Source organism: Pseudomonas qingdaonensis (assembly GCF_018398475.1).
GTDB lineage: Bacteria > Pseudomonadota > Gammaproteobacteria > Pseudomonadales > Pseudomonadaceae > Aquipseudomonas > Aquipseudomonas palmensis.
Map to the genome: position 1 here is coordinate 3,242,522 of NZ_CP074676.1, position 57,671 is coordinate 3,300,192.

General features: G+C 64.3%; 50 protein-coding genes and 1 pseudogene (1 of these 51 cut by a window edge). 17 read left to right on the forward strand and 34 right to left on the reverse strand.

Annotated features, from left to right (window positions below):
* Window positions 1-13 precede the first annotated feature (13 nt).
* The 9 genes from KH389_RS14740 to KH389_RS14780 form a co-directional block, all read right to left on the reverse strand.
* Window positions 14-286, reverse strand: a complete 273-nt coding sequence (locus KH389_RS14740; RefSeq protein WP_003291752.1) for a VirB3 family type IV secretion system protein — start codon at window positions 284-286, stop codon at window positions 14-16.
* Window positions 283-666: a TrbC/VirB2 family type IV secretion system protein gene (locus tag KH389_RS14745; protein WP_213605737.1), complete on the reverse strand. Its 384-nt coding sequence runs from the start codon at window positions 664-666 to the stop codon at window positions 283-285. The genes KH389_RS14740 and KH389_RS14745 overlap by 4 nt, the downstream gene beginning before the upstream one ends.
* Window positions 663-1,727 (reverse strand): P-type conjugative transfer ATPase TrbB, encoded by a 1,065-nt coding sequence (gene trbB / locus KH389_RS14750; protein WP_213605738.1) that lies wholly within the window; start codon window positions 1,725-1,727, stop codon window positions 663-665. The genes KH389_RS14745 and trbB overlap by 4 nt, the downstream gene beginning before the upstream one ends.
* On the reverse strand, window positions 1,724-2,188 hold the full coding sequence (locus KH389_RS14755) for a ribbon-helix-helix protein, CopG family (RefSeq protein WP_213605739.1): 465 nt from the start codon (window positions 2,186-2,188) through the stop codon (window positions 1,724-1,726). Before KH389_RS14755 ends, trbB begins: the two co-directional genes overlap by 4 nt.
* The gene (locus KH389_RS14760) at window positions 2,185-4,191 is read right to left on the reverse strand and encodes a conjugal transfer protein TraG (RefSeq protein ID WP_213605740.1); all 2,007 of its coding nucleotides are present in this window, start codon (window positions 4,189-4,191) and stop codon (window positions 2,185-2,187) included. Before KH389_RS14760 ends, KH389_RS14755 begins: the two co-directional genes overlap by 4 nt.
* 234 nt (window positions 4,192-4,425) lie before the next feature.
* Complete coding sequence (locus tag KH389_RS14765; RefSeq protein ID WP_213607535.1) at window positions 4,426-4,692, reverse strand: EexN family lipoprotein; 267 nt, start codon at window positions 4,690-4,692, stop codon at window positions 4,426-4,428.
* Between the two features lie 2 nt (window positions 4,693-4,694).
* A complete protein-coding gene (locus tag KH389_RS14770) occupies window positions 4,695-5,639 on the reverse strand; it encodes a LysR family transcriptional regulator (RefSeq protein ID WP_213605741.1) in 945 nt (314 codons plus the stop codon).
* A gap of 140 nt (window positions 5,640-5,779) precedes the next feature.
* Window positions 5,780-6,247, reverse strand: a complete 468-nt coding sequence (locus KH389_RS14775; protein ID WP_213605742.1) for a YbaK/EbsC family protein — start codon at window positions 6,245-6,247, stop codon at window positions 5,780-5,782.
* A gap of 90 nt (window positions 6,248-6,337) precedes the next feature.
* Complete coding sequence (locus tag KH389_RS14780; protein ID WP_128538943.1) at window positions 6,338-8,014, reverse strand: 2-isopropylmalate synthase; 1,677 nt, start codon at window positions 8,012-8,014, stop codon at window positions 6,338-6,340.
* A gap of 277 nt (window positions 8,015-8,291) precedes the next feature.
* Here KH389_RS14780 and KH389_RS14785 point away from each other — a divergent pair, with 277 nt between their 5' ends.
* Window positions 8,292-9,098, forward strand: coding sequence for an AraC family transcriptional regulator (locus KH389_RS14785; protein ID WP_213605743.1), 807 nt, complete (start codon window positions 8,292-8,294; stop codon window positions 9,096-9,098).
* A 10-nt stretch (window positions 9,099-9,108) separates the two neighbouring features.
* Here the strand turns inward: KH389_RS14785 and KH389_RS14790 are convergent, their stop codons facing one another.
* The 9 genes from KH389_RS14790 to KH389_RS14830 form a co-directional block, all read right to left on the reverse strand.
* Complete coding sequence (locus tag KH389_RS14790) at window positions 9,109-11,118, reverse strand: relaxase/mobilization nuclease and DUF3363 domain-containing protein (protein ID WP_213605744.1); 2,010 nt, start codon at window positions 11,116-11,118, stop codon at window positions 9,109-9,111.
* Between the two features lie 460 nt (window positions 11,119-11,578).
* A complete protein-coding gene (locus KH389_RS14795) occupies window positions 11,579-12,166 on the reverse strand; it encodes a S26 family signal peptidase (RefSeq protein WP_108184327.1) in 588 nt (195 codons plus the stop codon).
* A complete protein-coding gene (locus KH389_RS14800) occupies window positions 12,163-12,708 on the reverse strand; it encodes a DUF2840 domain-containing protein (RefSeq protein ID WP_108184326.1) in 546 nt (181 codons plus the stop codon). The genes KH389_RS14795 and KH389_RS14800 overlap by 4 nt, the downstream gene beginning before the upstream one ends.
* The gene (locus KH389_RS14805) at window positions 12,705-12,977 is read right to left on the reverse strand and encodes a hypothetical protein (protein ID WP_003111892.1); all 273 of its coding nucleotides are present in this window, start codon (window positions 12,975-12,977) and stop codon (window positions 12,705-12,707) included. Before KH389_RS14805 ends, KH389_RS14800 begins: the two co-directional genes overlap by 4 nt.
* Window positions 12,974-13,612 carry a ParA family partition ATPase gene (gene parA, locus KH389_RS14810; RefSeq protein WP_108184325.1) on the reverse strand — a complete coding sequence of 213 codons (639 nt, stop codon included), beginning with the start codon at window positions 13,610-13,612 and terminating at the stop codon, window positions 12,974-12,976. Before parA ends, KH389_RS14805 begins: the two co-directional genes overlap by 4 nt.
* A 253-nt stretch (window positions 13,613-13,865) precedes the next feature.
* Window positions 13,866-14,723, reverse strand: a complete 858-nt coding sequence (locus tag KH389_RS14815; protein WP_213605745.1) for a replication initiator protein A — start codon at window positions 14,721-14,723, stop codon at window positions 13,866-13,868.
* Window positions 14,724-14,749: 26 nt separating this feature from the next.
* Window positions 14,750-15,031, reverse strand: coding sequence for a helix-turn-helix transcriptional regulator (locus tag KH389_RS14820; RefSeq protein ID WP_108184322.1), 282 nt, complete (start codon window positions 15,029-15,031; stop codon window positions 14,750-14,752).
* 83 nt (window positions 15,032-15,114) lie between these two features.
* The gene (locus KH389_RS14825; RefSeq protein WP_108184321.1) at window positions 15,115-15,873 is read right to left on the reverse strand and encodes a DUF2285 domain-containing protein; all 759 of its coding nucleotides are present in this window, start codon (window positions 15,871-15,873) and stop codon (window positions 15,115-15,117) included.
* 309 nt (window positions 15,874-16,182) lie between these two features.
* A complete protein-coding gene (locus KH389_RS14830; RefSeq protein WP_108184320.1) occupies window positions 16,183-16,533 on the reverse strand; it encodes a DUF2958 domain-containing protein in 351 nt (116 codons plus the stop codon).
* A 243-nt stretch (window positions 16,534-16,776) separates the two neighbouring features.
* Between KH389_RS14830 and KH389_RS14835 the strand changes: the two genes are divergently transcribed.
* A complete protein-coding gene (locus KH389_RS14835) occupies window positions 16,777-17,067 on the forward strand; it encodes a helix-turn-helix domain-containing protein (RefSeq protein WP_108184319.1) in 291 nt (96 codons plus the stop codon).
* Window positions 17,064-18,845 carry an SIR2 family protein gene (locus tag KH389_RS14840; protein ID WP_213605746.1) on the forward strand — a complete coding sequence of 594 codons (1,782 nt, stop codon included), beginning with the start codon at window positions 17,064-17,066 and terminating at the stop codon, window positions 18,843-18,845. Before KH389_RS14835 ends, KH389_RS14840 begins: the two co-directional genes overlap by 4 nt.
* Before the next feature lie 55 nt (window positions 18,846-18,900).
* On the opposite strand, the pseudogene KH389_RS14845 reads toward KH389_RS14840, so the two are convergent.
* A pseudogene (locus KH389_RS14845) lies at window positions 18,901-19,083 on the reverse strand (DUF736 domain-containing protein); the annotation flags it as partial.
* 394 nt (window positions 19,084-19,477) lie between these two features.
* Here KH389_RS14845 and drt3a point away from each other — a divergent pair.
* Window positions 19,478-20,761, forward strand: coding sequence for an antiviral reverse transcriptase Drt3a (gene drt3a, locus KH389_RS14850; protein ID WP_108184316.1), 1,284 nt, complete (start codon window positions 19,478-19,480; stop codon window positions 20,759-20,761).
* An 8-nt stretch (window positions 20,762-20,769) separates the two neighbouring features.
* Window positions 20,770-22,725: an antiviral reverse transcriptase Drt3b gene (gene drt3b, locus KH389_RS14855; protein ID WP_213605747.1), complete on the forward strand. Its 1,956-nt coding sequence runs from the start codon at window positions 20,770-20,772 to the stop codon at window positions 22,723-22,725.
* 244 nt (window positions 22,726-22,969) lie between these two features.
* Here drt3b and radC read toward each other — a convergent pair whose 3' ends face one another.
* From radC to hppD, 4 genes are all read right to left on the reverse strand, one after another.
* Complete coding sequence (gene radC, locus KH389_RS14860) at window positions 22,970-23,479, reverse strand: RadC family protein (protein WP_213605748.1); 510 nt, start codon at window positions 23,477-23,479, stop codon at window positions 22,970-22,972.
* A 335-nt stretch (window positions 23,480-23,814) separates the two neighbouring features.
* Entirely contained in the window at window positions 23,815-24,984 is a 1,170-nt protein-coding gene (locus KH389_RS14865; RefSeq protein ID WP_108184313.1) for a PDDEXK nuclease domain-containing protein, read from the reverse strand.
* On the reverse strand, window positions 24,981-26,180 hold the full coding sequence (locus tag KH389_RS14870; RefSeq protein WP_108184312.1) for a tyrosine-type recombinase/integrase: 1,200 nt from the start codon (window positions 26,178-26,180) through the stop codon (window positions 24,981-24,983). Before KH389_RS14870 ends, KH389_RS14865 begins: the two co-directional genes overlap by 4 nt.
* Before the next feature lie 228 nt (window positions 26,181-26,408).
* Window positions 26,409-27,485: a 4-hydroxyphenylpyruvate dioxygenase gene (gene hppD / locus KH389_RS14875; RefSeq protein ID WP_054915379.1), complete on the reverse strand. Its 1,077-nt coding sequence runs from the start codon at window positions 27,483-27,485 to the stop codon at window positions 26,409-26,411.
* Window positions 27,486-27,890: 405 nt separating this feature from the next.
* Between hppD and KH389_RS14880 the strand changes: the two genes are divergently transcribed.
* Entirely contained in the window at window positions 27,891-29,450 is a 1,560-nt protein-coding gene (locus KH389_RS14880) for an EAL domain-containing protein (protein ID WP_213605749.1), read from the forward strand.
* A gap of 50 nt (window positions 29,451-29,500) precedes the next feature.
* The gene (rarD, locus tag KH389_RS14885; protein ID WP_043862930.1) at window positions 29,501-30,388 is read left to right on the forward strand and encodes an EamA family transporter RarD; all 888 of its coding nucleotides are present in this window, start codon (window positions 29,501-29,503) and stop codon (window positions 30,386-30,388) included.
* On the opposite strand, the gene KH389_RS14890 is transcribed toward rarD, so the two are convergent.
* Window positions 30,351-31,922 (reverse strand): TerC family protein, encoded by a 1,572-nt coding sequence (locus KH389_RS14890; RefSeq protein ID WP_043862931.1) that lies wholly within the window; start codon window positions 31,920-31,922, stop codon window positions 30,351-30,353. The two genes, rarD and KH389_RS14890, sit on opposite strands and share 38 nt — an antisense overlap.
* A 269-nt stretch (window positions 31,923-32,191) precedes the next feature.
* Here KH389_RS14890 and KH389_RS14895 point away from each other — a divergent pair, with 269 nt between their 5' ends.
* A complete protein-coding gene (locus KH389_RS14895) occupies window positions 32,192-32,785 on the forward strand; it encodes a LysE family translocator (protein ID WP_058540672.1) in 594 nt (197 codons plus the stop codon).
* Window positions 32,786-32,850: 65 nt separating this feature from the next.
* On the opposite strand, the gene KH389_RS14900 is transcribed toward KH389_RS14895, so the two are convergent.
* Window positions 32,851-33,633 carry an AraC family transcriptional regulator gene (locus KH389_RS14900; RefSeq protein WP_213605750.1) on the reverse strand — a complete coding sequence of 261 codons (783 nt, stop codon included), beginning with the start codon at window positions 33,631-33,633 and terminating at the stop codon, window positions 32,851-32,853.
* Window positions 33,634-33,769: 136 nt separating this feature from the next.
* Here KH389_RS14900 and KH389_RS14905 point away from each other — a divergent pair, with 136 nt between their 5' ends.
* Complete coding sequence (locus KH389_RS14905; RefSeq protein ID WP_213605751.1) at window positions 33,770-34,321, forward strand: RNA 2'-phosphotransferase; 552 nt, start codon at window positions 33,770-33,772, stop codon at window positions 34,319-34,321.
* On the opposite strand, the gene KH389_RS14910 is transcribed toward KH389_RS14905, so the two are convergent.
* Entirely contained in the window at window positions 34,318-34,866 is a 549-nt protein-coding gene (locus KH389_RS14910) for a helix-turn-helix domain-containing protein (protein WP_043862935.1), read from the reverse strand. The genes KH389_RS14905 and KH389_RS14910 overlap by 4 nt on opposite strands.
* Before the next feature lie 161 nt (window positions 34,867-35,027).
* On the opposite strand from KH389_RS14910, the gene KH389_RS14915 reads away from it, so the two are divergent.
* On the forward strand, window positions 35,028-35,810 hold the full coding sequence (locus KH389_RS14915; RefSeq protein WP_043862936.1) for an aldolase: 783 nt from the start codon (window positions 35,028-35,030) through the stop codon (window positions 35,808-35,810).
* A gap of 25 nt (window positions 35,811-35,835) precedes the next feature.
* Window positions 35,836-36,720, forward strand: coding sequence for a dihydrodipicolinate synthase family protein (locus KH389_RS14920; RefSeq protein ID WP_100633914.1), 885 nt, complete (start codon window positions 35,836-35,838; stop codon window positions 36,718-36,720).
* 83 nt (window positions 36,721-36,803) lie between these two features.
* Here KH389_RS14920 and KH389_RS14925 read toward each other — a convergent pair whose 3' ends face one another.
* The 4 genes from KH389_RS14925 to KH389_RS14940 form a co-directional block, all read right to left on the reverse strand.
* On the reverse strand, window positions 36,804-39,032 hold the full coding sequence (locus tag KH389_RS14925; protein ID WP_213605752.1) for a TonB-dependent siderophore receptor: 2,229 nt from the start codon (window positions 39,030-39,032) through the stop codon (window positions 36,804-36,806).
* 150 nt (window positions 39,033-39,182) lie between these two features.
* The gene (locus KH389_RS14930; RefSeq protein WP_104573086.1) at window positions 39,183-40,601 is read right to left on the reverse strand and encodes a short-chain fatty acid transporter; all 1,419 of its coding nucleotides are present in this window, start codon (window positions 40,599-40,601) and stop codon (window positions 39,183-39,185) included.
* Between the two features lie 75 nt (window positions 40,602-40,676).
* Window positions 40,677-41,333, reverse strand: coding sequence for a CoA transferase subunit B (locus tag KH389_RS14935; protein ID WP_213605753.1), 657 nt, complete (start codon window positions 41,331-41,333; stop codon window positions 40,677-40,679).
* 36 nt (window positions 41,334-41,369) lie between these two features.
* Window positions 41,370-42,068 (reverse strand): CoA transferase subunit A, encoded by a 699-nt coding sequence (locus KH389_RS14940; RefSeq protein ID WP_043862941.1) that lies wholly within the window; start codon window positions 42,066-42,068, stop codon window positions 41,370-41,372.
* Window positions 42,069-42,274: 206 nt separating this feature from the next.
* On the opposite strand from KH389_RS14940, the gene KH389_RS14945 reads away from it, so the two are divergent.
* Complete coding sequence (locus KH389_RS14945) at window positions 42,275-43,096, forward strand: aldo/keto reductase (RefSeq protein ID WP_213605754.1); 822 nt, start codon at window positions 42,275-42,277, stop codon at window positions 43,094-43,096.
* On the opposite strand, the gene KH389_RS14950 is transcribed toward KH389_RS14945, so the two are convergent.
* From KH389_RS14950 to lexA, 4 genes are read right to left on the reverse strand one after another with little or no spacing between them, the layout of a single operon-like run.
* Entirely contained in the window at window positions 43,097-46,195 is a 3,099-nt protein-coding gene (locus KH389_RS14950) for an error-prone DNA polymerase (RefSeq protein WP_213605755.1), read from the reverse strand.
* Window positions 46,171-47,589 carry a Y-family DNA polymerase gene (locus KH389_RS14955; RefSeq protein ID WP_043862944.1) on the reverse strand — a complete coding sequence of 473 codons (1,419 nt, stop codon included), beginning with the start codon at window positions 47,587-47,589 and terminating at the stop codon, window positions 46,171-46,173. Before KH389_RS14955 ends, KH389_RS14950 begins: the two co-directional genes overlap by 25 nt.
* A gap of 6 nt (window positions 47,590-47,595) precedes the next feature.
* Window positions 47,596-48,213, reverse strand: coding sequence for a translesion DNA synthesis-associated protein ImuA (gene imuA / locus KH389_RS14960; protein ID WP_043862945.1), 618 nt, complete (start codon window positions 48,211-48,213; stop codon window positions 47,596-47,598).
* A complete protein-coding gene (gene lexA, locus KH389_RS14965; RefSeq protein WP_054915390.1) occupies window positions 48,213-48,830 on the reverse strand; it encodes a transcriptional repressor LexA in 618 nt (205 codons plus the stop codon). The genes imuA and lexA overlap by 1 nt, the downstream gene beginning before the upstream one ends.
* Window positions 48,831-48,921: 91 nt before the next feature.
* Here lexA and KH389_RS14970 point away from each other — a divergent pair, with 91 nt between their 5' ends.
* The 5 genes from KH389_RS14970 to KH389_RS14990 all read left to right on the forward strand — a co-directional run.
* Window positions 48,922-49,578, forward strand: a complete 657-nt coding sequence (locus tag KH389_RS14970) for an HAD family hydrolase (protein WP_213605756.1) — start codon at window positions 48,922-48,924, stop codon at window positions 49,576-49,578.
* A gap of 430 nt (window positions 49,579-50,008) precedes the next feature.
* On the forward strand, window positions 50,009-51,571 hold the full coding sequence (gene glgA / locus KH389_RS14975) for a glycogen synthase GlgA (RefSeq protein WP_213605757.1): 1,563 nt from the start codon (window positions 50,009-50,011) through the stop codon (window positions 51,569-51,571).
* A gap of 13 nt (window positions 51,572-51,584) precedes the next feature.
* On the forward strand, window positions 51,585-53,357 hold the full coding sequence (gene treZ / locus KH389_RS14980; protein ID WP_043862949.1) for a malto-oligosyltrehalose trehalohydrolase: 1,773 nt from the start codon (window positions 51,585-51,587) through the stop codon (window positions 53,355-53,357).
* On the forward strand, window positions 53,350-55,422 hold the full coding sequence (malQ, locus tag KH389_RS14985) for a 4-alpha-glucanotransferase (RefSeq protein WP_054915393.1): 2,073 nt from the start codon (window positions 53,350-53,352) through the stop codon (window positions 55,420-55,422). Before treZ ends, malQ begins: the two co-directional genes overlap by 8 nt.
* Window positions 55,419-57,671, forward strand: the 5' portion of a protein-coding gene (locus tag KH389_RS14990) for a malto-oligosyltrehalose synthase (RefSeq protein ID WP_196932374.1). Its footprint extends 552 nt past the window's final position; only the first 2,253 of its 2,805 coding nucleotides appear in the window; the start codon lies at window positions 55,419-55,421; its stop codon lies beyond the right edge, outside the window. Before malQ ends, KH389_RS14990 begins: the two co-directional genes overlap by 4 nt.

Here is a 57,671-nt window from a genome sequence, read left to right on the forward strand (position 1 = left end):
CGGCGTCCTCCCCTCACACGTCCAGCAGCGGGCGGTGCTTGATGTGCCGGGCGAAGACCTGCATGAACTGCGGATCGACGCGCGCACCCCACACCGCCAGCGAATGGCCGACGATCCAGAGCACGACACCGGGAATCCACAGTTGCAGGCCCAGGCCGACAGCGGCGGCCAGCGTGCCGTTGGCGATCGCCACGGTGCGCGGCGCACCGCCCAGCAGAATCGGCTCGGTCAGCGAGCGATGCAGCGGCACCTCGAAGCCGGCCGCGAAGGTGTCCGGGGCACTCATACGACGGCCCCGCCGGAGAAACTGAAGAACGACAGGAAGAACGAGGACGCCGCAAAGGCGATGCTCAACCCGAAGACGATCTGGATCAGCTTGCGGAATCCGCCGGACGTGTCGCCGAACGCGAGCGCGAGGCCCGTGGCGATGATGATGATGACCGCGACGATGCGCGCCACCGGCCCCTGGATGGATTCGAGGATGGATTGCAGCGGGCCTTCCCACGGCATCGAGGAACCGGCGGCCTGCGCGGTTCCGGCCAGGAACAACAGCAGCGCGGCCAGCAGCAGCCCTTGCCCCGCAGGGCGGGCCAGGCAGCGCAGCCGCGCAAGACGCAAAGCCGGATTTGCAGAAAAACGGAAAACAGGAACGATCATCTGCGTCATGGCAGTTCTCCAAGTGAGTCAGGGGATGGGGAAGTCGCCGCAGCGGGAGCGGCATCGGGAAGTGGCGGCAGCTCGGGAAACGGCGTTTCCAGCGCGTCCGCCAGTTGGTAGCCCACGCCGTCGAAGCCGACGACGCGGGCGATGCTCTCGATGCGGCGCTTGCGCCCGCGTCCGGCGATGTGGATCACCACGTTGACCGCCTCGGCGATCAGCGCACGGGGCGGATTCACCGCCACTTCGAGAATCAGTTGCTCCAGGCGCAGCAGTGCGCCGAGCGCGGAGCCGGCATGGATCGTGGCGATGCCGCCGGGGTGGCCCGTGCCCCACACCTTGATGAGATCCAGCGCCTCGGCACCGCGCACCTCGCCAACGACGACGCGATCAGGCCGCAGACGCATGGACGAGCGCACCAGCTCGGTCATCGACACCACGCCTGCGCGGGTGCGCAGCGGAACGTGGTCGTGGGCCGCGCATTGCAGCTCCACCGTGTCTTCGAGCACCAGCACGCGGTCCCCCGTGGCGGCAATCTCGGCCAGCAGCGCATTGGCCAAGGTCGTCTTGCCGCTGCTGGTGGCGCCGGCGATCAGGATGTTCTGGCGCTCCCGCACGGCGCGAACGAGAAAGCCCGCCTGGGCGGCGGTCATCATCTGGTCGATGACGTACCGCTCCAGCGGGATCACGCCGATGGCGCGCTTGCGCAGCGCGAAGGCCGGCCCTGGCGCAGCGGGTGGCAAGATGCCCTCGAAGCGTTCGCCGGTTTCGGGCAGTTCGGCGGATAGCAGCGGCTGGCCGCGATGGACTTCCGCGCCCACATGGGCCGCGACGAGCCGGATGATGCGTTCGCCGTCCGCTTCGGGCATTTCCACGCCCATCGGCGCGCGCCCGCTGGAAAGCCGATCCACCCAAAGGGTGCGATCAGGATTCAGCATCACTTCCACCACGTCCGGGTCTTCGAGCGCGGCGGCGATCAGTGGCCCCATTGCCGTGCGCAGCATCTGGATGCGGCGGTGGAGCGACGTGGCGGTCATGGACTGCCCGTCAATGGGAATGCGGGCGCTCATGACGCACGCTCCTGCGCTTGCGCGGTTGCCGCCGCGTCTTCCATCCGCATCGGGTCGGGATGCAGTTCCTCCACCACGTCGCGCACCAGGCTGCGGCCCCGCAGCAGGTGGCGGCCAAGCTGCTCGGTGAACTGCTCGAAGCGCGCTTTGCCCTGCGCGCGTGCCGCGTCTTGGTGAGCCTCTGGAACCGGCGTGCTCACGGTCAGGTAGTAGCGGATGAACAGCGCCAGCGTTTCGATGGCGATGTTCTGGTCGCGCCCCATGCGCTCGGCTTGGCGCGAAAGGCGATCCAACCGCTTGGCAATGGCCGCCTCGCGCTGGTCGGCGGCATCGGGCGACAGCCACGATGCGAGCGCCGCCGCGACGATGGACGACTTGGACACGCCTTTCTTGGCGGCCAGTTCGTCCAGGCGCTTGGCGTGCTCCGGCTGGATAAAGAGATTCAGGCGGTATTGGCTCATAGCTCGATTCCGTCGTTGGGGTCGAGGGAAGCCAGCCGGGCCGTGCGCTGCATGGCCGGATCGAACTGGCGAGGAAGGGGAAGCGGCAGGTCGTCGTCATCGAGCAACCCGAGGTCGGCCGCAGGCGCGACCAGCTCGGGGTCGTAGGCAACGGTTTCGGAAAGCTCGGGCTGACGGCGCGGGCCGCCGTCGTCGGCCGAACCCAAGTTCTCCAAGGCATCGGCGGACGCGGCGGCCAGTGCGGTGGGCACGGGCGGAATCGCCAGCCCGCTCCAGTCGTCGGGCCGCGACGGCGGCGCGTCTGCGTACCGCCCGTCCGCTAACGTGGGCGGTGGCAGCACGCGACGCTTGAAATTGGCGTCCGCGTAGTAGCGCAGCTTCTTCGCCTTGATCGGTGCCACGCTGGACACCATCACCACGGCCTCGTCAGGCGGAAGCTGCATGACTTCGCCCGGCGTCAGCAACGGGCGCGCGGTTTCTTGGCGCGACACCATCAGGTGCCCGAGCCACGGCGCGAGTCGGTGGCCAGCGTAGTTGCGCTGGGCGCGCAGCTCGGTAGCTGTGCCCAGCGTCTCGGAGATCCGTTTGGCGGTGCGCTCGTCGTTCGTAGCGAACGTCACGCGCACATGGCAGTTGTCGAGAATGGAGTGGTTTTGCCCATACGCCTTGTCGATCTGGTTGAGCGACTGCGCGATGAGGAAGCTGCGGATGCCGTAGCCGGCCATGAAGGCCAGCGTCGTCTCGAAGAAGTCCAGGCGGCCCAGCGCGGGGAACTCATCGAGCATCAGCAACAGCTTGTGGCGGCGCTCGATGCCGTCGCTGCCATCCAGCGATTCGGTAAGCCGCCGCCCGATCTGGTTGAGGATCAGGCGGATGAGCGGCTTCGTGCGCGAAATGTCCGAAGGCGGCACCACCAGATACAGCGACACCGGATGCTCGGATGCGATCAGGTCGGCGATGCGCCAGTCGCAGCGCGAAGTGACTTCGGCCACCGTGGGGTCGCGGTACAGGCCGAGGAACGACATGGCGGTGCTCAACACGCCGGAGCGTTCGTTATCCGATTTGTTCAGGACTTCACGCGCAGCGGACGCGACAACCGGGTGCGGTGCATCGCCCAGGTGCTTCGTCGTCATCATCCGGTGCAAGGTCAGCTCGAACGGGCTGGCCGGGTCGGACAGGAAATTGGCGACGCCACGCAGCGTCTTGTCCTCGCCCGCATAGAGCACATGCAGGATAGCTCCGACCAGCAGCGCGTGACTGGTCTTCTCCCAATGGTTGCGCTTCTCCAGCGCGCCTTCGGGATCGACCAGGATGTCGGCGATGTTCTGCACGTCGCGCACTTCATGCGCGCCGCGTCGAACCTCCAGCAGCGGGTTGTAGGCCGCCGAACTGGCATCGGTCGGGTTGAACAGCAGGCAGTGACTGAATCGACCGCGCCAGCCAGCGGTGATCTGCCAGTTCTCGCCCTTGATGTCGTGGATGACGGCGGATGCCGGCCAGGACAGCAGCGTCGGCACCACCAGGCCCACGCCCTTGCCCGAGCGGGTAGGCGCAAAGGTCAGAACGTGTTCCGGCCCTTCGTGGCGCAGGTAGTGGCCGTCATGTTGGCCGACAAAGACACCGGCGGGCTGCGTCAGCCCAGCTTTGCGGATGTCGGCGGCATCGGCCCAACGCGCCGAGCCGTAGGTCGTCACCTTGCGCGCCTGGCGCGAGCGCCACACCGACATGGCGATGGCGACCGCCACGGCCAGCAGGCCGCTGCCTGCCGCGATCATGCCGCCGGTGTCGAAGACCTGCGGCGCGTAGGCGTCGAAGAAGAACCACCACTCGAACAGCTTCCACGGGTAATAGACCGGCGTGCCGTGGAAGTCGAACCAAGGCGAGCCCAGGCGTAGCTGGTAGCCCAAGGCGGCGGCTGTCCATTGCGTGGCACCCCACACACCGGCGATCACGATGCCGAACACGGCGGCGATCTGCCCGAACAACACACCTTGAGCTTGCATACCCTGGCCTCCGATTTATCCTGCGCTGATTCCTCAATCAGACGCGGCACAAAGGCGTGCCGCAAGCGTCAGGATCGGTGCCGGCTCAGTGCCGGTCAAAGACCGTTATCGGCAGCAAGGTGATGCAAAAAGCATGGTTTCATGCAGGGAAAAAAACAATAAAAACGCCGCAGGCATGAGCGCGCTGCGGCGTGTCGAGAAAGAAAGCGAGGATTTGCGGCTAACCGCCAACGGTCAGAACTTCGGCGGCGTTTCCGATGGCGTATAAGCCACCTTGCCGTCGCCAAAGAAACGCTTGTTCGTCGCTTCGGCCACCCGGTTGCAAAGCACGTCGCCCATTGTGGGGCGCTCGGTCTTGCACCGGCGGCGCAGCTCCTTCAACTGCTCAGGATTGGCCGCCAGTTCTTCCACGGTCGGCACATTGGCTGCCTGCTTCGATGGCTCTGATGGGCCGCAGGCGGACAGTACAGCGACCGACAAAAACAGAACAATCAGCTTCAGGCTCATGGTTCGATTTCCTCTTGAAGATCAGGCTCAACAGGTAGTGGGGATCTGCGGCCTTCCGGAGATTCGATGGTCTGCACGCGCTCGATGAAGCGCGCCAGCACGTCCGATGATTCACCTTCGCGGTGCAGCACATAGGTGGTCAGCATGGGGGAACGGCCCGCCAGCGGACGGGCGACCACACCAGGCTCGCGACTACCCGCGATATGCGGTGCTCCAGCAAGGCCCAAGGCGAAACCCGCCGCAACCAGCGCCATCATCAAGTCGAACGACGCGACTCGCTCAGTAATCAACGGCTCCATGTCTATCCGGCGAAGCACCCGATCCACCTGGCGGGCATGGCCCTCGCAGATTTGGGGATCGCATAACACCAAAGGATGACGAAGCACCTCTTCCAATGGGATACGCTTGTGCCTGAGCAACGGGTGACGCGCGGGAACCGCCACCATCAGCGCATCGCTCCACACCATCTTAGCTACGAGGCCGTCGCCCACTTCGTCGGACTGCGCAAAGCCCACGTCGTACAGATCGTCCTGCAACCCCTTGATCTGTTGCGACAGCGGCACCTCGAACAATCGGAGCTCGACTTCGGGTTCCTCTTGGCGGCACAGCGCCAACAAGGTCGGCAGGCGCGACGGCGTGATGCCGTCAGACAGCGCAATGCGCAACTGGCCATGAAAGCCATTGGCCGCTGCTTTCACGCTATCGCGCGCCTGCTGCAAGGCGGTGAAGATGCGTGGCACATGCCCAAGGAACAGCCTGCCCGCCCGCGTCAGGCGTGTGCTTCGGCTGGTGCGGATGAACAACTGCTCGCCCAGGTCTTCTTCCAGTTCCTTGATGGTGCGCGACAGCGGCGATTGCTCGATGTGCAACCGCTCGGCTGCACGAGCGAAGTGGAGCTCTTCGGCAACGGCCAGGAAACAACGCAAGTGTCGCAACTCCATCGCACCTCCTGAATCACTACAAAGCGTTGTCGGGGACTGCGCAAGTAGTAGAAAGAGGCAATTCCGACATTCCTGTCATGGGCTGTAAAGCTGAGCAGTCCGCTTTTGACCATCGTGCATATGCCATTCCAATCTATTCCCTAGGAAGGATCTTGCGCGATGTCGACCCAAGTCGCCTGAACTAACTGAGCCAGCCTCTCGGGAGCAATGCGCAACGCGGCATTGCTTGCGCCTGCCGCTGGCAAGACAACGTCAAATTTTTTCAATGTCACATCTGCGAAGACACGCAAGGGATGCGGCAAGCCAAACGGGCACACACCGCCAACAGGATGGCTCGTCCACATAACAACCTCGTCAGCGCTGAGCATCTTGGCCTTGGTCTTGAATTGGGCCTTGAATTTCTGGTTGTCGATTTTTGCATTGCCGCCCATTACCAAGATGACAACTTCATCTTTCAGCCATAGTGAGAGCGTTTTTGCGATTTGCCCCGACTCTACGCCATGCGCAACCGCTGCTTCGGCAACGGTTGCGGTGCTCGTATCTTTCTCAAGAATTTCGAGGTCAGGCGCATGTTCTGACAAGAAAGCGCGGACTGACTGCAAACTCATAAGTACTCCTCTTTTCCCCAACCATGAATGTTTAGAAAACTTAAAGACCGCATATGTGGTTTTCTATATGCGGTCGTCTTGCATTAGTGATCAGCCAACTGCCGTAATCTCCATAGAGAATCGAGCCGCAGCACTCAGCACCGACAGAACCGACGCTGTAGTGATGTTTGCATGTCGGCCTACCCCAAAGCGCGAGCCGAGCACACCGGGTATGGCGGCCTCAACGATGGCCAGTGCCGCCGCATCGGAACCAGTTCCCAGGCTGCGCTCTTCATAGCTGTCGATGCGCAGCGGCTGGTCCAGCGCCGCAACCGTCGCAGCAATCGGGCCGTTCCCTGTGCCCTCTAAGATCCTGACGTTGCCGTCCGAATCCGCTAATTCCAACATGATCCCTTGCCCATCGGCGTGCTCGAAAAGGCGGTGGCTACGATAGATGAGGCCTGGCTGTTCCCGCACCGGGGCAAGGTAGGTGCGCTCGAACACTGCCCAGATTTCTTCGCTGCTCAGTTCCGTTTCGCTGGAGTCGGCCAGCGCCTGGACGATAGCGCTGAACTCAACCTGCATGCGGCGCGGCATGATAATGCCGTGGTCTCGTTGCAGCAGGAAAGCAATGCCTCCCTTGCCTGACTGGCTGTTGACGCGCACGATGCTGTCATAAGTACGACCCAGATCCTTCGGGTCAATAGGCAGGTAAGGCACGCGCCAAGGCGCATCAGCCTTTTGCGCGGCAAAGCCCTTAGCGATGGCGTCCTGGTGCGAGCCAGAGAACGCCGTGAACACGAGATCGCCCACATACGGATGGCGTGGGTGTATGGGCAGTGCGGTACATTCCTCAGCCACGCGGGCGACCGCTGCAATGTCGGAAAAGTCCAGCTTCGGCGCAATGCCCTGCGTATAGAGGTTCAACGCCAGCGTCACCACATCGACATTGCCACTGCGCTCGCCGTTGCCAAACAAGCAACCTTCGACCCGCTGCGCACCAGCCAGCATGGCTTGTTCAGCGCAGGCCACGCCCGTGCCCCGGTCATTGTGTGGATGCACGGACAGCACGATGTGCTCGCGCCGCTCCAAACGTCGATCCATCCATTCGATCTGGTCAGCAAACACATTGGGGGTGGAGACCTCCACTGTGGTTGGCAGATTGATGATCATTGGTCGTTGCGGCCCGGCATCCCAGGCGCGAATGGCGGCGTTGCAAACAGCCAGTGAAACCTCCAGTTCGGCCATGCAAAACGTCTCGGGCGAGTATTGCAATATCCATTCTGTTTCCGGATGAGCAGCCGTCAACCGCCTGAAAAGTGCAATGTAGCGTTCCACCATTTCGATGATCTGCGGAACGCTCATGCCGAAGACGATCTCCCGCCAGGCAGGCGCAATGGCGTTATAAAAATGCACGATTACGCGCCGCGCGCCTGCCACGCTGCGCACCGTTTCTGTGATCAGGTCATCGCGCAATTGCGTCATCACCATAGGGGTGACGTCTTCGGGAATCTGGCCCGCATCAATGAGGTGGCGCACGATCTCGAAATCAGTACGCGACGCTGCGGGAAAGCCTACTTCGATCTCCTTAAAACCAATGCGTACCAACTCATGAAACAAGCGCAGCTTGCGCTCGCGGTTCATCGGCTCGAATAACGCCTGATTACCATCACGCAAGTCGGTGGACAGCCAAATTGGGGCCTTCGTCAGGGTACGTGACGGCCATTGTCGATCGTCGAGATCGACCGAGGAGACGGGGGGGTATTTCTGGGAAGGATTAGTCAGCATGAAGCACACTCCAGGAGAATCGTTGAAATCCGACCCCCCTAGCTTGGAACAAGCTGACTATGGTCGGGGCCAGGGGGAATCAGAATGGGTCATGGCACGGATGGTCGCGCGCAGACCCCGACCGGGAGTCAGCGGTAGTAGCCGTTGCGAAAGACCAAGTGTGGACATGAGTGAATAGATTCAGTAATTGCGTTTGTTTCGATGTTAGACTTGCATGGTTCGTCCATCTACATAAAAATAGACAAATTCTTTATTGATTTGGACAATTTTCACCTACATGGGATTTCTCGCTCCCGAAGATGGCGTTCATGCACTTGACCTGTGTGCAGGAGAAGCCTGCGATCTACCGGTATTTGGTGTGGCCGTGCGCTACCCTGCTGGCCATGTGGTGCCCCAACACAAGCATCCGTATGGGCATCTGATCCATGCGGATCGCGGTCTGTTACGTGTGGAAGCCGAAAGCGGTCAGTGGCTGGTGCCGCCCACGGCAGCAGTCTGGTTGCGGTCTGGTGTAGCGCACCGGCTGGTTGCACCTGTGGGGCTGCAAGCGCACGGTCTCTTCGTGCGCGAAGATATTTGCTCCCACTTTCCAACGGCCGATTGCGTCGTACATGTTTCTGCTCTATTGCGAGAGCTGATCATGGCGCTGGCCCGAGCTGGCAACCAGACTCAATCGACCAAACGCATGCGTTTACTCGGCGCACTCTTGATCGAAGAGGTGCTCGCCCAGCCGGTTCTTCCGCTTCATCTGCCTTGGCCGACGGGCGGTGCTGAAAGTCAGATGCAGCACGTCTGCCAAACGCTGCTGGATGACCCTGGCGATGGGTCCACCGCCTCCGAATGGGCCGACAGGTTGGCCATGGGAGAAAAGACCTTCCATCGGCGTTTTCTACAATCGACCGGTATGACCTTCGGCAAATGGCGTCAGCAACTTCGGCTCATGTCGTCGCTGACACCATTGATGCAGGGAATACCAATTACGCAGGTGGCGCTGGCGAGCGGCTACGATAGTCACAGCGCCTATACCACGGCGTTCAGTAAGCAGTTCGGACAACCGCCCTCCACATTTGCAGCAAATTCATAACGGGCGAAGCTCATCCAAGCCCACGCCCACGCTGCCGTCCAATCTCCCACGACACACCACCGCCGCGCAACGTCGCGGCAAGCTGCTGGCCTAACCGCTGTTCGATCACCGGCCGCCACGGCACCAGGCTGAATTCCATGCGGTCATCGAGCATCGCGTAACGTCCACTGGCAAGCATGATCGAGCGTCGGTAGATACCAGTCACGCGCTGTCCGTCACCCACAGGCCGATGCTCTAGGCCAGTTTCGGCGGCAATGCCCTTTGCCGCGTGCGCCAGTTCCCGATTGCGCAGCGTGCCCAGCAGGTTGCGGGCGAGGATCACACGCTGCCCGCGCCACTCGGCCAGCCCTTGCTCGGCGAGAAAGTCCGCACGCTGCTGCAAGGCTTCTTTGACCTCGGCACCAAAGCCCAGGTTGCCCAGCCCCTTGCCGCCGCCGATCAACTGCTGATCCAGCCAGGTCGCGCCGATGACCCGGGCCTGCCGCTCAATCGGTAGATGCGATTTCAGCTCCACAGCCACGCCGCCCAGCCGTTGCGCGTCGTACTGGCGGCCACGCTCGGCCAGGTCGTCCGGCACCTTCCATACCCCCTCTGCCACGCGTACCACGATGCCGGCCCGGCGCAGGGCTTCCAGCCGGCGGACGTGGGCCGCGACGACTTCCTGCGGGTCGCGGCCGGGCTTGGCTCGGCCTTGCTCGATCGCCAGGTGATGATGCGTGCGGTACAGGCCACCGCTCGCCAGCGCGGCGATGTTCTTGTCGGCCGCGCGCACGTCGGCCGAACCCTTCACTTCCACTACCGCGCCAGTGGGATAGTTCGCCAGTTCGTCGCGGGCATTGAGCGCGACGTAGTGAGCCTTGCCGTCTGTGCCGTCGATGACCAGATAGCCGCGGTCGTGCAGTTCGTCGGCCAGCCCCTTGGCCGCGACGCGGCCTACGATGGTGCGGCCGCGTTCATCGGCGTCCTGTCCCGGCTCGAACACCGCCAGCTCGCGCGGCTGGCCGCTCATGGCCCGCTGCATGGTGCGGATGATGTCGCCACGCTCGCCCAGGGCGCGCAAGGTCTTCTCCGCGTCCGCATGGACGGCCCAGGTGCCGGGCTGCACCTCGTCGGCCAGGCCCAGGCGCTGCAAGCGTTGCAGACGCCCGATCAGCAGCAGCCGCTGGCGTTGCAGCCGGGGTTCGTTGAAGCGTTCGATCTGCACCCGGCCATCCTCGCCGGCCTCGCGCTGCAACGTGCGGTCGAGGCTCGTCCACCGCTCCTGTTCCACCTCGCGCTGCAAGGTCTGCTGGATTTCCAGTTCGGTGCGCGGCCCCAGCCACTCCGTCGCCAGCTCGGCGGCGCGATGGCGGAAGCCGTGGGCGATGTAGTCGCCCGCGATGATGAGGTCTTTGCCGGTGTCGTCGCGTCCGCGCACGATCAGGTGCGTGTGCGGGTTGTCGGTGTTCCAGTGATCCACCGCCACCCAATCCAGCCGCGTCCCCAGGTCGGCTTCCATCCGGTTCACCAGATGCCGGGTGTAGGTGCGCATGTCGTCCAGCTCGGCCCCGCCCTCCGGGGAGACGATGAAACGGAAGTGGTGCCGGTCGTCAGCGGCCCGTTCCTTGAAGGCATCAAGGTCGGCTTCGTCCGTCTGCGCCCCGTAGGCCCGGCCCGGTTCGCTATCGCGGCCGGCTCCGTCGCGCTCGATGTAGCGCAGGTGCTTGGCGAGCGATTGCGGGCTGGCGTTGCGTTGATTGACCAGCAGCGTCTTGATGGTCACACGCCGCGACATGGGCGTCAGCTTCGCACCCGCGAAACGCGCCGCCGTATGGCCGCGCCCTAGGCGCGAACCGGGCCGCTGACCTGCGCGCTGGCCTTGGCTGCCGGACGTGGCGGAATGGCGCATTGAGGACTTGCCGCCGCTGGCCTTGCCAGCCTGCTTGAGAACCTTGGAAACGAAGCTCTGTCCCTGGCCCTTGCCCCGGTTCTTCGGGGCGTTGGGACGCACGCGGAAATCATCGTCGCGGGGTTCAGTCATGGCTGCGCTCCCTGCAAGCTCTGGCTGAAGTTGTGGCGTGTCCGGTCGTGTGTAGCACGCGGACATGCCTGCATTGGCGCGACCCTCGCGCCGAACGCGGCACGGCGGCGAAGCCGCTCCGTGCCGCGCCACCTCCATGTGCAGACTGGCTTTCGATGCGGCCCGGTGCCGCATCCTTTTGTCTTGCCTTCCGCCTTTGCCCTTCGCTGTCGCTCCGGGCGTCGGCGGGCCGGCGGCACTGCGCTGCTTGCAGCAAGCCCGCCGGCGAGCGCGTCAATGGCCGCAGGCCGGGCGCGTTCGAGGCAAGACGCCTGCACGTTGGACGGCTGCGCCGGATGTTGCGCGAAGCGCGGCGCGAATGCGACCGCGCTGCACGCGCGACGACACGGCGGCAGCGGCCGGAACAGCATGCCCGATGGCACGATGAGAGGCACGGCAACGTGCAGCGAATCGGCGGCCATCATGGGCGTGTTTCCAGCCAGACCGGATGCGCGACGCCGATCACGGCGGATGCGCTGACCGGGCCGAAATAGCGGCTGTCGAACGACGTCGGGTTGGTCATGCTCAAGAGGAACAGTTCGCCGGGTGCGAGGCGACGGCATTGCTGCCAGGATGGCAGCGGCCGGCCCCAGCGGTCAGCAGGCAGCACGGCGGCCGAAGGCACGCCGTCGATGCGGACAACGCGGCCAGTGATGCACACCTCCTGCGGCGAGACGGCGCCCACGCGCTTGAGCAGCGGCACACGTGCCGGCAGGTAGCCGCGCTGCGCGGCCAGCGCGGCAGCGTCTGGCGGCAACGTGGTCAGGACGATGCTGCCCACGGACAAGGGACGTGGCAGCGAGCCGGTGCCGTGGCCCAACGGATCGACGCGATACCAGCCGACCGTCACACTGTCGGACGGGTTGTAGATCAGGCGCGGCAGCGGCTGCACAAAGGACGCCCAGGCCAGCGCAGCCAGGCCGCAGGCGGACAGGCCCGCCAGCACGAGGCGAACGCGCAGGCGCGAGCGAGGGCGCGGCGCGGTGCCGGCAGTGGAAACGGCGGTCATGGCAGTGCCCTCGCAGTCAGCCAGGCGGCGTGCCGCTCGGCGGTGTATTCGGGCAGCGGCAGGCGGGCTGCGAGCCGGTTGGCGAGCGTGCGCCAGTACGCCGGCGAGACGCCGACAGGCGCGATGCCCAGCGCCTCGATGGCGTCGATACGTTCCAACACGGCGCGCACTGTGTTCTCGCCCTCGGCGTGTAGCAGCAGGCGTGCGCCCGGCTGCACGCCGGGGATGCGCTGTGCCGCATCGAGCGGCGTGCAAGCCTGCATCACCATGAGCTGCCAGCGCACGGTGCCGTAGTCGTTGGCCTGCCAGCGGATGCGGCACAACATGGCGCCCGGTAGGAACACCGCGCAGCGCCGCCAGCGGTCGAGCTGGAGCGTGCGCGCGGGTTCACCGAAGCGCAGGTAGAGCTTGAAGCGCGGTTCGATGTAGGCCAGCGCCACGCGCGTCAGCGGCGCGCTGGCAGGCTGGCCGCAAGGTGCCGTGAGCGCAGCCGTGGCCGCGACGTGAACAGGCACGGTGGCAGGCGAAGCGGATGCAGTCATGGTGTGTTCTCCCTGCGGTGTTCTGGAAACTCGCGCTCCAGCAGGCCGCGCAGCAGGTCGGCCACGGTCACGCCCTGCGTGAAGGCCGATACCTTGATGCGCGCCCGCATCGCGGGCGTGATGTCGAGGGTCAGGCGAGCCGTGTAGAGGTCGCCCTTGCCAAGCGCATCGGCATCGCCCTGGCGAATCCACGCCTCGGCGTGCGGATTCGCCGGTGGACGCGCGCCGATGCCGACGCGCTTTGCGCGAGGTGGCGGCTTCGCTGTCATGTCGGCCACCGCAGCAGCTCGTCCACCAGCGCGGTGATTTCGCGCGCGGCGGCGCTGTCCGGCGCCGTCTCGCGTGCAAGCCGGCCAGCGGCCACGCTGTCGGCGAACACGATGCGCTGATGCACTTCCGCGCGCAGCGCAGCAAGCGGTTGGTCGGCCAGCGCCTGGCGCGCTTCGCGCCCGATCACGGTGGTACTGACGCGCCGATTGATGACGAAGGCCGCGCGCAGCGCAGGCCGAAACACTTGCGCCTCGCGGATCAGCGCCACCATCTCGGCGCTGGCCCACAAGTCGTAAGGACTGGGCTGCACGGGGATCAGCACGCGCTCGGCCGCCAGCAGCGCGGAGCGCGCCAGTGCCGCGATGCGTGGCGGGCCGTCGATGATGACGTGATCGGCCCGCCTGGCGAGTTCTGGCGCCTCTTGGTGCAGCGTTTCGCGTGCTAGGCCCACGGCGCTGAACAGCCGTGGCAAGCCTTGCTGGCTTCTGCGCTGTGTCCAGTCCAGCGATGAACCCTGCGGGTCGGCGTCCAGCAGGACGACATGCTGCCCGCGAATCGCCAGCTCGCCGGCGATGTGCGTGGCGAGCGTGGTCTTGCCCACGCCGCCTTTCTGGTTGAGCAGAGCGACGATCATGGCGCGGCCCTCCGTGTTGGAAAGCCGGGCTTTTGCTGCTGCGCTTGTGGCCGCGTGGTGGTTGTCCACCGCAGCGGCGTTTCTCTACCAAAAGTTAGAGAAATTAAGTTAGGGAAGTTAGAGGGCGCGCAAACCCAATGCTGGCGCGGGTTTGTGGTCGATCGGCACGCCTGATAGCACGATAGTCCCACGCCCGATAGCACGATACCCCGCACGCCTGATAGCACGACACCATTCACAGGCTGTCCCGAAGTTATCCCCGTGCCGTCTGCGGCACGGGCCGGAACGTCAGCAACTCCATGCCGTTGTCCGGCATCCGCTCGATGCCCAGGACGTAGCCGGGCAGCGACTGTCGCGCGACGAGCGCGCGCAGGTCGCAGGCGAAGTCGTAGGGCTTGGCGGTGCTGCCCGATTTCTGGTGCAGGTAGCGAAAGTCGAACTGCCAGCCGTATGCCTGCTTGCCGCCGTGCTTGCGCACCAGGCGGTACAGCCACCGCTCGATGCCGCCCGTGAGTCGGAAATACGCCGGGTCGATGGTCAGCACCAGGGCGGCGTCGAGCACGCCCGCGTAGAACCAGTCCGGCAGGATCAGCTCGATGCCCAGCGGCGTGCCGCTGGCATCGGCCAGTTCCTTCCATTCGTTGATCCACGAGAAGCGGTGCAGGCGCCGCCCGGTCGTCTCGCGGATGGACGTGGCCACCGTGGTCGATTGCAGGCGATCCAGCGCGGCCTTGAGGCGCTGGTAGTCGCGCAGCGACTTGCCGCGCCCGATGAAGCGCAGGATCTCGTAGGGCGTCGCGCGCATCAGCCGCGACGGCCGCAGGCCCGCGTCCTTCGCTTCCACGATCTGCGAGGCCGCCCATATCAGCACGTCCGCGTCCCAGATCGTGGCGATGCCATGTTCCTGCGTGCTTTCCACGCGAATCGTCACGTTGCCCGCGCGGAAGTCGATGGGCTTGACCCGCTTCGACTTGGCGAGCGAGAAGAACGGATAGGCCATCAGGTCCTGGCTGTCGCGCGGTGCCATGTCGCCGGGCAACGCGCGGAACAGGTCGAGCTGTTCGCGCTCCTGCAACGGCCGCTGCCGGGACGGCAGCGCGGTGCTGGACATGGCGATGGCCTGCCGCGCGCCGCCGATCAGCGCGCACGGCTGTCGGCCGAGTGATGCTCGGCGTATTCGGGATCGGAAGTTGTGTCGAAGCTGCGGTCGGCGGCCCAGGCATCGAGGTCGGCCACGGCGTACATGACGCGGCGGCCGAACTTGCGAAAGCGCGGCCCGCCGCCGATCACGCGCTGCTTTTCCAGCGTGCGCGGCGACAGGCGCAGGTACTCGGCGGCTTCGTCGTTGGTGAGATAGCGTTGGGGCTGCGCGGCAGCGGTCGAGACAGCGGCAGCAGGCCGCAAGGGAGCGGGACGCATGGTGTGGACCTCCATCGGTTGAAAGCGCCCGGCCACACAGCGCGACCGGATGGAGGCAGTCTCAAGAAGCGAGGGGTTTTCGATCAGGGCCGTTTTGCGTCCGCATCAAAACGACCCTTTTCAAGCGGCGGAAGCTGTGCTAACCGGCGATAGCCGCCACGCATCAGCGCATCGCCGCGCCGCACCAGGCGGCGCACCTTGGAGCGCAGGCCGCCGTCGCTGTACCAATCGGCCACAGCGTCGGCACCGAACAGACCTCCGCCTACATCGCGCAAGGACGCGCCCGCCAGGGTCGCGTCGAGCGCCTGCAAGGTGTGCAACTCCAGCAGCGCAGCAGGTGTTGGCCTTGGCTTGGCGTCGGCCAGACCGCCGCTGAGTGCGTGATCTCGCGCAGGCGCGACGGCGCCGCCACGATGGGCATAGGCGACAGCCATGCCGTCCTCCAGGCCGGGCGCCAGCGCGAAGCGCAGGCAATGGCCTGGGCTGCGTGCGATTAGCGCCAGCCCCTTGCCGTCGTGGAGCAGTTGCTTGTGGCCCGGAATGCGCCAGAACGCAAAGGCGGTGGCATCCTGCGGCGGGTCCGCATCGGGATAGAGCTGCGCCACGGCCGCATGGCCAGGCAGCCAAGCTGGATGCGCCTCACGCGCATCCAGGGCCGGGTCTTCCAGCAGGCGTAAGCCCCAGCAATTTGCCGCCTGCGGCCGGCGATGATGGTGCAGCCAATCGAGCCGGTAGTCGGGATGCCGGCGCAGGTACTCCCAGGCAAGCGCAAGGCTGTCCAGATGCAGTACGTACAGATACGCGGCAGTCGGATACCAAGGCTCGGCGCTGCGATCGGCCATGACGCAACCTCCCTGCGAACAGGACTGGCCGCTACAGCAGGGCTACGCGCTACATCGCCTTCATCGAAACGTCATGGGGTAAGAAGATAGTCGAGTCTGTCAAGACTGATTGGCTCCGATGCGTTGCGGTATTGGTCTCAATGCTGCGGCGGCAGCGCTCCAATGTGGAGCGCCATACCGGTCAGCCTGCCGCAGCCCGCGCCACGCATCATGTCCGTTTGGATCAGACTGGTGCGGCTACGCCGCAAGAATCCCGATTGAGACTTACCCGGTATGACACCGGACTGAGAAAGTCACAGTCGGCCGGGTTCAGTCGGGGATGGCCCCGTCTCGCTCGGCCAGCCGGGTGTACTCCGACAGCGTGCGCGTGGGGCGGAAGTAGAGGTCGCGCAACACGGGCTGCTTGCGCGGCCCGACGATGCCGGCCAGATCGGACAGCTTGACGGTGCCCTGCTCCGGCATCCCGATGCCCAGGTCGATGAGGCCCCAGGCGGTGTCGCCATCGGCGGGATCGAGCGCGGCCAGCAGCCAGGTCACATGCGCGTCCGGCGTGAACAGCCGCACCACGGGCACCGGATCGATGGTTTGGCCTGCGGCGCGGGCCTCGCCGTTGGCGAGCAGTTGCGCGCGCTCCGGGGCAGTGGCGAGTGGCTGGGGCATGGTCGGCAATCCCACAAATCCAATGATGCACGAACGCGGTTTCACGTCGAAGCGCAGAGCCGCGAAACCGGATTTACGCCTTCGTGGGCATGCACGGATGCGCTTGCGTGACTCTGCTGGAACCCGCCGATACGGATTTCCGTAAAGGCACGGAAGCGTAGAACAACACCAAATGAACACTATAGATTGTAGCCCTATAGGGCGCAATGGACTGTCATCTAGGTTTTTTGGGGGAAACCATAAGTGGCGGCTGAGAACTCATTCGCAAAGGCGTTGAAGACGGTCAGGAGAGCGCGTGGCTTGAGCCAGGAAGCGTTCTCTGATGTGTCCAGCCGCACCTATATGAGTACCCTGGAACGAGACCTGAAAAGCCCCACCTTGAACAAGCTGGCCGAGCTGTGCGAGGTGATGGAGATCCACCCGCTCACGCTGCTGACGCTGGCCTACGCGGGCGACAGCCCGCGCAAGGCCGACGAACTGCTGGCGCAGGTGCGCCGGGAGCTTGAAAATTTGGCGAAGACTGACAATCAATGACGTTGCTTCAGAACGACTCCATCACCCAACTTGCATTTTCCGTCTACGAGAACAAAGGTGTCTTCGCCGTTCTGCTGGGGTCAGGTCTGTCTCGTTCCGCTGAGATACCGACTGGTTGGGAAATCACTCTAGATCTCGTACGCCGGGTGGCATTGGCTCAAGGAGTTCCGGAACAATCTGACTGGGCAAAGTGGTATCGGGAGAAGACAGGCCAAGAACCGAATTATTCCGTGCTGCTAGAGGAGATCGCCACCTCACCGGACGAACGCAGAGCGATCCTGCATCGCTACATCGAGCCGGATGAACAGGACCGTGAGGAAAGACGGAAGACCCCGACCAAGGCACACCACGCCATCGCGCACTTGGTCCGGGCCGGCTATGTGCGGGTGATCGTCACCACCAATTTCGACCGGCTCATGGAAAACGCTCTGCGCGAACAGGGGGTTGAACCCACGGTTGTCGCATCCGCCGACGCACTTGTGGGTGCCGAACCTCTGACCCACAGCCGCTGCTATGTGCTCAAACTACACGGCGACTACAAGGATGCCCGCATCCTGAACACCGATCAGGAACTGAGCGCTTATCCCGACAGCTACAACCGATTGCTGGACCGTATCTTCGATGAGCATGGCTTGATCATCTGCGGTTGGTCGGGCGAATGGGATCATGCCCTGCGCTCAGCTTTCCTTCGAACGCCTAACCGGCGCTACCCGGTCTACTGGACAGCACGTGGATCGCTCGGATCAGGCGCGCAAGAGTTGGCGACGCACAGGGCCGCAAAGGCCATTCCGATCACCGGTGCTGATGAGTTCTTCCAGACTCTTCAGCAACGGGTCGAAACCCTTGAACAGAGCCAGCGTCAGAACCCTGCAAGTGTCGAACTGCTCGTCAACAGCGCAAAGCGATACCTTTCAAAACCAGAGTACCGCATTCAATTGGACGAACTGCTTTCGCAGGAAACCGAACGGTTGATGGTGCAACTTGATGACCAACGATTTGCACCTCAAGGGCAGTGGAGTCAGGAGGAATTCCGATCTCGCGTCCAGCGATACAAGGCCGCGGCTGAGCCCTTAACACGCATGGCCGGCGTGTTGGGACGATGGGGCGATGGCAATGAACTAAATACAGTGTTGGACATCGTCAGAGGTCTGTACGTCCATGCCGAAAAGGTTGGCAACGGCTTGACTGTATGGCTCGGCCTGCGCTCCTATCCTGCTGTCTTAGTGTTCACGGCCTACGGGGTCGGACTGACACGTTCCCACCGCTGGCAAACTCTGCACGAGTTCCTCATTGCTCCTTGGCCAAGAGAGTACCGAGACGCCAAGAGAACTGTGTCCATGCTCCTGCTCGGGGCTTGGAAAGGGGAGCGAAACGACCTCTGGTCTGAGTTGGATGGCTTGAACAACCGCAAGACCGCCTTCAGTGACCACATGTTTGACGTGATGAACGAATGGCGATCCAGCTTTGCTGGCGTGTCAGCGGAATTCGAATTGGTGTACGAACGATTTGAGACGCTGGCCGCATTGGCATACCTAGAAGAAGATAGCGAAGCCACCTTGGAACAGGCGCTCGCAAATACCCCTCATGGACTGTTCGCCCGGATGCCCGTCGGGCGTGTAGGGTGGCATGAAGTATCGGCAACTACGCTGCTGCAGGAGCTTCAGTCGGAGGCGATGATCACCGCTCTGTTGAACGCGGGATTCGCGTACAAGAGCCGCCGCTTCCTTGAGCTGTTTGTCGAAAGTTTGAAGCGATACGTCAGCAAGATGTCTTGGTAGCGGTTTCACCAAGCAGTAGCAGTTCCGCCCCGATGGGCGGGGCGCACGCAGGCGGTCATGCCGCCTGCGGCTTGTTGCGCAACCAGATCAGATCGTGCGTACCGTCCTGGCCTTTGATCAGGTGGGCATAGACCGAAGCCGGGAACGAAGGATCGTCGAAAGTCAAGGACAGGTAATCGCGCCCGGCCTCGCTGGTCTTCTTCCACCCCGCGCCGATGTCGTGGCCTGCGGCCCGCAGCGAAGCGAGGACACGGCCCTGCGCGCCTCGACGGCACATGGCCGCGGGCTACGGTCGCGGACAAGGTGATGAAGTCAGGGAAGACGGCTGGACAAGGCAACGGCCATCCCTTTGTGCCGATCGCACGCAATCGAAGCCCAGGCCCGAAGCTGGAAGCCGGGCCGGAGGCGTCAGGGATGTGGAAGGCTGGCGCATGCCAGTCCTGTCAGGGATGAGCGAATAGCGAACCTGGAGCAGCGCGGTCCGTGAAGCGGAGACGCAAGCATGTGTTTCGCTTAACATCTATTTGTACACACTATTGATTTTCGCGATGAAGTGACATCGTCTTATGAGGCGCGGACATCCGTACTAGGCTGCATTCTTGATTAACGATTTGAGGTAAGAGGAGGAGTAGATGTCGAGGTCATCTTCATTCGATCAATCTTTTTGTATCAAGACGCTTGAGCGCGTGCTATGGAAAAGAGATTTCCTCGGAGTTCCTGCTGCTGGTCAAGCTGCCTTGCGAGACCAGCTCCTCAGTCAAGCACTTATATCTGCCATTTCCCATTTTGATCCTCCATCCGCACCTCTGACAGGCTTTCCTCTTAAAGGAAAAACTGTTTATCGCTTGGCCAGGCATCAAGACGAACTGGTGGAGCGAAAACTTCGACTGAACTTAAAGAGGTGTACTTCACTGGCCGTGGATGGGCGATCTCAGATCGTCAAAAACCTCAAACTCCTTTTGGAAGAAGGAGTTCCCTATCGGATTTATCGTCTGGATATTCGATCATTCTTCGAGTCTTTCCAGAAGGATCATGTCCTTGATGCTGTTACCAGCATCAAGAATTTGAGTCCGCATAGCAGAAAACTAATCGAGTCTCTGCTTAACGCCCATGCTGCAATTGGAGGCCTTGGCGTACCAAGGGGGCTGTCTATTAGTGCTGTCCTATCGGAAATTCTGATGCGGGATTTCGATCAGAAGGTACGCTGGGACAGCAACACATTTTACTACTCTCGCTATGTTGATGACATCATTATTGTCTCGTCGGCAAGAGAGGAGGAGGCAGATTTTCTGCGTGATTTGTGCGCTTGGCTTCCTCCCGGACTTGAATTAAATCCTGATAAGAAAAATATTGTCGCAGCGACGGCCAGGGTGGAAAAGGAAAATTCCGCAATCGCGCCAACCCTACTTCAGTTCGACTATCTTGGGTATCAATTTTTGGTCAAAAATCCCACGAAACAGGAAGCGGGAAAAACGAAGGATGGGGAGCTTTATCGAAAAGTCCGCGTGGATATTGCAAGAAAAAAGATCAAAAGAATGAAAACAAGAATTGTTCGATCATTTCTAAGCTATGCAAAATCGAATGACTGGGGATTGCTCCGTGATCGCGTGGCATTTTTGACGCAAAATTTCAGTGTTTACAACCCAAAAGCTGGCGGGAAGAAAATCGCTGGAATATATCATAGCTATCCGTTGGTATCAGAAGGTGCGGCCGGCCTGAAGGAATTGGATAGATTTCTGAGAAATGCAGTGCTCTCGAAAAATGGCCGAGTTTTTTCGATAACGAATGCAATGCTTTCTGCGCATCAGAAACGTCAATTGCTAATGCGAAGTTTTACAAAGGGGCACAGTAGCCGCAGCTTTGTCCATTTTTCGGCAACAAGAATATCTCAGATCCAGAGCTGCTGGATTTACTAGGGCGAAAAATGAAGAAAAATAAAATTCGTCGCAGCGACTACAACAGGGTTCTTATTACCGAGACTACCCCATTTGAAACCCCAATCGTTTTTTCAAATGATGGTCTCTATGATCAGATTGCCGCCCTAGATGGCGTCGGACACGTGCAACGTGCTGTCATCAAATCTCTGGTTTTGTATGAGGGTGTCAGCAAGCCACCAAACTCGACCATACCATATACATATAAAATCAAGAAGGACTCAAAGAGCTTTCGGCGTCTTGCTCTATTGCATCCAGCTTCTCAATGGAAAGCTAGGGTCTTCTATGAAAAATATGAGCAACTAATAATTCATTATTGCTCAATAAGTCCGGCATCCATCCGCGCACCCAAAACGGTTGCAAGCAGCTTTTATTCAAAAAGCTCCTGGGAAAATATTAATAAATACAAAACCGGCTCCATCGCTCTCGATGGTCTCGATAGGTATGCCAAGCATGCGCCCTCTTTTTTCTCGTATCGAGGATATGACCGTCTGTATAAATTCTTCAACTCGAGAGATTATCTTGCACTGGAGAAGAAGTTTTCTTTTTTAAAGACGCTTGACGTCACAAAATGTTTTGACAGCATCTATACACACTGCCTTTCCTGGGCAGTTAAGGATAAGCCCTTCACAAAATCGCATGTCTCTGTCTCCTCGACCTTTGCCCAAGAGTTTGATGGGGTCATCCGTCACGGGAATCATAATGAAACCAATGGAATACCAATAGGCCCTGAGGTGAGCCGGGTATTTGCTGAGATACTATTTCAGGAAATTGATCGAAGGGTAATTCAATCGCTATCGGATTTAAAGTTCAAGCAGGACTATGAATTTCGACGCTACGTAGATGACGTCTTTATATTTGCTCGAAATGAGTCCATTGCGAATAGAATTCATGACAAGTATGCAGACGTTCTAATTGATTTCAATCTTCATACAAATACAGCAAAGTCAATATGCATAGGGAGGCCGTTCTCCTCATCCAAGGCAAGGCTTGTCTATGATGCAGGGCAACAAGCCAACTCATTTTTTGACAAATTTCTGGATAAAACTGGGATGGGGGTGCTCAGCCCCAGAGAAATTCATAACACGTGGAAGTTAACCAAAAGCTACATTGACTCAGTGAAGGCTCTATGTCATTCAAATGACGCGACCTACGATGAGATTGCCTCGTTCTTGATTTCAGTGATTACTGAGCGAGTCAAGAGGCTCGTGAATCATGACGATCCCTCTGATGCCATCCAAGATAGTGGATATGTTGATGCGTTTGTTGTGCTGCTCGATGTGTTGTTCTTCCTCTACAGTGTTGCTCCCTCTGTTGGTGCGTCGTACAAACTTAGTACATCCTTGATTTTGGCCGCACGATTCAGCAAGAAACATCTATCCGCCGGATATCCAACCGTACACCAAAAGATTTTCGATCTAACCTGCTCATTACTGCATGATCAATGCGGCATGAAACATGCCAGCGATATTGAGGGATTTGTACATCTTGAATCCTTTAATATCGCGCTAGCAACGCGGGAACTGGGGGATAATCACCTGTTGCCATCAGAGATTATTGATGAGCTTTTTGTTAGTGCGGGAAAATTGACATACTTTACCATTGTTGCATCTCTGTTCTATGTGCGAGATTCCAGCATATACCAAGGTTTGCGAAAGAAGCTTTTGGATGCGGCAGTGGAAAAACTATCCGATCTTTCTGATATTTTGATGAATAGCGAAAAGGCCCACCTCCTACTCGATCTCCTTTCGTGCCCCTACGTGCCTGATAAGCAAAAGACCGCTTGGATAAAAAGCCTCTTTAAAATCCTTCAATTTACCCAGCCCAGCAAAGCGGATTTGCAGGTATTTTTGGCAGGTATTAGTACAAGCCATGCGCAAGTGGATTGGAAGGATATTGATCTCCTCAATTCTTTAGAGAAGAAGGAGCTGAAGCAGGCGTATTAGGTTACACTTCTCCTCGAAGGAAGGGTGTCCCCTCATCTTCCACTGGTTCACCAGTGGCTGAAGCCGGTTCTCGCAAGGGCGCCATTCAGCATCGACTCATGCGTATGGTCAGCAATGGCAGGAAGTACGGGGCGGTGCTTGAGCGGTGCACAAGTCGCTTCGGTGACTTTTGCATCCACACACTCAGTGGGGCCCCTTCCTTCACCTCCATTTGTCGAAGCAAAAAGGGGCCGAAGCCCCAGAGTCAGATCAAGCCTCGCTCGGCAAATGACTCCGTTGCGCTGCCCGCGACGATGACGTGATCGAGCACCCGCACATCGACCAGCCCCAGCGCCTCCTTGAGCCGTTGGGTCAGCGCCCGGTCGGCAGCGCTTGGCTCCGGGTTCCCGCTCGGATGGTTGTGGCTGACGATCACCGCTGCCGCATTGAGCCGCAACGCCTCTTTCACCACTTCGCGCGGATACACCGAGGCACTATCAATGGTGCCGTGGAACATCTCCCGGTACTCGATCAGCCGGTGGCGCGTATCCAGAAACAGCACCGCAAAGACTTCATGCTCGAAACCTGCCAGCTTATTGCGCAGGTACTCCTTGACCAGCGCTGGGGAAGTGAGCTCAGCACCACGCTGCATCTTCAGCTCGATGGCCTGGCGAGCAGCGTCAAGAATTTGATCCACCGATGCAGGCAGGTAGCGCCCTTGGGCGTCACGCACCAACAAAGCGTCATCGAACGAGGAAAAGGATAGTTGCGACATGATCGTGCTCCGGTTGCTCGGGCGGAATTGCCCGGAACCGTGGCCAGCACGGCGCAGCGCAAGCAGTCAGGGATCGAAGACGGCCGACAGGCCGCAAGCGTGCAAGCACGCGCAGTCATTGACGGCGAGAACGCCGTGATACGGTGAAGGGAACAGCAAGACCGCCTACACCCCCACTCAGGCACACACCCGCCGTTGGCAAGTGCGCAGCACGCGCAGGCCCGGATCAACGATCCAGGCCGGAGGCGTCAGGGATCAGCGCCGAATGGCTGTGATTCGGCACGAGGCACGGGGCGCAGCCCGCGATCCCGACGGTGAAACGCCGGGACGCACGACTATTGCTTGTCGTCCCTGAGAGGCAGCGTTCCGCGAGATTCGAGCAGCCGCCGCGTGTTCTCCAGTTCCTTTTGCAGCAACTCGGCATCCGGCAACACCGTCCGGTAGTTGGCCGCCATCACCTTGGTTGGCAAGCCATCCAACGCATACCGCGCCAGGGCATGGCCCTTGTCTGCGCACAGGATCAGGCCCACCGGCGGGTTCTCATCCGGGTAGGCCCAATGCTCCTTGGCATAGTTGCAGTACATATGCATCTGCCCCACATCAGCATGGGTCAAGCTGCCCAGCTTCAGGTCGATGATGACCAGGCAGCGCAGCTTGCGATGGAAGAACAGCAGATCGACCCGATACCAGGTCTGGTCGATGCGCAACCGGCGCTGCCGCCCAGCGAAGGTGAAGCCTTCACCCAACTCCAGCAGGAAATCTTCCAGCCGCTGGATCAAGGCCGCTTCCAGGTCGGACTCCGAATACTCGTCCTTGAGGTCGAGGAACTCCAGCACATACGGGTCTTTGATCGCGTCGTTGGGTGTGACAGTGTCCTCGGGCTTGGCAACCGAGCCCTTGACCAGCATTGCCGCTTTGTCCTTGGACAAGGCCGTGCGCTCGTAGAACTGGCTGCCAATCTGCCGGTCGAGCTGGCGCACGCTCCAGCCGCCGCGCAGGGCTTCAGCCTCGTAGAACTGGCGGGCATGGTCATCCTTGACCGACAGCAGCCGGACATAGGCCGACCACGGCAGGGTGAAGATCTGGGCCAGTTCGGAGAGGTCGAATTTCCGAGACACTGTCTGGGATTTCTCGGCAGGCGACTCATTTCCCAATTTCCCAGACACTGTCTGGGAAATCTCGGGCTGGGAGTATGCGAGGAAGAAACGCCGCATGCTCTCCAGGTTGTTGACGCCAAAGCCGCGACCAAATCGCGCCGTCAGGTCGGCGGACAATCGCTCCATCAACTGCTCCCCGTAACCGGCCCGTCGCCTGCCTTTCTGCTCGGCTTCCACGATACGGCGGCCGATCTCCCAATAGCTGGCGGTCATCAGCGCATTGACGCTGCGTGCCACCGCATGGCGAGCGGCATCGAGCACTTCCACGATGCCGCTGTGGATGCCGACATAGCCGGCCGGCAGGGCGGCGGGGGTGTCCCCCGCCGCCGGAAGCGTCTTCTTGCTCATGCCGTCGCCTCAACAGGACGCCGCGCGCCCGTGATGGCCTGCCGCCGGCTTGCCACCAGTTCGGCCGCATCGCGAACAGGCTTGTCCTCGGTGTGAACGTAGTGCATGAACATCGCCACGGTCTTGTGGCCCGTCAGCTTCATGCCCACCTTGGTCGGCACGCCCGAATTGGCAATGTCGGTCGTGGCCCGGTGGCGGATGCCGTGCGTGCCGACGTGGGGCACGCCGGCGGCCTTGAGCGCGCGCTTCCAGCCGCCATAGTGCTCTCCGTGCGTCAGATGCCGGGCCGGGTTGTTGGGCGACGGCAGGACGTAGGGGCAGCCGTCCCGGCGCGGCGCCGTCGAAAGCAGCCGATAGGCTTCCTCGCTCATGGGCTTGGAAATGCCGCCGGTCTTGCTGTCGGGCCAGACCACCCGGCGCTTCTCCAGATCAACCCAGCCCCACTCCAGCGGGCAGATTTCAGAGCGGCGGGCGGCAAACTCGAATTGCAGGCGGATCGCCAGCGGAATGACGTAGTTCTCCAGTCCCTCAGATTCCAGATGCTCCAGGTGACGGAATATCCTCACCAGCTCGTCATCCACAATGAGCCGGGTTTCCTTGCCGGGCGGGTACATCGGGACGTGGCGGCACGGATTCGTGCCGTCAGGGCGCAGCCCCCATACTTCGGCCAGGTTGAACATCTTGCGCAGCACGCCAAAGGTGCGATTCGCTTCGGCCTGCTTGTAGGCCAGCTTCTTCATCAGCGCAGCCACGTCGGGGCGCTTCACGTCCTGCACCTTCATCCGGCCCATGATCGGGATGATGCAACGATCGATGACGCCCTGATAGCCGCGTTGCGTGCTGGGTTTATTGCGCTGCTTGGAGTAGTCCTCCATGAAGGTGTGGCAAAACTCCTTCATCGTCGGTGCCTTGCGGGCGGCGTTCTTGGCCGCGCTGGGGTCGCCGCCTTTGCGCACCTCGGCCAGCCACTCCTGCGCCATCGTGCGCGCCTGATCGACCGTCAGTTCCCCGTACTGCCCCAGGGCGGGCTTGCGGCGCTCGCCGGCGTTGGTGCGGTACTGGAGCATGAACACCTTGCGGCCCGCTGGGGTGATCTTGCACAGGAAGCCGGGCACCACGGTATCCCGCAGTTCGATGGCCTTGTCTTGAGGTTGCGCCGCATCGACTGCGGACTTGGTGAGCTTGATCTTCGCCATGATGACTCCTCGGAAAGCCCGATTTCCAAGAGCCGCATGGGAGCCACGCGAGGGGAAGCCGGGTCAAGTTTCGGAAAGCACCGGCATATGCTGAACTCGCCTAAGTGATTGATAAACCTGCTGTATCGAGCCTTGGCGTAGTCCAGCGAATTGCGGTACTGGAGTCATCGTGAAACAAAAAAAGGCCATCGAGGCATGCTCGATGGCCTTTTTGCTTACGCGCCGCGTTTATTCGGCGGTCAGTACACCGCGGCGAACCTGGTCGCGCTCGATGGATTCGAACAGGGCCTTGAAGTTGCCCTCGCCGAAGCCGTCGTCACCCTTGCGCTGGATGAACTCGAAGAACACCGGGCCCATCAGGGTTTCGGAGAAGATCTGCAGCAGCAGGCGCTTGTCGCCCGCCTCGGACGAGCCGTCCAGCAGAATGCCCCGCGACTGCAGCTCGCCCACCGGCTCGCCGTGGTTCGGCAGACGGCCTTCGAGCATTTCGTAGTAGGTGTCCGGCGGTGCGGTCATGAAACGCATGCCGAGCTTTTTCAGCGCGTCCCAGCTCTTGATCAGGTCGTCGGTGAGGAAGGCGACGTGCTGGATGCCCTCGCCGTTGAACTGCATCAGGAACTCTTCGATCTGACCGGCGCCCTTGGAGGACTCCTCGTTCAGCGGGATACGGATCATCGCGTCGGGGGCGGTCATGGCCTTGGAGGTCAGGCCGGTGTACTCACCCTTGATGTCGAAGTAGCGGATCTCGCGGAAGTTGAACAGCTTCTCGTAGAAGCCGGCCCAGTAGGCCATGCGCCCGCGATACACGTTGTGGGTCAGGTGGTCGATGATCTTGAGGCCGGCGCCGACCGGGTTGCGGTCCACGCCTTCGATCCACTTGAAGTCGATGTCGTAGATCGAGCTGCCTTCCTCGAAGCGGTCGATCAGGTACAGCGGCGCGCCGCCGATACCCTTGATCGCCGGCAGGCGCAGTTCCATCGGCCCGGTCTCGATCTCGACCGGCTGGGCACCCAGCTCCAGGGCACGGGCATAGGCTTCATGGGCATTGCGCACACGGAAGGCCATGCCGCACACCGACGGACCATGCTCGGCGGCAAAGTAGGACGCCACGCTCTTGGGTTCGTTGTTCAGGATCAGGTTGATGCCGCCCTGACGGTACAGGTGCACGTCCTTGGAGCGGTGGCTGGCGACCTTGGTGAAGCCCATGATCTGGAAGATCGGCTCCAGGGTACCCGGGACAGGTGCGGCCAGTTCAATGAACTCGAAGCCCATCAGGCCCATCGGGTTTTCGAAGATATCTGCCATGTTCGTTTCCTCATCATCAAAGCGTTCAAATCACAGGGGTAGCTTGCTGTCGATGTGGAGCGAACGTGGCGGCGCGCAGGAGATGCCCCTCACACTGCGGGCGAGGTAGTCACCATAAATCAGTTTGAACCCATGACACTTCATATGGGACCTATTCTCGGCCGTCTGATCCTCCAGTGGCGAAGGACCTTATTATTGTATGCGTAACGCGATTCTACAGGGCGTAAGAAAAATTGTAAGTACTTTAGTGCCCGGGCCTGCCGACAGCGGCAGCCTCCCCTGCAGTACATCAGGCTGACGCCTCAGCTGTATACGGGCCGATGAACGGCTATGCTGTGCGCTCAGGGGTACCAGGGAAACCCTGCCCTTGAAATCATCCGCGCTCATCCCGCACAGGTAGACACCATGCCCCTCACGAAAAAACGCCCCGGTCGCTGGACCCTGCGAGCCCTGCTGCCATGGCTGGTGGGGGCGATACCGGTGGTGTCCGGCGTGCTGATCATGCACTGGCAGGCCCAGCGTGAGCTCGAGGCCAGGGCCGTGAACACGGCCGCCCTGGTCACCGGGCACTTCGAACGCATCCTCGACAACATCGCCGGCGCCGCCCAGGCCCTGCTGCCCCTGACCCGCCAACCCTGCGCAGAGGCCACGCTGGCCCTGCGCGAACAGGTGACACGCGGCTCGTTCGTGCGCTCCAGCAACCTGTTTCGTGACAATGACCTGTACTGCAGTTCGCTTTTTGGCAACTTCAGCGAGCCGGTGGATGCCAAGGACTATGTCGATGGCAGCCTGTGGCTGATGAACGGCAACTCGGTGACGCCCGGCCATGCACTGCTGGCCTACCGGCTCAGCAAGGGCAACGACGGCGCCATCACCACCGTCGATGGCGACCACCTGAGCAGCGCCCTGGAGCTGCTCGACCAGGGCACCACCCTGGTGCTGCAGGTAGGCCCCAACTGGATGGGCGAAGACGGCGTGGTGCACCAGGGCCCGCCCCCGGTGTTTGCCGTGGCGCCGACGCAGCAGGCCTCGCAGCGCTATCGTTTTTCGGTGCACAGCGGTTATGCCGCTGGCGAGCCCTGGCGCCTGATGCGCGCCGAGTACCCGGGGCTGTTCGGCCTGGTGACCCTGCTGGGCGTGATGGCCGGCGCGGCCTGCCGCTGGCAGCTGCGCAGGGCCAGTTCGCCACGGGTGGAGCTGCAACGGGCACTGGAGGCCGACGAGTTCATCCCGTACTTCCAACCGGTGGTGCGCGAGGGAGACTACCGCTGGGCCGGCGCCGAGGTGCTGATGCGCTGGCAGCACCCGCGCGAAGGCATGGTGCGCCCAGACCTGTTCATTCCCTATGCCGAGCACAGCGGCCAGATCGTGCCCATGACCCGGCGCCTGATGCAGCGCGTGGCCGAAGGCCTGGCGCCCCACGCCGAGAGCTTTGGCGACGGCTTTCATGTGGGCATCAACATCACTGCCGATCACTGCCAGGACATGGCCCTGTATGACGACTGCCGCGATTTTCTCGCCGCCTTCCCGCCTGGCCGGGTGATCCTGACCCTGGAGCTGACCGAGCGCAAGCTGGTGGTACCCAGCGACACCACCGAGCAGCTGTTCGCAAGGCTGCAGGCCCTGGGGGTGATGATTGCCATCGATGACTTCGGCACCGGCCAGTCGAGCCTGGGCTACCTGCGCCAGTTCAAGGTCGACTACCTGAAGATCGACCAGAGCTTCGTGGCCATGATCGGCGTCGATGCCCTGTCGCTGCATATCCTCGACAGCATCATCGAGCTGTCGGGCAAGCTGGGCCTGGGCATCGTCGCCGAGGGCGTGGAGACCATCGCCCAGCGCGACTACCTGGCCCGGCACCGGGTGGACTTCCAGCAGGGCTACCTGTTCGCCCGGCCGATGCCGTTGGCCGAGTTCGTGGCTGCATTGGGCACACAGCCGGTTGCCCAGGTGACGCGCCCCTGAGATCATGCGCGCTCACCACTTCCCTACCCCTTCGTGCTCCCGAGGCCCCCTTGTCCAGAGGCATCGTTTCATCGGTCATGGCGTCGTGTCTGTTCGCCCTGATGTACTACTACACCTCCTTGCTCACCCCCCTCGACGGCGAGGAAATCTTCGGTTGGCGCATGCTGCTGACCCTGCCGTGCATCACGCTGTTCATGCTGCTGTCCAAGGACTGGCCACTGGCAATCGGCGTACTGCAGCGCATCCGGCGCAACCCGCTGCTGTTGCTGGGGCTGGTGGGTACCTCGACATTGATGGGGCTGCAGCTGTGGGTGTTCCTGTGGGCACCGCTGCACGGGCGCAGCATGGAGGTGTCGCTGGGGTACTTCCTGCTGCCGCTGACCATGGTGCTGACCGGGCGGGTGGTGTATGGCGAGCGCCTGTCACGCCTGCAGAAGGTCGCCGTGGCCTGCGCCGTGGTGGGGGTGGGGCATGAACTGATACGCCATGGCTCGTTCGCCTGGGAAACCCTGCTGGTGGCCGGCGGCTACCCGTTCTACTTCATCTTGCGGCGCAAGTTGCGCACCGATCACCTGGGCGGGCTGTGGGCCGACATGTGCCTGATGATGCCGCCCTCGGTGTACTTCATCGTGCAGGGCCCGCTGAGCGCAGCCGACCTGCTGGCCCACCCGCAGCTCTATGTGCTGATCCCGATCCTGGGCGTGATCAGCGCCCTGGCGCTGGTCACCTACGTGATGGCCAGCCGTCTGCTGGCGTTCAGCCTGTTCGGCCTGCTCAGCTATGTGGAACCGGTGCTGCTGGTGGCGGTGGCCCTGATCCTGGGCGAGAGCATCGCCCCGGATCAGTGGCTGACCTACCTGCCGATCTGGCTGGCAGTGGTGGTGCTGGTGCTCGAGGGGGTCAGGCACCTGCTGCGTCAGCGGCGGCGTTCGGTGTAAGCCGTACCTGCCGCACCCGGCGCTCCTGCACGGCCTCGACGGTCATCAGCCAGTCGCCCCAGGTCAGTTGATCGCCCACCCGCGGCAGGCGGTCGAGCAGGCTCATGACCAGGCCGGCGAGGGTCTGGTAGTCCTCGGTGGGCTTGGCCGCAAAGCCGATCTGCGCCTGGATCTGGCGCAGGTTCAGCGCGCCGTTGACCAGGTAGCCGTCCGGCGCCTGCACGATGCCCGGCCCTTCGACTTCACTGGCATCGGGCAGCTCGCCGGCGATGGACTCGAGGATGTCGGTCATGGTCAGCACGCCGGTGAAGTCGCCGAATTCGTTGACCACGAAGGCGATGTGGGTCGACTGGCTGCGCATCTGCTCCAGCGCGTTGAGGATGCTGAAACTCTCCAGCAGGTTCAGCGGCGTGCGCGCCAGGCGCTCCAGGTCCGGCTCGTGACCGGCCAGCAGCTCCCTGAGCAGCTCCTTCTTGTGCACGAAGCCCAGCGGCTCCTCCACCCGCCCCTGGCGAATCAGCGGCAGGCGCGAGTAGGACGAATGCATCAGCGCGGTACGGATCGCCTCCGGCGGTTGCGCCAGGTCGATGAAGTCGACTTTGGCGCGCACCGTCATCAGCGTTCTGATGGGGCGTTCGGCCAGGTTCAGCACGCCGCTGATCATCACCCGTTCGCGGCGGTCGAACAGCACCTGTTCATCGCCATCCTCGACCAGGTCGGCGATGTCCTCACCCACCTCGTCGGCCTGCAACCGGCGCCCACCCAGCATGCGCATCACCGCGTGGGCGGTGCGCTCGCGCAATGGCCGGTGCTGTTGCAGGCTGCGCTTGCGCCGGGCGCGGGCCAGCTGGTTGAACAGCTCGATCAGGATCGAGAAGCCGATTGCCGCGTACAGGTACCCCTTGGGTATATGAAAGCCCAGGCCCTCGGCGGTGAGGCTGAAGCCGATCATCATCAGAAAGCCCAGGCACAGCATGATCACCGTGGGGTGGGCGTTGACGAAGCGGGTCAGCGGCTTGCTCGCGACGATCATGATGCCGATGGAGAAGATCACCGCGATCATCATGATCGACAGGTGCTCGACCATGCCCACGGCGGTAATCACCGCGTCCAGCGAGAACACTGCATCGAGTACCACGATCTGCGCCACGATCGGCCAGAACGCCGAATGGCGCGCCGGGCCCTGATGGTGGGCGACATGCCCTTCGAGACGCTCGTGCAACTCCATGGTGGCCTTGAACAGCAGGAACACACCGCCGAACAGCATGATCAGGTCACGGCCCGAGAAGCTCTTGTCGAACACCTCGAACAGCGGCGCGGTCAGCGTCACCATCCACGAGATGCTGGCCAGCAGGCCCAGGCGCATGATCAGCGCCAGCGACAGGCCGATCACCCGCGCGCGGTCGCGCTGATGGGGCGGCAGCTTGTCGGCGAGAATCGCGATGAACACCAGGTTGTCGATACCCAGTACCAGCTCGAGCACGATCAGCGTGGCAAGGCCCAGCCAGGCCGTGGGGTCGGCTAGCCATTCCATGGGCAGGTACTCAGGCGGGAAACGTCACGGGGACGGGAAAGGGAGGATGGCCAGGACGGCCGGGTACTGGGAGGCTCCGAGAACGAAGTCATATCAACCTTGGGTCAATTAGGGACGGTGATCCTACAATTTCAGCTGACTTTTCTCACAGCGTGAAATTATTTCAATCTGTGGCAAAACACCCGCTGCGGCACAGGGCAATTTCCTTCAATACCCCACCGACCTTCCCGCCTACCCTCGCTGCACCCTCCCCCTCAAGGATCTGCCGCATGAGCCTCAGCCTTTCCATGGCCGCCTTCGCCCTGGCCGCCTCCATTTCCCCTGGCCCGGTCAACATCGTTGCCCTGGGCGCCGGCGCACGGCATGGCTTGCGCCCGGCCATGCGCCACGTTACCGGCGCCACCCTGGGGTTCATCCTGCTGCTGGTACTGATCGGCCTGGGCCTGCACGAGGTGCTGCGCCACTGGCCAGGCCTTGCCGTTGCCCTGCACTGGGCCGGGGTGCTGTTTCTGCTGTACATGGCGTGGAAGCTGGCCCGCGACGACGGCGCGCTCGGTGAAGGGCGTGATACCCACGCACCCAGCCTGCTGCGCGGCGCTGCCATGCAATGGCTCAACCCCAAGGCCTGGCTGGCCTGCGTGGCGGGCATCGGCGCCTTCGTGGGCCAGGGCGAAACCGCCCTGCTGGGCCAGTTCAGCCTGATCTACCTGGTGATCTGCTACCTCTCGCTGGGCTGCTGGGCGCTGGCCGGCAGCCTGATCCGCAGCTACCTCGACAACCCGCGGCGCCTGCGCCTGTTCAATCGCAGCCTGGCCGCCCTGCTGGTGCTGAGTGCGCTGTACCTGATGCAGGGGTCTGTATGAAAAAGACGAAGGTCAGGCTGTTTTCAACCCAGCATCACCGAGTATCAAGGCTTTTCGTACAGCGCCTAGGCTGAGCGGTAATGCCCGGGCGTCGCAGCCAGGTGCTGCTTGAATGCCCGTTGCAGATGCGCCTGGTCGGCAAACCCGGCCTCCAGCGCCACCTCGGCGATCAGCCGGCCCTGGCGCAACTGGGCGCGGGCGTACTGCACGCGGCAGTCCAGCACAAAGCCGTGCGGGGTCAGGCCGTAATGCTGCTTGAAGGTGCGGATCAGATACGAGGTGGACAAGCCGGCGGCCTGGCTGATGTCTTCGAGCTTGAGCGGTTCGGTGCAATGCGCGCGAATGAATGCCGCCGCCCGCTCCAGCCGCGCATCCGGCCTGGCCAGCGGCGGTGGCGCTGCCTCCAGCTGCTGGCGCAGGTCGCCGAAGAACGCTTCGGCAGCCGCCGCCTTGCACGCCGCGCCACGCTGGTTGTCGATAAGCATGTCGTACAGCTGCACCAGGGCCTCGAACAGGGCCGGGGCGGTACTCAGGGTGGCAGCGACCGGTGCGAAGCCAAGGCGGGTCAGCCACGGCATGTCCACGTACAGCATCAGGTACGACCACGGCTGGTCGGCGATCGGGTTGCAGGCATGCACCACACCGGGGTTCATCATCACCACCGTGCCGGTCTCGACCTCGCGCCAGGTGTGCCCGCTGAGGTAGGAGCTGCGCCCGGCAGTGATCGCACCGATGGAGAACCCGGCATGGGAATGGCGCGCATAGCAGACCTTGCGACCGTCTGCGACCCCGCGCGCCTCGATGAAGGGCAACGCCGGGTCACGCCAGAAATACGAGGTGGTGGTCATCGCGTGCGGGCCTGTGGGCAGTGGAACAACGCGCACTCTATCAGGCTTCAGGGCGTGCCACTGCCCCTTGCGCACCGCTCGTCGCCGCTTGCGCGCCCTGATAAGCTGCCGCGCAGACCGTTCAAGGAAGACCCGCATGAGCAGCAAGCGCTTCACCGAAACCAGCAAATTTCTCAGCTACGTGCTGCGTCACGCCCCCGAATCCATCGATCTGCAACTGGACAGCGAAGGCTGGGGCGATGTCGATGCACTGATTGCCGGCGCCGCTCGCCAGGGCCGCGCGCTGGACCTGGCGCACCTGCAGGCAGTGGTGGCCAGCAGCGACAAGAAACGCTTCGGCCTGTCGGACGATGGCCGCAGGATTCGCGCCGTACAGGGGCACTCGACAGCGACGGTCGAGCTCCAGTACGCGCCCAAGGCGCCGCCTGCCGAGCTGTACCACGGTACGGCAACGCGCTTTCTCGACTCGATTGCCCAACAGGGCCTGATCGCCGGCAACCGTCACCACGTGCACCTGTCCCACGACCCTGCCACGGCCATTGCGGTCGGCCAGCGTTACGGCTCACCGGTACTGCTGCACATCGATGCAGCGGCAATGCACGCCCAGGGCCTGACGTTCTTCCAGGCCGACAATGGCGTATGGCTGACGGCCCACGTGCCGGTGGCGTTCATTCGACAGCCCGGTTAAACCGGCGAATCGGCGTCGTGCACCACCACCAGCAACTGCGCCTGCACCGCCCCGACCGAGCGTAGCCGGTGCGGTGTCTGGGCATTGAAGTGCAGCGCATCGCCGCGCTCGAGCAACACCCGCTCGTGCATGAAGTCCACTTCCACCTGCCCTTCGTGCACGAACAGGAACTCTTCGCCAAGGTGCTCCTTGAACGTCGAGTCGCTGAAGTCCGCCGGCGGGCAGATGATGAACGGCAGCAGGCTGCGCTGGCCGATATGCTGGGCCAGCACCGCGTAGCCCGGCCCTTCGGCGCTGCCGGACAACGCCTGGCGTTCACCCCGGCGTACCAGGCTGTAGCGCGCCTGCGCAGGCTGGTCTTCGGCGAACAGTTCTTCCACGTTCACGTTCAACGCCCGCGCCAGTTTCAGCGCCGCCGCAATCGAAGGCGTGTTCAGACCCCGCTCCACCTTGGACAGGTAGCTCTTGGTCATGGCCGTTTTCTCGGCCAGCGTCTCAAGCGTCAGCCCAAGTTTTTTTCTTAATACTTTCAATCGGATAGACATTTAACGCCGCTATTCCCGGTGCAATGGGCAACCTTTCCCTTGCCAATGACACTTTGTGTCATATAGCCTTGTTTGTGTCATCAGGTTGACCGCCCCGCTCACCTTCCAAGCAACCGGGGCGGGCCAGCCCTGACGTCCGATCCGCCACCGAGGAAACCCCAATGGCCAAGACATTAGCACTCCCCAAGGACCAACTGGTCAAGCAGGCCCTGGAACAGATGCAGGGCTCGCTTGCCGATAATACGTGGACTGTGCGTGAAAAGCTGGCGCTGACCTGCCGAATCCTGTTCGACAACGGCCACGACTCCGGCCTGGCCGGGCAGATCAGTGCCCGCGGCCCGCAACCGGGCACCTTCTACACCCAGCAACTGGGGCTGGGCTTCGATGAAATCACCGCCAGCAACCTGCTATTGGTCAACGAGGACCTGGAGGTGCTCGAAGGCAGCGGCATGCCCAACCCGGCCAATCGCTTTCACAGCTGGGTGTACCGCGCACGCCCGGATGTGAACTGCATCATCCACACCCACCCGACCCACATCGCCGCGTTGTCGATGCTCGAGGTACCGTTGCAGGTGTCGCACATGGACCTCTGCCCGCTGTACGAGGACTGCGCGTTTCTCGAAGGCTGGCCCGGGGTGCCGGTGGGCAACGAGGAAGGCGAGCTGATCAGCGCGGCGCTGGGCGACAAGCGCGCCATCCTGCTCTCGCACCACGGCCAGCTGTCGACCGGCGCCAGCATCGAGGAAGCCTGTGTGATCGCGCAGTTGATCGAGCGCGCGGCGCGCCTGCAGTTGCTGGCGATGTCAGCCGGCCAGATCAAGCCCATCGAGCCGGTGCTGGGACGCGAAGCGCACGACTGGATCGCCCGCCCCAAGCGCCACGGCGCGGCGTTCGCCTACTATGCCCGGCAGTGCCTGCGTCAGCATGCCGATTGCCTGAACTGAACCTGTTTTCTGCGGAGTGTTTTTCATGTCCACGACTTTTCACGGCATCATCGGCTACACCATCACCCCGTTCAGCGCCGACGGCACCCAACTCGACCTGGCGGCCCTGGGCCGCTCCATCGATCGGCTGATCGAAGGTGGCGTACAGGCCATCGCGCCCCTGGGCAGCACGGGCGAAGGCGCCTACCTGAGCGACCGCGAGTGGGACCAGGTGGCCGAGTTCAGCCTGGCGCACATTGGCGGGCGGGTACCGACCATTGTCAGCGTCTCGGACCTGACCACCGCCAGCGCCATGCGCCGTGCGCGCTTTGCCGAGGCCCATGGGGCAGATGCGGTGATGGTATTGCCGGCGGCCTACTGGAAGCTGAGCGAGGCCGAGATCCTGCAGCACTACCAGAGCATCGGCGACTGCATCGGCGTGCCGATCATGCTCTACAACAACCCGGCCACCAGCGGCACCGACCTGTCGGTGGAGCTGATCATGCGCATCGTGCGCCAGGTCGAGAACGTGACCATGGTCAAGGAGAGTACCGGCGACATCCAGCGCATGCACAAGCTGCAGCAGTTGGGCGAAGGCCAGGTGCCGTTCTACAACGGCTGCAACCCGTTGGCCCTGGAAGCGTTCGTGGCCGGTGCCACGGGCTGGTGCACGGCGGCAGCCAACCTGATTCCGGCGCTCAACCAGCAGCTGTACCAGGCCGTGCTGGGTAACGACCTTGAGGCGGCGCGAGCGCTGTTCTACCGGCAGTTGCCATTGCTGGAGTTCATCCTCAAGGGCGGCTTGCCGGCGACGGTGAAGGCAGGGTTGGCGTTGACCGGGCTGGAGGTGGGCGAGCCGCGCAGGCCGGTATTCGGGCTGGATGACGCCGGGCGTGAGCGGTTGCGCGGGTTGCTCGAACAGATGGGGTAAGGCCTTCTCACTGCCTCAGCGCACGGGATTGCCACGGCCAACAGGGCATGCATCGCCAGCCCTGTTGGCTCGGCTTCAGGGCGCTACAACCGCCAATCCAGGCTCACCGTCAGCGTGCGCGGATCCCCCCAGTACACCCCGTTGTAGAACCCCACGTTGTTGTAGTACCTGGTATCCAGCAGGTTCTTCACGTTCAAGGACGCCGACAGGTGTTCGTCGAACTCGTAACGGGACATCAACCCCACCACCGTGTAGGACCGCTGGCGAATGTCAGCCGGCGCCGTGATGATCCGGCCATCGCTGCCTCGCCCCACCGGACGATTGCCGCTGCGGTAGATGTCGCTCTGCCAATCCACCGACCCACCCACGGTCAACCTGTCCATCACCCTGTAGGAGCTGTTCCAGCGCACCATGTTCAACGGCTGGGTGGTGTTGCGCCGCTTGTGCTCGGCATCCAGCGAGTGGGTGTAGCTGTAGCCCAGGGTCATGTTCCACCCCGCCATCACCTCGCCAGCGACCTCTGCCTCGAAGCCCTCCACGGTATTGCCCTTGCCGCCGGACTTGTAATACTGCTCGCCGTTGGGCCCTACCGGAATGGAATCGTCCACCTCGGCCACGTTGTCCTGCTTGCTGCGAAACACCGCCGTCGACAGGTTCAGGCGCTCGTCCAGCAGGCTGCCCTTCAGGCCCACCTCGTAGTTGCTGCCCACCACCGGTTCCAGGTACTTGTCGTCGACATCCTTGTAGTTCTGCGGCTTGAAGATGTCGGTGTAGCTGGCGTACACGGTGTATTGGTCGGTGATGTCGTACAGAACGCCCGCATAGGGTGTCCACACGTCATTGTGGGTGCGGCTGGAGCGCGGGTTCTCCACCACCTGCCCCGCCGCATCGAATGCCCATGAGCGCCCCGTGACCTTCCAGCTGCCGTAGCGGCTGCCCAGCACCAGGTGCAGTGCATCGGTCACGTTCAGCCGGGTGGCGACATAGCCGGCATTCTGCTGCGTGGTATCGCGCGAACCATCCAGGTTGGTCACGGTATCGGCGAACTTGTCTACCCCGCCCAGGTACTTCCAGTCGGGGATGGTCGTGTAGCCGGGCGGCAGGTCCAGGGGCCGCTTGAGCGGCGCGCTGTTGCGCCGCTGCGACTCGCCATAGCCGATCATGAATTCGTGCTCGCGCCCCAGCAGCGCAAAGGGCCCGCCCAGGTTGAGGTCGGCGGCTCTCATTTTCTCGTCGCCGATGAAGTGGCTGACCCAGGCATTCATGCCGCTGCGGTCGGCCTCGGGGAAGCCCTGGCCACCGAAGTACACCTTGCCGTCGGTTTCGCTCTGGCGGTAGGTGTAGGCCGCCTTGAGGTGCCAGTCGCCGCCCAGGCGCTGGTCGAGGGTGGCGAACACGGTCTCGTCCTTGAGCGGCCACGAACTCCACGGCGCCGAGATGTTGTTCGAACGCGGCAGCTTGGCCTTGCCACCGGAGGCGTTCCAGTACGGCACGGTGCCCCACGAGGCACCCTGTACATGCTTGTTCTGGTAGTCGTACCCCACCGCCAGCACGGTGTCGTCGCTCAGGTCACCCTCGAGAATGCCGTAGGCCACCTCGCGCTGGGTCTGGTAGCGGTCGCGAAACGAATGGGCGTCGCGGTAGGCCAGCACGCTGCGCCCGCGCAGACGACCGTCGAAGGCCAGCGGCCCGCCCACGTCGACATAGCTGTAGTAGTTGTCGTAGCTGCCGCCACGCAGGCCGGTTTTCACCGCCAGTTCATGGGTGGGGCGCTTGCGCATCATGTTGATGGTGCCCGACGGGTCGCCGGCGCCGGTGGTCAGCCCGGTGGCGCCACGCACCACTTCGATGCGGTCGTAGATGATGGTGTCCGAGTCGGACTTGAGCCCCGCGAAGGTGTTGAGCATGCCGTCGATCTGGAAGTTGTCGATGGCATAGCCGCGCGAGTTGTAGGTGGGGCGCTCGGAGTCGTTGCGCTGCACCACCACGCCCGTCACCTGGCCCATGGCTTCGGAGAGGTTGTCGAGCTGGAAGTCGTCCAGCTGCTGGCGGGTCAGCACCGACATCGACTGCGGGGTGTCCTTGATCGACAGGTTCAGGCGGGTGGCGGTGCTCATGCTGCCGGTGGTGTAGGACCCGGTGTTTTCGGTGGTGCTGCCCAGGCCCTGGGCACTCACGTTGGTCGAACCCAGCTCCAGCGCCTGGGGGGCGGCGTCGGGCAGGGGTTCGTTGTCAGCCAGTGCGACGGCGCTGCAGGCGGTGCCGCACAGGCCCAGTGTCAACGTCATGGAACGGGTAATCGGCGCGAACATCGCGGCCTTCTCCTTGTTTTACGACGGGAAATTCCGTTTAGAAGTACACAGCGGGACATCATCGGATCACCCTTAATACGAATGCTTATCGATTTAATTTAGACATGAAAAAGGCGATCCGAAGATCGCCTTTTTTACCCGCCGGATGCGCTACGGCATCACAGGTGGCGTGTACTGCAACGTGGTGCCCAGCGCCCAGAGCAAGAACAGCACCAGCGGCACGTGCACCAGCAACTGCACGAACGAGAAGCCGATCAGGTCGCGCGCCTTGAGCCCCAGCACGCCCAGCAGCGGCAGCATGTAGAACGGGTTGATCAGGTTGGGCAGCGCCTCGGCGGCGTTGTAGATCTGCACCGCCCAGCCCAGGTGGTACTGCAGGTCGTTGGCCACCAGCATCACGTAGGGCGCCTCGATGATCCACTTGCCGCCACCGGAGGGAATGAAGAAGCCCAGCACCGCGGAGTACACGCCCATCAGCAAGGCGTAGGTGTCATGCGAGGCGATCTGCACGAAGAAGGTGGAGATATGGTGCGCCAGGGTTTGCGCGTCCACGCCCTTGACCTGGGTGAGGATGGCCGCGATCGAGCCGTACAGCGGGAACTGGATCAGTACCCCGGTGGTGGTCGGCACCGCACGGCTCACCGCATCCAGGAAGCTGCGCGGGCGCCAGTGCAGCAAGGCGCCGAGCATGATGAACAGAAAGTTGTAGGTATTGAGCCCCGAGATCGCGGTGATGGCCGGCTTGGTCGAGAACTCGTGGTACAGCCAGCCAGCCGCCAGGGCCACCAGCAGCAGGGTCAGCACCGGGCTGTATTCCAGCCATTCACCCGGGCGCGTGCGCTGCGCCGGTGGTGGTGCGCTGAAGCTGGGGTCGATGCCACAGGCCTGGGCATCGCGGGCACTCTGCGGGCCGGGTGCAGTGGCGTAGGCCACGATCAGCGACACGATGACCAGCGCCGCCAGCATCACGCCCGACTGCCAGAGGAAGATGGTTTCGGTGAACGGGATCACCCCGGTGATCGCCAGGATCGACGGCGGCAGGCTGGCCGGGTTGGCTTGCAGCTGCGCAGCCGACGAGGACAGGCCCAGGGCCCATACGGCGCCCAGGCCCAGGTAGGCGGCGGCACCGGCGGCGCGGTAGTCCATCTTCAGGTCGGTACGGCGCGCCAGGGCGCGTACCAGCAGGCCGCCGAACACCAGCGACAGGCCCCAGTTGAGCAACGAGGCGACCATCGAGATCAGCGCCACCCAGCACACGGCCGAACGGCCGTTCTTCGGAATGCGCGCCAGGCGGTCGATGAGTTTCACCGCCGGCGGCGAGCTGGCCACCACATAGCCGCCGATGACCACGAAGGCCATCTGCATGGTGAAGGGGATCAGGCTCCAGAACCCGTCACCGAAGGCGGTGGCGGTATCGAGGGGTTTGGCGCCCATGGCCAGGGCGGCCAGTGACACCAGCACCACGGCCAGGGCGGCGAACACCCAGGAGTCGGGGAACCAGCGTTCGGCCCAGTTGGAGCAACGCAGGGCAAAGCGGGCGGAGCGGCTGTCTTGGAGTTCGGCGGCCACGGGATTTTCCTTCTTATTGATTTTTTTTGAACGGCTGAAGGCCCCTTCGCCGGCACAGGCAAGGCGGTTATCAGCCTAGAACGTCATCTCTTTCACATCATCGGCCACGATCAGCTTGCCGGCGGTCTTGGCGACGATCTCTTCCACGCTCACCCCCGGCGCTGTCTCGCGCAGGATGAACGCACCATTCTCGATCTCAAGATAGGCCAGGTCGGTCAGCACCTTGCGGATGCAGCCGGCACCGGTCAGCGGCAGGCTGCAATGCGACAGCAGCTTGGACTCGCCGTCCTTGGAGGCATGGGTCATGGTGACGATGATGTTCTCGGCACCGGCCACCAGGTCCATCGCCCCGCCCATGCCCTTGACCAGTTTGCCCGGGATCATCCAGGAGGCGATGTTGCCCTCCACGTCCACCTCGAATGCCCCCAGCACGGTGAGGTCGACATGGCCGCCACGGATCATCGCGAAGGACTCGGCCGAGTTGAAGATCGACGCGCCGGTGCGGGCGGTCACGGTCTGCTTGCCGGCGTTGATCATGTCGGCGTCCAGCTGCGCTTCGGTGGGGAATTCCCCCATGCCCAGCAGGCCGTTCTCCGATTGCAGCATCACGTCCATATCCGCCGGGACGTAGTTGGCCACCAGGGTCGGGATGCCGATGCCAAGGTTGACGTAGTAGCCGTCCTTGAGTTCACGGGCTACACGTTGTGCCATTTGTTCGCGGGTAAGTGCCATGCTCAGGTTCTCTTTGTTGTTCTGCGCGGGGTCGGGTCAGGCTTTGACGGTGCGTTTTTCGATACGCTTCTCGAACGTGCCGACGATGACCCGGTCGACGTAGATGCCCGGGGTATGGATCTCGGTAGGCAGCAGCACGCCTGGCTCGACGATCTCCTCGACCTCCACCACGGTGATCTTGCCGGCGGTGGCGGCCAGCGGGTTGAAGTTCTGCGCGGTGTTGCGGTACACCACGTTGCCGTAGTGGTCGGCCTTCCAGCCCTTGACGATGGCGAAGTCACCGGTGATGGCTTCTTCGAGGATGTACTTGCGCCCGTTGAATTCGCGCACTTCCTTGCCTTCGGCCACCGGGGTGCCGTAGCCGGTGGCGGTGAAGAAGGCCGGGATGCCGGCGCCGCCGGCGCGCATCTTCTCGGCCAGGGTGCCTTGCGGGGTAAGTTCCACTTCCAGTTCGCCGCTGAGCAGCTGACGCTCGAACTCGGCGTTTTCGCCCACATACGAGGCGACCATCTTGCGGATCTGGTGGTCTTCGAGCAGCACGCCCAGGCCGAAGCCGTCGACGCCGCAGTTGTTGGACACCACGGTCAGGCCGCGCACGCCACGGCGCTTGATCTCGGCAATGAGGTTTTCAGGGATGCCGCACAGGCCGAAGCCGCCTGCCAGTACGGTCATGTTGTCGGCAAGGCCTTCGAGGGCCTCTTCATAGGTCGCTACGCGCTTGTCCAGTCCGGCCATGCTGATTCGCCTTTTGTAGTTGTAGAACCGACGAGGGTCGTCGGAGAGCGTCTGGGGCCATCTTCGCCCTTGGCCACTCATTTGTTAATTTTGTTTTTTTGATGGATTGATTGGTTATTCAAATCAATGTCGACGCGGGTAGGCTTGACCCGCCACAAAACCCTAAAGGACAGTAGACCACCCTCCCCACTTTGCAGGAGCCTTCCATGCGTACGCTCGAACTCGGCGACTCCACCGTACCCGTCATCGGCCAGGGCACCTGGTACATGGGCGAAGACCCCGACCAGCAGAAAGCCGAGGTCGCCGCCCTGCAGCACGGCATCGACCTGGGCCTGACGTTGATCGACACCGCCGAAATGTATGCCGAGGGCGGCGCCGAGCGGGTGGTGGGCCAGGCCATCCAGGGGCGTCGCGAGCAGGTCTGCGTGGTCAGCAAGGTGTACCCGCACAACGCCAGCCGCAGCGGCATCCCCGCCGCCTGCGAGCGCAGCCTGCAGCGCCTGGGCACCGACCATATCGACCTGTACCTGCTGCACTGGCGCGGCCAGTACCCGCTGGAGGAAACCGTCGAAGCCTTCGAGCGCCTGCGCGAGGCCGGCAAGATCCGGCGCTGGGGCGTGTCCAACTTCGATACCGATGACCTGCGCGAGCTGGACAACCTGGCCTGCGCCACCAACCAGGTGCTGTACAACCCCGAGCAGCGCGGCATCGAGTTCGACCTGCTGCCCTACAGCCACAAGCGCCACTTGCCAACCATGGCCTACTGCCCGCTGGCCCAGGCCGGACGCCTGCTCAAAAACGCGACCCTCAACCAGATCGCCGAACGCCATGGCGCCACCGCGGCCCAGGTGGCACTGGCCTGGGTAACCCGAGAAGACGGCGTGATCGCGATCCCCAAGGCGGTGGACAAGCGCCATGTGCAGCTCAATGCCGCCGCGGCCAGCCTGACCTTGAGCAGCGAAGACCTGCGCGCCATCGACCGCGCCTTCCCGCCGCCCACCCGCAAGCAGCGCCTGGCGATGGTGTGATCAGCGAAAGTCGCGGCTGCGCACATCCAGCCCGTGCAACAGCGGGCTGAGGTCTTCCAGGCGCTTCGCGATCAGGTGGCGCACGCCGTCGGCGCATTCGAGCGTACCCATCACCCGCAGCAGCTGCGAGCCCACCAGCACCCGGCGCTGACGCTCGGCCAGCTCGCGCCACACCACCACGTTGACCATGCCGAACTCATCCTCCAGGGTCACGAAGGTCACGCCGCTGGCAGTGCCTGGCCGCTGGCGCCCGGTGACCAGCCCCGCCACGCTCACCGCATCGCCGTGTTCGGCCCCCTCCAGGGCCTGCGAACTGCGACAGCCCAGGCCATTCAGGCGTCGGCGCAGCAGGCTCAGCGGGTGCGGGCCCAATGTGGTGCCGACGCTGGCATAGTCGGCAAACAGGTCCTCGCCCACACTGGGCACCGGCAGGTTCACCGGCACTTCACGGGGCGGCTCCACCCCGGCGAACAGCGGCAGTTGCGCCTGCACCGCCGCCACTTCCCAACGCGCCTGATAACGGTGCCCGGCCAGGGCGCCCAGGGCCCCGGCATCGGCCAGCAGCGCCCGCGCCCGCGCATCCAGGCCGGCACGCAGGCACAGGTCGGCCACATCGCCGAACGCCCGCTGCGCCCTGGCCTGTGCCAGGCGCAGGGCATCGTCCTGGCGAAAGCCGCGCACCTGGCGCAGGCCAAGGCGCAGCGCCAGTTCATCGCCGCCCACCGGCTCCAGGCTGCAGTCCCACTGGCTGTGCTGCACATCCACCGGGCGAATCTGGATGCGGTGGCGGCGCGCGTCCTGCAGGATCTGGTCCGGGCTGTAGAAGCCCATCGGCCAGCTGTTGATCAGCGCACAGGCGAAGATCGCCGGCTCGTGGCACTTGAGCCAGCAACTGGCGTAGGTCAGCAAGGCAAAGCTGGCCGCGTGGGACTCGGGGAAGCCGTAGCTGCCAAAGCCCTTGATCTGCTCGAAGATGCGCTCGGCGAACTCGACGCTGTAGCCGTTGTTCAGCATGCCCCGGGTCAGCCGCTCGCGGTGTGGCTCCAGCCCGCCGTGACGTTTCCAGGCGGCCATCGAACGGCGCAACTGGTCGGCCTCGCCTGCCGTATAGTCGGCGGCCACCATGGCCAGCTCCATCACCTGTTCCTGAAACAGCGGCACACCCAGGGTGCGCTCGAAGACCTTCTTCAGCGCATCCGACGGGTAGGTCACCTGCTCCTGCTTGTTACGCCGGCGCAGGTACGGGTGCACCATGTCGCCCTGGATCGGCCCGGGGCGCACGATGGCCACCTCGATCACCAGGTCGTAGAACTCGCGTGGCTTGAGCCGCGGCAGCATGGCCATCTGCGCCCGTGACTCGATCTGGAACACCCCCACGGTATCGGCACGGCCGATCATGTCGTAGGTGGGGACATCGTCCGGCGGCAGGGTAGCGATGGTCAGCTCGCGCCCGCGGTGGTAGCGCACCAGGTCGAAGCAGCGGCGCAAGGCGCTGAGCATGCCCAGGGCCAGGATATCGACCTTGAGCAGGCCGACCATGTCCAGGTCGTCCTTGTCCCACTGGATCACCGTGCGTTCGTCCATGGCGGCGTTTTCCACCGGCACCAGGGTGTCCAGTGGCTGCTCGGAAATCACGAAGCCACCAGGGTGCTGCGACAGGTGCCGGGGGAAGCCGATCAGCTCGCCGGTCAAGGTCAGCACCCGGTGCAGCAGCGGGCTGTCGGGGTCGAAACCGGCTTCGCGCAACCGCTCCGGCGGCGGGATGCGATCGGTCCAGCGCCCGCAGCAATCGGCCAGGGCGTTGATCTGGTCGGGCGGCAGCCCCAGCACCCGGGCAATGTCGCGCACCGCCCCGGCGGCATGGTAGGTGCTGGCCACGGCCGTCAGGGCGGCGCGGTGGCGGCCATAGCGGTTGAACACGTATTGCAGCACCTCTTCGCGCCGTTCGTGCTCGAAGTCCACGTCGATGTCCGGCGGCTCGTCGCGTTCACGCGATAAAAAGCGCTCGAACAGCAGGTGCGTGCGGGTCGGGTCCAGCTCGGTGATGCCCAGCACGAAGCACACCACCGAGTTGGCTGCCGAGCCCCGGCCCTGGCACAGGATGCCCTGGCCACGGGCAAAATGAACGATGTCGTAGACGGTCAGGAAGTAGCTCTCGTAACCCAGCTCGGCGATCAGTGCCAGTTCGTGTTCGAGGGTCTGGCGCACGGCCGGCTCGATTCCCCCCGGCCAGCGCCACGGCACCTGGCGTTCGCACAGCGTGCGCAGCCAGCCGGTCGGCGTGTACCCCTCGGGCACCACTTCGCGCGGGTACTGGTAGCGCAACTGGCCGAGGTCGAAGGTGCAGCGCCGGGCAATCTCCAGGGTGGCCTCAAGCAGGTGGGCCGGGTACAGCTCGGCCAGCTGCGCCAGGGGCCGCAGGTGCCGCTCGCCATTGGCGAACAGGTGCTGCCCGGCACCGGCCACGGTGCTGTGATGGCGCAGCGCGCTCATGCAGTCCTGCAGCGCGCGCCGCCCACGCGCATGCATGTGCACGTCGCCACAGGCCACGGCGCGCAGGTTCAGGCTCGCGGCCAACCCCTGCAGTTGTTGCAGGCGCTGATGATCGTCGGCACCGCGATGCAGTTGCACCGCCAGCCACAGGCGCTCGCCGAACACCTCGCGCAGCCACAGGCCGGGGCCGGCCTGCAACGGCTCGTCCGGCACCCACAGCGCCAGCAGGCCGTGCAGCGGGCCGGCGAAGTCTTCGCGCAGCAGCTGGTATTCGCCCTTTTTCGCCCGGCGCCGCGCCAGGGTGATGAGCCGGCACAGGTGCTGGTAGCCGCTCAGGTTTTCGACCAGCAGCACCAGCCTGGGGCCGTCGTGCACCCGCACCTCGCTGCCGACGATCAGCTTGAGGCCCGTCTCCCTGGCCGCCTGCCAGGCGCGCACGATACCGGCCAGGGTGCATTCGTCGGTGATCGCCAGGGCCTGGTAGCCCTGCTGGTGCGCCCGCTCGAACAGCTCGCGGGCACTCGAGGCCCCGCGCTGGAAGGTGAAGTTCGACAGGCAGTGCAGCTCGGCATAGCCCACGCTCATGCGAACCAGCCCTGCAGCCACAACGGCCCGCCTTCGCCCAATGGCCGGTAGGCCCAGCCGCGCTGGCCAGCCGGGGTTTCGACCAGGTAGTAGTCACGCCGTACATCGCCGCCATCCCACCAGCCAGATTCGATCCGCTCGGGCCCGGCCAGCAGGCGCAGGCCCTCGGGCGCCAAGGCCTGCGGCTCGGCCAGCAGCCAGCCCGGGCGCGGCGGCCCACCCGGCGCACGGGCCAGCGGCGGGGCGCCGCCTGCCGCCTGCCAGGCGCACTCGGGGCGGTGGTCGGCAAAAGCCTGCACAGCCCGCACGCTCTCATCGCCCAGGCGTGCACGCAAACGCTCGCGCAGTTGCTCCCAGCCCTGTTGCTGCTGGGGCCGCGCATTGAACAGCTCGCCCGGTTGCGGCACGAACGCCGGCAGGTCGTCGGCCACCAGGCGCACGCTGCGCACCGGTGCGGGCAGGCTCAACTGCTCCAGGCGCCCGCGTGCCAGCTCGAACAGCATGCCCGCCTCGCGTTCGGCGGCCAGCAGGCCGACCACCACCGGCGTGGCGACGCCCCGGGCATGTTCCAGGTGCAGGGTAAAACGCTGCACGCCGCCGTCACGGCTGGCCAGGAACGCCGCCAGGTCGGCAATCAGCCGGCGCAACGGAAACAACAGCGCCTGGTGCGATTCCACATCGAAGTTGAGTTCCAGCCGCGCCTCGAACCGGTCCGGCGGCCGGTAGCACGCCAGCGCCATGGGGCGCAGGCCCAGCAGGCGATCCAGGTGCACCTGCACGCTGGCGGCAAAACGCCTGGCCAGGGTGTCGCGCGGCAACCCCAGCACCTGCCCAAGGTCGCGCAGGCCCATGCGCGACAAGGCCGTGGCGGCCTCCACCGGCAGGCCGATGCGGTCCACGGGCATCTGCGCAAGGGCGGCGCGGGTGGCCTGGGCGTCGTTCAGTGCCAGCCCGTCATGGGCGTTGGCCAGCATGCGCGCCGCCACCGGGTTGCTGGCCAGCACGATGCGATGACGCAGCCCCAGCTCGCCCAGCTCCTTGCGCAGGCGGGCCTCGAACAGCGGCCAGGGCCCGAACAGGCCCAGGCTGGATTCGACTTCGAGCAACACGGTGCGTGGGTAATGCAGGCTGACCTGCGAACTGAACTGGTAGGCCCAGGCGGCCAGCAATTGCTGCAACTGCTCGACCGCCGCCGGGTCATGCTCGACGCAGGTAAAACTGCTGGCCAGCGCCTGCGCGGTGCTCAGGCTCTGCCCGGCGCGCAGCCCCAGGGCCCGGGCCGCCGGGTTGACCGCCTGCAACACGCGCCGCTGCGCCGGGCCGCTGAGCAGCACCAGCGGCGCCTGGGGGTCGTCGCGACCGCGCAGCACGCTGTCGAGTGCCAGTTGCGGCAGCAGGATGCAGGCCCACAGCATCGCCCATCACCCTCGCCCGGCCATGGCGATCGGGGTGGCCGGGGCCAGCCCGCCACGGCACTTGAGCACCCGCCACTGCGCCGGGTGCAGGTCGACGGCAATGCGCAGCGCGGCCGGCGACGGGTTGAGTGCCGCCTGCTGCGGGCGGCAGGCAAAGGCCAGGGTCTGGCCGGTTTCGGCAGCCACCTGCAGGCGGCGCAAGGCGCGGTCGTCGACCTGCTGCGGCCAGCACAGCACCGCGCCGCAACTGCCCGAGCGCAGGCACTGCTCGGCGGCCCACAGGGCCTCGACGCGGGAGGCCTGGATCAGCGACAGCCAGCGCAGGTCGACACCGGCTGCCAGCCAGGCGGGCGGGTACGGAATGAACGGCGGCGCCACCAGCACCACCCGTTCGCCGCTGGCAGTCAGGCGCGCCAGGCTCGGCCAGAGCAGGTGCAACTCGCCGGCGCCCTCGGCAGCCAGCAGCAGTTCGCTGAGCGCACCCGGTGGCCAGCCGCCGCCGGGCAGCACCGCGTCCAGCGCGGCATGCCCGGTGGGTTGCAGGCCCCGGGGCTGGGCCAGCGGGCGCCCCTTCCAGACCCGACGCTCGTCGAGCAGCCCGTCGAGGCTGACCACCGCGCCCATCAGTCGCGCCTCAACAGGCCGCAGAACACTCCTTCGATCACGAAGTCGCGTTCTGGCCCCACGTCTATCGGTGCATAGGCCGGGTTGCGCGGCAGCAGGCGGTAGTGCGTGCCTGCGCGCTGGAAGCGCTTGATGGTGACCTCGCCATCGAGCCGGGCCACCACGATCTGCCCGTCGCGGGCATCGGGCTGCTGGTGAATGCCCACCAGGTCGCCGTCGAAGATACCGTCGTCGATCATCGAGTCGCCGCGCACCTTCAGCAGGTAGGTGGGGGTACGGCTGAACAAGTGCGCATCGAGCATCAGCTGTTCGTGGATGTCCACGTCGGGCCCGATCGGGCGGCCGGCGGCCACCTGGCCCAGTACCGGGATCTCCAGCACCTCGGGGCGGCGCAGCGCACCGGCCAGGCGGATGCTGCGCGCCTGGTTGGGGGTGACTTCGATGAAGCCGGCCTCGCACAGCGCCTGGATGTGCTTGCGCGCCACGCTGCGCGAGGCAAAACCGAAGGCCTGGGCGATGTCGGCCAGGCTCGGGGGCTGCCCTTGCTGCGCGATGCGGTCGCGGATGAAGGTCAGGATGGCGGCACGTTTGGGCGATAGTCTGTTCATGGAGCACATTTGTACTCTTTTCGGGTTTATCTGACCAGCCCCGCTGATCGCCACGGCAAAATGGTTATGATGGCCCGCCGTGCAATGGAAACCGCGCCCCATGCTTGAAGCCCTGCTGTTCGACCTCGATGGCACCCTGACCGACACCGATACCCTGCATTTGCAGGCACTGCAGCAGTTGCTGCATGAGCAGGGTCGCGAACTGAGCGAGGCCGAGTTCGACGCCCACGTCAGTGGCCGGGCCAACGCCGACATGTGCCGCTACCTGTTCCCCGGGCGCCCGGTGGCCGAGCATGAGGCGTTCGCCGACCGCAAGGAGGCGCGCTTTCGTGCGCTGTCGCCAACCTTGCAGCCCACTGCCGGCCTCGAACGCCTGCTGGCGCATGCCGAGCGCCACGGCATCGGCATGGCCGTGGTCACCAATGCGCCACGGGCCAATGCGCAGCACATGCTGGCAGCCATGGGCCTGGCCGAGCGCTTCGAGCATGTGCTGGTGGCCGAGGAACTGGCACGGGCCAAGCCCGATCCCCTGCCCTACCTCACCGGCCTGGAACGCCTGGGGGCCAGGGCAGACCATGCGCTGGCGTTCGAGGATTCGGTGCCGGGCGTGACGGCAGCGAGCCGCGCGGGGATCCTTACCGTGGGCCTGTCGACCAGCCAGGCGCCGCAGGTGCTGCTGGAGGCCGGTGCGCAGCTGGTGGTGAGGAACTTCGACGATGAGCGCCTGTGGCAACTGATTGCGCAGATGAGCGGCTGAAGCCACCCACCGCGCCGGTTTCGCCAGCCAGGCTGGCACGTGCACCATCGGGGGTCACCTTCGAGCGGTGCACGCTCGCTGTCGGTGCACCCCTGAGCCGGCCAATTCACAAAACATGACCAACGGGTCACATTTATCCCGCCCCTCTCCTACACTGTTCAATCGACCTGATACCGTCCGGAAAACTCGATCGAAAATAGTCGAAACTTCTGCAAACCCGGTAGGTCAGCAACTAAGTAGGCCAACGACTCTGGTTACCCAGGCGCAGCCCACCCCCCACTCGTCAGCACGCCATCGGCAGGAGCGCCGGCTGGCGTAGCGCTTGCACGTGTGTCCGGGGCGTTTCACCGCATCACATGACATAGCGAGAACAACAGTACAGACATGCAGCGGGTGGGATACGCCCGCAGAACAAGGGACGGAGACAAGTATGATCAGCGCCGCTGTCGAACCTCATGCAGAGCATTTCAACCCGGATACCAGCGCGCAGGTGCGTGCTGCCCAGATCGTCACGACAGCCAAGGCCCCTGCCCTCGATACCCGGCGCAACCCGAACAAGCGCAAGGTGCTGTTCGTGACCTCGGAAATCGCCGACCTGGTCAAGACCGGCGGCCTGGGCGACGTCTCCGCCGCCCTGCCCCGCGCCATGCGCCACCTGCACGATGTACGCGTGCTGATCCCCGGCTACCCGCAGGTACTCGAAAGCGACAACCCGATCCACCTGGTGGGCGAGCTGGGCGGCCATGCCGCACTGCCCCCGTGCAAGATCGGGCGCATGGACCTGGCCGACGGCCTGGTCATCTATGTACTGATCTGCCCCGAGCTGTACCAGCGCGAAGGCACCCCCTACGGCGCCAACAATGGCCGTGACTGGCCCGACAACCATATCCGCTTCGCCCGCCTGGGCCTGGCCGCCGCCGAAATCGCCGCGGGCGAGGGCATGGTGCACTGGAAGCCCGATCTGGTGCACGCCCACGACTGGCCTGCCGGCCTGGCCCCGGCCTACATGCACTGGCGCGGCCTGAACACCCCCACCCTGTTCACCATCCACAACCTGGCCTACCAGGGGGTGGTCAGCCGCGGCTGCTGCCCGGAACTGGCGATTCCCGAACACGCCCTGCAACAGGAAGGCATGGAGTTCTACGGCAAGCTGTCGTTTCTCAAGGCCGGCCTGGCCTACTCCAGCCACATCACCACGGTCAGCGCCACCTATGCCCGGGAAATCACCACCCCGGCCTTCGGCTGCGGGCTCGACGGTTTTCTTGGCAGCAAGGCGCAGCAGGGCCTGCTCAGCGGCATCCCCAACGGCATCGACGAAAGCTGGGATTCGGCCACCGACACCCACCTGACCCACCGCTTCAGCATCAACGACTGGGAAGGCAAGGCGGCCAACAGCAGCCAGGTGCGCGAGCTGTTCGAGCTGGAGCCCTCCACCGGCCCGCTGTTCGCCGTGGTCTCGCGCCTGGTGTACCAGAAGGGCCTGGACCTGACCCTGGGGGTGGCCGAGTACATCGTCGAACAGGGCGGCCAGATCGCCATCATCGGCCGCGGCGAACCGGAGGAAGAACAAGCCATGCGCGAGCTGGCCAGCCGCTTCCCGGGCCGCGTGGGGGTGCGCATCGGCTTCAACGAGACCGACGCACGGCGCATGTTCGCCGGCAGCGACTTTCTGCTGATGCCCTCGCGCTACGAGCCCTGCGGCCTGAGCCAGATGTACGCGCAGCGCTTCGGCTCGCTGCCGGTGGCGCGCAACACCGGCGGCCTGGCCGACACCATCGAGAATGGCGTCACCGGCTTTCTGTTCGACGAACCGAGCGTGGAGAGCTACCGCGAAGCACTCTCGCGGGCCTTCTACGTATACGGCAAGAAACACCTGCTCAATGCCATGCGCTGCCTGGCCATGACCCAGCCATTCAACTGGTGTCAGGCCGTGGAACCCTATGCCCACCTGTACGAGGAACTGGTGACGCGCGCCACGCTCAACGCAGGCTGAGGAGAACTGCCGTATGCCCTTCAGGTCACAGGAACACGCGACCCACGGGGCCGTGATGCTGGACAGCCACACCACCCGCTTCGCCCTCTGGGCGCCCGATGCCCGGCAGGTGGAGGTGGAATGTGAAAACGCCGCCCCGCAACCCATGCAGCGCAGTGACGACGGCTGGTTCGTGCTGCGCCTGCCCTGCCCGGCCGGTACGCGCTATCGCTACCGTATCGACGGCGACCTGTCGGTCGCCGACCCGGCCAGCCGTGCCCAGCCCGACGGCGTGCACGGCCCCAGCCAGGTGCTGGGCACCGAATATGCCTGGCAACACCCCGACTGGCAGGGCCGCCCGTGGCACGAGGCAGTCATCTATGAAGTGCACGTGGGCCTGCTGGGCGGTTACGCCGGCGTGGCCAGGCACCTGCCGCGCCTGGCCGCACTGGGCGTGACCGCCATCGAGCTGATGCCCATCGGGCAGTTTCCCGGCCAGCGCAACTGGGGCTATGACGGTGTGCTGCCGTTCGCCCCGCAAGCGAGCTATGGCACCGCGCAGCAACTCAAGGCGCTGATCGACCAGGCCCACGCGCTGGGGCTGATGGTGCTGCTGGATGTGGTGTACAACCACTTCGGCCCCGACGGCAATTACCTGCACCGTTATGCCCAGGGTTTCTTTCGCGAAGACCGGCATACGCCCTGGGGCGCGGCCATCGATTTTCGCCGCCGCCAGGTGCGCGACTTCTTCATCGAGAACGCCCTGATGTGGCTGCACGACTACCGCTTCGACGGCCTGCGCCTGGATGCGGTGCACGCCATCGACGACCCTGACTTTCTGCATGAGCTGGCCCGCCGCGTGCGCGCCAGCACCGCACCGGGCCGGCAGGTGTGGCTCACCCTCGAGAACGAGCGCAACCAGGCGCACCTGCTCCAGGAGGGCTACGACGCCCAGTGGAACGACGATGGCCACAACGCCCTGCACGTGCTGCTGACCGGCGAGCAGGAAGGCTACTACGTCGATTACCGCGAGGCGCCGCTGAACAAGCTGGCGCGTTGCCTGAGCCAGGGGTTCGTGTTCCAGGGCCAGCCGGACCGCAACGGCGAACCGCGTGGCGAAGCCAGCGGCCATCTGCCGCCCAGTGCCTTCGTGCTGTTTCTGCAGAACCATGACCAGATCGGCAACCGCGCGCTGGGCGAGCGGCTCGAGCGCCTGTGCCCGCCCCAGGCCCTGCGCGCCGCCACCGGGCTGCTGTTGCTGGCACCGATGATCCCGCTGCTGTTCATGGGCGATGACTGGGGGTGCCGCCAGCCCTTCCTGTTCTTCACCGATCACCACGACGACCTTGCCACCGCCGTGCGCGAAGGCCGACGCGCCGAGTTCAAGGGGTTCAAGGCCTTCGCCGACCCCGAGCAACGGGCGCGCATCCCCGACCCGAACGCCGCCCAGACCTTCCTCGACTCGCAACCGCAATGGGGCGAGGACAGCGAGCAGTGGGTGGCGCTGTACCGTCGCCTGCTGTACCTGCGCCACCAGCACATCATCCCGCGCCTGCCGGGCACCCGCGCCCTGGGCGCCCAGGTGGTCGACGGCCAGGGCGTGAGCGCCCGCTGGCAACTGGGCGATGGCAGCGAGCTGCGCATCGACCTCAACCTCGGCCAGCAGCCACTGGCCCTGGACCTGCCCGCCCGCGAGCGGCACCTGTTCGAAAGTTGCGAACTGCCCCCGGGCCCACCCTGCCTGCCGCCGTTGAGCTGCGTGGTGAGCCTGACCCCTTCCTGCCCCACGGAGCCTGTGCATGCCTGACCTACCCTTGCTGCAACTGGCCGAACGCGCTGGCCTGGCGGTGGACTGGATCGACGCCAACGGGCGCGCCCAGCGTGTCAGCGAACCGGTCCTGCGGCGCATCCTGGCCGCCCTTGGCCACCCGGCCGCCGACGACATCGCCATCGCCAACAGCCTCAAGGCCCTGGAAAAAGCCCACGATTCCCGTCACCTGCCGCCACTGCTGACGGTCGACCAGCACCAGCCGCTGGACCTGTCGCGCTACTTCGCGGCCAACAGCCGCTGCGAGGTGCAGCACGAGGACGGCACCCGCCAGCAGCTGCAGCTGGATGCCCAGGCCCTGCTGCCGCCAGGGCTGCCACTGGGGTATCACCAGCTGCATATCGACGCCACCACCTTCACCCTGGCCGTGGCCCCGGCGCAGTGCTACAGCCTGGCCGATGCGCTGGGCACCCCGCACCCACGGTGCTGGGGCCTGAGTGCCCAGCTGTACAGCCTGCGCCGCCCGGGCGACGGCGGGCTGGGCGACTGCCTGGCACTGGAGGGCCTGGCACGCAGCGCCGCCGAGCGTGGCGCCACGGCCCTGGCCATCAGCCCGGTGCACGCCATGTTCACCCGCAACCACCCCAGCTACAGCCCGTATTCGCCGTCCAGCCGGCTGTTTCTGAACAGCCTGTATGCCAGCCCCCAGGCGGTGATCGACGAGCGCACGGTGCGCATCACGGTCCAGGCCCTGGGCCTTGAGGCCCAGCTCGAACAGCTCGAAGGCCTGCCATTGATCGACTGGCCACGGGCGGCCGGGGCACGCCAGCAGATATTGCAGGCGCTGTACCAGGGCTTTATCAAGGGCGAGCAACCGCAGCGCGCCGACTTCGACAGCTTTCGCCACGCCGGCGGCCAGGCGCTGGAAGACCACTGCCGCTTCGAAGCGCTGCTCGATGCCGCCGCCGAACGCGGCGAAAGCCAGGACTGGCGCCAGTGGCCGGCCGCCTGGCTCGACCCGCGCAGCGCCGAGATTGCCGCGTTTGCCGCCGACCACGTCGAGCAGATCGGCTTCTATGCCTTCTGCCAGTGGCTGATCGCGCGCAGCCTGGAGCGTGCCCAGGAAGCGGCGCGCGGCAGCGGCATGGCGGTGGGCCTGATCGCCGACCTGGCAGTGGGGGCCGACGGTACCGGCAGCCAGGCCTGGAGCCGCCAGGACGAGCTGCTGGCCGAGCTGCACGTCGGCGCCCCGCCCGACATCCTCAACCGATCGGGGCAAAGCTGGGGCATCTGCGCGTTCTCCCCCGAGGGCCTGCGCCGCAACGGCTACCGCGCCTTCATCGAGATGCTGCGGGCCAACTTCGCCCACGCCGGGGGCCTGCGCATCGACCATGTAATGGGCCTGCAGCGCCTGTGGCTGATCCCCCAGGGCGCCGCCCCCAGCGAAGGCGCCTACCTGCACTACCCACTGGACGACCTGCTGCGCCTGCTGGCCCTGGAGTCGGTGCGCCACAAGGCCATCGTGCTCGGCGAAGACCTGGGCACGGTGCCCGAAGGCCTGCGCGAAAAGCTCGCGGCCCGCGCGATCCTGGGCATGCGTGTGCTGCTGTTCGAGCAGGACCCGCCCGGGCAGTTCACCCCCATCCTCGACTGGCCCGACAACGCCCTGGCCACCACCAGCACCCACGACCTGCCCCCGCTGGCAGGCTGGCTGCAGGCTCGCGACATCGACTGGGGCCAGCGCCTGGGGGCGATCGACGCGATCACCGAGCGCGACTGGCGCGACAGCCGCCAGCATGAAATCCAGGGCCTGCGTCGCCTGCTGCACAGCAGCTACGGCGACACCAGCAGCGAAGCCGACACCCTGATCGACGCCAGCCTGCGCCTGCTCGGGCATACCCGCGCGCCGCTGGTGCTGGTACCGCTGGAAGACCTGCTGGGCGTGGACGAACAACCCAACCTGCCCGGCACCGTCGACACCCACCCCAACTGGCGCCGCCGCTTCGCGTTGCCCGCCGCACAGCTGCTGGACGACAGCGATGCGGCGCGACGCCTCGAGCTGCTGGCCCAGGCCCGTGAACAAGCCTTCGAGCGTGACCGATGAACAGCCTCACCGCCACACTGCGCCTGCAATTTCATGCCGACTTCAGCCTCGACGATGCGGTGCCGCTGGTGCCCTACTTCGCCCGGCTGGGCATCAGCCACCTGTACGCCTCGCCCCTGTTGCAGGCGCGGCCCGGTTCGCGCCACGGCTACGACGTGGTCGACCCGACCCGGGTGAGCCCCGAACTGGGTGGCGAGGCGGCGCTGGAACGCCTGGTGGCCGCGCTGCGCCAGCACGGCATGGGCCTGATCCTGGACATCGTGTCCAACCACATGGCCGTGGGCGGCGCACACAACCCCTGGTGGCAGGACCTGCTGGCCTGGGGCCGGCGCAGCCCCTACGCCGAGTTCTTCGACATCCAGTGGCATTCGCCCGACCCGTTGCTCAAAGGCCAGTTGCTGTTGCCGTTCCTGGCCAGCGACTATGGCGCGGTGCTGCAGGCCGGGGAAATCCCGCTGCGTTTCGACGCCCGCCACGGGCGCTTTCACATCGAGCACCACGAACACCGCTTCCCGATCAGCCCGCCGGACTATGCGCGCATCCTGTGCGTCAGCGGCCACCCCGAGCTGAGCGAGCTGGGGGCACGCTTTGCCGCCTTCGAGGGCCAGCGCCACGCCCCGGCCAACGTCGAGGCGGTGCACCAGGCCCTGGCCGAACTGGCCCGCGAGCCGCGCATCGGCCAGGCCATCGAACAGGTGCTGGCCGCCTTCGACGGGCGCACCCCCAGCGGTTTCGAGCACCTGCATCAACTGCTCGAACAGCAGCACTACCGCCTGGCCAGCTGGCGCACCGCCGGTGACGACATCAACTGGCGGCGCTTTTTCGACGTCAACGAGCTGGGCGGCCTGCGCGTGGAGCGCCCGGCGGTGTTCGAGGCCACCCATGCCAAGGTGTTCGAGCTGATCGAGCGCGGCCTGGTCGACGGCCTGCGCATCGACCACATCGACGGCCTGGCCGACCCACGCGGTTACTGCCGCAAGCTGCGCCGACGCGTCGACGGCCTGCTCCCACGCCGGCCGCTGAGCGCTGCGCTCGAGCACTTTCCGATCTACGTGGAGAAGATCCTCGGCCCCGGCGAGCGCCTGCACGACGACTGGCGGGTGGACGGCAGCACCGGCTACGAATTCATGAACCAGGTCTCGCTGCTGCAGCATGACCCGCAGGGCGAAGCCGAACTGACCGCGCTGTGGCACGACCTGAGCGAGCGCCCGGCGTTCGTCGAGGAACTGCGCCTGGCCCGCCAGCTGGTGCTCAATGCCAGCCTGGCCGGCGACTTCGAATCGGTGGCCCAGGCCCTGCTGCAGGTGGCGCGCAACGACATCATGAGCCGCGACCTGACCCTGGGCGCCATCCGCCGCGCGTTGCAGGCGCTGGTGGAGCACTACCCGGTGTACCGCACCTACATCAATGCCTGCGGGCGCCCGGCGATGGACGAGGGGTTCTTCCAGCAGGCCCTGGCCGATGCGCGTTCGAGCCTGGGCGAAGCCGACTGGCCGCTGCTGGACTACCTGCAGCGCTGGCTGGGCGGCCAGCCCTGGCGCGAGCTGGGCCCGGGGCGGGCGCGCAAGCAGTTGCGCCACGCCTGCGTGCGCTTCCAGCAGCTGACCTCGCCCACCGCCGCCAAGGCCGTCGAAGACACCGCCTTCTATCGCTCGGCGGTGCTGTTGTCGCGCAACGACGTGGGCTTCGACGCCGAGCGCTTCAGCGCGCCGGCCGAGGCCTTCCATGCCAGTTGCCAGCAACGCCTGGCGCACTTCCCCGACAACCTGCTGGCCACCGCCACCCATGACCACAAGCGTGGCGAAGACTGCCGCGCACGCCTGGCGGTGATCAGCGAACGCAGCCACTGGTTCTGCCAGCGCGTGGAGCTGTGGCGTGAACTGGCCTCGCCCCTGCGCACACAACTGGCCGATGGCGTGGCACCGAGTGCCGGTGATGAACTGCTGCTGTACCAGACCCTGCTCGGCAGTTGGCCGATGACGCTGCGCTGCGATGACACCCACGCCTTGCGCGGCTACGCCGAACGCCTGCGCCAATGGCAGCGCAAAGCCCTGCGCGAGGCCAAGCTGCGCAGCAGCTGGAGCGCCCCCAACGAGGTCTACGAGCAGGCCTGCGCACGCTTCATCGACGCCCTGCTGCTGGAGCCGCAATGCCAGCAGCTGCGCCAGTCGGTGGCCGAGGCGGCGCAGGCCCTGGCCTGCCCGGGCGCGCTCAACAGCCTGGTGCAGAGCCTGCTGCGCATGACCGTG

Coding starts and splice junctions, on each gene's coding strand:
- KH389_RS14740 (WP_003291752.1), bottom strand. CDS start 286: ATGAGTGCCCCGGACACCTTCGCGGCCGGCTTCGAGGTGCCGCTGCAT.
- KH389_RS14745 (WP_213605737.1), bottom strand. CDS start 666: ATGACGCAGATGATCGTTCCTGTTTTCCGTTTTTCTGCAAATCCGGCT.
- trbB (WP_213605738.1), bottom strand. CDS start 1,727: ATGAGCGCCCGCATTCCCATTGACGGGCAGTCCATGACCGCCACGTCG.
- KH389_RS14755 (WP_213605739.1), bottom strand. CDS start 2,188: ATGAGCCAATACCGCCTGAATCTCTTTATCCAGCCGGAGCACGCCAAG.
- KH389_RS14760 (WP_213605740.1), bottom strand. CDS start 4,191: ATGCAAGCTCAAGGTGTGTTGTTCGGGCAGATCGCCGCCGTGTTCGGC.
- KH389_RS14770 (WP_213605741.1), bottom strand. CDS start 5,639: ATGGAGTTGCGACACTTGCGTTGTTTCCTGGCCGTTGCCGAAGAGCTC.
- KH389_RS14775 (WP_213605742.1), bottom strand. CDS start 6,247: ATGAGTTTGCAGTCAGTCCGCGCTTTCTTGTCAGAACATGCGCCTGAC.
- KH389_RS14780 (WP_128538943.1), bottom strand. CDS start 8,014: ATGCTGACTAATCCTTCCCAGAAATACCCCCCCGTCTCCTCGGTCGAT.
- KH389_RS14785 (WP_213605743.1), top strand. CDS start 8,292: ATGGGATTTCTCGCTCCCGAAGATGGCGTTCATGCACTTGACCTGTGT.
- KH389_RS14790 (WP_213605744.1), bottom strand. CDS start 11,118: ATGACTGAACCCCGCGACGATGATTTCCGCGTGCGTCCCAACGCCCCG.
- KH389_RS14795 (WP_108184327.1), bottom strand. CDS start 12,166: ATGACCGCCGTTTCCACTGCCGGCACCGCGCCGCGCCCTCGCTCGCGC.
- KH389_RS14800 (WP_108184326.1), bottom strand. CDS start 12,708: ATGACTGCATCCGCTTCGCCTGCCACCGTGCCTGTTCACGTCGCGGCC.
- KH389_RS14805 (WP_003111892.1), bottom strand. CDS start 12,977: ATGACAGCGAAGCCGCCACCTCGCGCAAAGCGCGTCGGCATCGGCGCG.
- parA (WP_108184325.1), bottom strand. CDS start 13,612: ATGATCGTCGCTCTGCTCAACCAGAAAGGCGGCGTGGGCAAGACCACG.
- KH389_RS14815 (WP_213605745.1), bottom strand. CDS start 14,723: ATGTCCAGCACCGCGCTGCCGTCCCGGCAGCGGCCGTTGCAGGAGCGC.
- KH389_RS14820 (WP_108184322.1), bottom strand. CDS start 15,031: ATGCGTCCCGCTCCCTTGCGGCCTGCTGCCGCTGTCTCGACCGCTGCC.
- KH389_RS14825 (WP_108184321.1), bottom strand. CDS start 15,873: ATGGCCGATCGCAGCGCCGAGCCTTGGTATCCGACTGCCGCGTATCTG.
- KH389_RS14830 (WP_108184320.1), bottom strand. CDS start 16,533: ATGCCCCAGCCACTCGCCACTGCCCCGGAGCGCGCGCAACTGCTCGCC.
- KH389_RS14840 (WP_213605746.1), top strand. CDS start 17,064: ATGACGTTGCTTCAGAACGACTCCATCACCCAACTTGCATTTTCCGTC.
- drt3a (WP_108184316.1), top strand. CDS start 19,478: ATGTCGAGGTCATCTTCATTCGATCAATCTTTTTGTATCAAGACGCTT.
- drt3b (WP_213605747.1), top strand. CDS start 20,770: ATGAAGAAAAATAAAATTCGTCGCAGCGACTACAACAGGGTTCTTATT.
- radC (WP_213605748.1), bottom strand. CDS start 23,479: ATGTCGCAACTATCCTTTTCCTCGTTCGATGACGCTTTGTTGGTGCGT.
- KH389_RS14865 (WP_108184313.1), bottom strand. CDS start 24,984: ATGAGCAAGAAGACGCTTCCGGCGGCGGGGGACACCCCCGCCGCCCTG.
- KH389_RS14870 (WP_108184312.1), bottom strand. CDS start 26,180: ATGGCGAAGATCAAGCTCACCAAGTCCGCAGTCGATGCGGCGCAACCT.
- hppD (WP_054915379.1), bottom strand. CDS start 27,485: ATGGCAGATATCTTCGAAAACCCGATGGGCCTGATGGGCTTCGAGTTC.
- KH389_RS14880 (WP_213605749.1), top strand. CDS start 27,891: ATGCCCCTCACGAAAAAACGCCCCGGTCGCTGGACCCTGCGAGCCCTG.
- KH389_RS14890 (WP_043862931.1), bottom strand. CDS start 31,922: ATGGAATGGCTAGCCGACCCCACGGCCTGGCTGGGCCTTGCCACGCTG.
- KH389_RS14895 (WP_058540672.1), top strand. CDS start 32,192: ATGAGCCTCAGCCTTTCCATGGCCGCCTTCGCCCTGGCCGCCTCCATT.
- KH389_RS14900 (WP_213605750.1), bottom strand. CDS start 33,633: ATGACCACCACCTCGTATTTCTGGCGTGACCCGGCGTTGCCCTTCATC.
- KH389_RS14905 (WP_213605751.1), top strand. CDS start 33,770: ATGAGCAGCAAGCGCTTCACCGAAACCAGCAAATTTCTCAGCTACGTG.
- KH389_RS14910 (WP_043862935.1), bottom strand. CDS start 34,866: ATGTCTATCCGATTGAAAGTATTAAGAAAAAAACTTGGGCTGACGCTT.
- KH389_RS14915 (WP_043862936.1), top strand. CDS start 35,028: ATGGCCAAGACATTAGCACTCCCCAAGGACCAACTGGTCAAGCAGGCC.
- KH389_RS14920 (WP_100633914.1), top strand. CDS start 35,836: ATGTCCACGACTTTTCACGGCATCATCGGCTACACCATCACCCCGTTC.
- KH389_RS14925 (WP_213605752.1), bottom strand. CDS start 39,032: ATGTTCGCGCCGATTACCCGTTCCATGACGTTGACACTGGGCCTGTGC.
- KH389_RS14935 (WP_213605753.1), bottom strand. CDS start 41,333: ATGGCACTTACCCGCGAACAAATGGCACAACGTGTAGCCCGTGAACTC.
- KH389_RS14940 (WP_043862941.1), bottom strand. CDS start 42,068: ATGGCCGGACTGGACAAGCGCGTAGCGACCTATGAAGAGGCCCTCGAA.
- KH389_RS14945 (WP_213605754.1), top strand. CDS start 42,275: ATGCGTACGCTCGAACTCGGCGACTCCACCGTACCCGTCATCGGCCAG.
- KH389_RS14955 (WP_043862944.1), bottom strand. CDS start 47,589: ATGCTGTGGGCCTGCATCCTGCTGCCGCAACTGGCACTCGACAGCGTG.
- imuA (WP_043862945.1), bottom strand. CDS start 48,213: ATGGGCGCGGTGGTCAGCCTCGACGGGCTGCTCGACGAGCGTCGGGTC.
- lexA (WP_054915390.1), bottom strand. CDS start 48,830: ATGTGCTCCATGAACAGACTATCGCCCAAACGTGCCGCCATCCTGACC.
- KH389_RS14970 (WP_213605756.1), top strand. CDS start 48,922: ATGCTTGAAGCCCTGCTGTTCGACCTCGATGGCACCCTGACCGACACC.
- glgA (WP_213605757.1), top strand. CDS start 50,009: ATGATCAGCGCCGCTGTCGAACCTCATGCAGAGCATTTCAACCCGGAT.
- treZ (WP_043862949.1), top strand. CDS start 51,585: ATGCCCTTCAGGTCACAGGAACACGCGACCCACGGGGCCGTGATGCTG.
- malQ (WP_054915393.1), top strand. CDS start 53,350: ATGCCTGACCTACCCTTGCTGCAACTGGCCGAACGCGCTGGCCTGGCG.